Annotated in this window: 48 protein-coding genes and 3 pseudogenes (2 of these 51 only partly in view); 32 read left to right on the top strand and 19 right to left on the bottom strand. The window is 71.6% G+C overall.

The window, feature by feature from the left end; translation table 11 throughout:
- The 3 genes in view from ACFV2X_RS05895 to ACFV2X_RS05885 are tightly spaced (at most 3 nt apart) and all read left to right on the top strand, a layout consistent with a single transcriptional unit that may run on beyond the window.
- On the top strand, positions 1–227 hold the final stretch of the coding sequence (locus tag ACFV2X_RS05895; protein WP_385611926.1) for a hypothetical protein. The gene continues 322 nt to the left of window position 1, outside the view; 227 of the gene's 549 nt are visible here — the last part of the coding sequence; its start codon lies off the left edge, out of view; it ends in the stop codon at positions 225–227.
- 3 nt (positions 228–230) lie between these two features.
- Complete coding sequence (locus tag ACFV2X_RS05890) at positions 231–1160, top strand: NAD-dependent epimerase/dehydratase family protein (protein ID WP_385611924.1); 930 nt, start codon at positions 231–233, stop codon at positions 1158–1160.
- Positions 1157–2743 carry an MFS transporter gene (locus ACFV2X_RS05885; RefSeq protein ID WP_385611922.1) on the top strand — a complete coding sequence of 529 codons (1587 nt, stop codon included), beginning with the start codon at positions 1157–1159 and terminating at the stop codon, positions 2741–2743. Before ACFV2X_RS05890 ends, ACFV2X_RS05885 begins: the two co-directional genes overlap by 4 nt.
- Positions 2744–2860: 117 nt before the next feature.
- Here the strand turns inward: ACFV2X_RS05885 and ACFV2X_RS05880 are convergent, their stop codons facing one another.
- The gene (locus ACFV2X_RS05880; RefSeq protein WP_385611919.1) at positions 2861–3784 is read right to left on the bottom strand and encodes a squalene/phytoene synthase family protein; all 924 of its coding nucleotides are present in this window, start codon (positions 3782–3784) and stop codon (positions 2861–2863) included.
- A 128-nt stretch (positions 3785–3912) separates the two neighbouring features.
- On the opposite strand from ACFV2X_RS05880, the gene ACFV2X_RS05875 reads away from it, so the two are divergent.
- The 3 genes from ACFV2X_RS05875 (at position 3913) to ACFV2X_RS05865 (ending at position 6514) form a co-directional block, all read left to right on the top strand.
- Positions 3913–4734, top strand: a complete 822-nt coding sequence (locus ACFV2X_RS05875; protein ID WP_385611916.1) for a maleylpyruvate isomerase family mycothiol-dependent enzyme — start codon at positions 3913–3915, stop codon at positions 4732–4734.
- Between the two features lie 91 nt (positions 4735–4825).
- The gene (locus ACFV2X_RS05870; RefSeq protein ID WP_385611913.1) at positions 4826–5560 is read left to right on the top strand and encodes a DUF899 family protein; all 735 of its coding nucleotides are present in this window, start codon (positions 4826–4828) and stop codon (positions 5558–5560) included.
- Positions 5561–5596: 36 nt separating this feature from the next.
- Entirely contained in the window at positions 5597–6514 is a 918-nt protein-coding gene (locus ACFV2X_RS05865; RefSeq protein ID WP_385611911.1) for a hypothetical protein, read from the top strand.
- 82 nt (positions 6515–6596) lie between these two features.
- Here ACFV2X_RS05865 and ACFV2X_RS05860 read toward each other — a convergent pair whose 3' ends face one another.
- The 4 genes and pseudogenes from ACFV2X_RS05860 to ACFV2X_RS05845 form a co-directional block, all read right to left on the bottom strand.
- The gene (locus tag ACFV2X_RS05860) at positions 6597–7052 is read right to left on the bottom strand and encodes a lamin tail domain-containing protein (RefSeq protein ID WP_385611910.1); all 456 of its coding nucleotides are present in this window, start codon (positions 7050–7052) and stop codon (positions 6597–6599) included.
- Positions 7053–7216: 164 nt separating this feature from the next.
- A pseudogene (locus ACFV2X_RS05855) lies at positions 7217–7489 on the bottom strand (GNAT family N-acetyltransferase); the annotation flags it as partial.
- 73 nt (positions 7490–7562) lie between these two features.
- Positions 7563–8681 carry a mechanosensitive ion channel family protein gene (locus ACFV2X_RS05850; RefSeq protein WP_385611908.1) on the bottom strand — a complete coding sequence of 373 codons (1119 nt, stop codon included), beginning with the start codon at positions 8679–8681 and terminating at the stop codon, positions 7563–7565.
- 280 nt (positions 8682–8961) lie between these two features.
- Positions 8962–9738, bottom strand: coding sequence for a CDP-alcohol phosphatidyltransferase family protein (locus ACFV2X_RS05845; RefSeq protein WP_385611906.1), 777 nt, complete (start codon positions 9736–9738; stop codon positions 8962–8964).
- A gap of 134 nt (positions 9739–9872) precedes the next feature.
- On the opposite strand from ACFV2X_RS05845, the gene ACFV2X_RS05840 reads away from it, so the two are divergent.
- The 5 genes and pseudogenes from ACFV2X_RS05840 to ACFV2X_RS05820 form a co-directional block, all read left to right on the top strand.
- Positions 9873–10865, top strand: a complete 993-nt coding sequence (locus tag ACFV2X_RS05840; RefSeq protein WP_385611904.1) for a zinc-binding alcohol dehydrogenase — start codon at positions 9873–9875, stop codon at positions 10863–10865.
- Positions 10866–11058: 193 nt separating this feature from the next.
- Positions 11059–11457, top strand: a complete 399-nt coding sequence (locus ACFV2X_RS05835; RefSeq protein WP_089506023.1) for a 6-carboxytetrahydropterin synthase — start codon at positions 11059–11061, stop codon at positions 11455–11457.
- 11 nt (positions 11458–11468) lie between these two features.
- On the top strand, positions 11469–12590 hold the full coding sequence (locus ACFV2X_RS05830; RefSeq protein WP_385611901.1) for a glycosyltransferase family 4 protein: 1122 nt from the start codon (positions 11469–11471) through the stop codon (positions 12588–12590).
- Positions 12587–13429 carry a class I SAM-dependent methyltransferase gene (locus tag ACFV2X_RS05825; protein ID WP_385611899.1) on the top strand — a complete coding sequence of 281 codons (843 nt, stop codon included), beginning with the start codon at positions 12587–12589 and terminating at the stop codon, positions 13427–13429. Before ACFV2X_RS05830 ends, ACFV2X_RS05825 begins: the two co-directional genes overlap by 4 nt.
- A pseudogene (locus ACFV2X_RS05820) lies at positions 13348–14268 on the top strand (lysylphosphatidylglycerol synthase transmembrane domain-containing protein); the annotation flags it as partial. The gene ACFV2X_RS05825 and the pseudogene ACFV2X_RS05820, both read left to right, overlap by 82 nt.
- Before the next feature lie 276 nt (positions 14269–14544).
- Here ACFV2X_RS05820 and ACFV2X_RS05815 read toward each other — a convergent pair.
- Both ACFV2X_RS05815 and ACFV2X_RS05810 read right to left on the bottom strand, forming a co-directional pair.
- Positions 14545–15195, bottom strand: a pseudogene (locus ACFV2X_RS05815) (RibD family protein); the annotation flags it as partial.
- Positions 15192–15941 (bottom strand): creatininase family protein, encoded by a 750-nt coding sequence (locus ACFV2X_RS05810; protein WP_385611897.1) that lies wholly within the window; start codon positions 15939–15941, stop codon positions 15192–15194. The pseudogene ACFV2X_RS05815 and the gene ACFV2X_RS05810, both read right to left, overlap by 4 nt.
- Before the next feature lie 172 nt (positions 15942–16113).
- Here ACFV2X_RS05810 and ribA point away from each other — a divergent pair, with 172 nt between their 5' ends.
- From ribA to ACFV2X_RS05760, 10 genes are all read left to right on the top strand, one after another.
- Positions 16114–16770, top strand: a complete 657-nt coding sequence (gene ribA, locus ACFV2X_RS05805; RefSeq protein WP_385611894.1) for a GTP cyclohydrolase II — start codon at positions 16114–16116, stop codon at positions 16768–16770.
- A gap of 469 nt (positions 16771–17239) precedes the next feature.
- The gene (locus ACFV2X_RS05800) at positions 17240–17836 is read left to right on the top strand and encodes an antibiotic biosynthesis monooxygenase (RefSeq protein ID WP_385611892.1); all 597 of its coding nucleotides are present in this window, start codon (positions 17240–17242) and stop codon (positions 17834–17836) included.
- A gap of 72 nt (positions 17837–17908) precedes the next feature.
- On the top strand, positions 17909–20194 hold the full coding sequence (gene pabB / locus ACFV2X_RS05795) for an aminodeoxychorismate synthase component I (RefSeq protein WP_385611890.1): 2286 nt from the start codon (positions 17909–17911) through the stop codon (positions 20192–20194).
- On the top strand, positions 20191–21711 hold the full coding sequence (locus ACFV2X_RS05790) for an AMP-binding protein (protein WP_385611887.1): 1521 nt from the start codon (positions 20191–20193) through the stop codon (positions 21709–21711). The genes pabB and ACFV2X_RS05790 overlap by 4 nt, the downstream gene beginning before the upstream one ends.
- A 64-nt stretch (positions 21712–21775) precedes the next feature.
- Positions 21776–23374, top strand: coding sequence for a class I adenylate-forming enzyme family protein (locus tag ACFV2X_RS05785; protein ID WP_385611885.1), 1599 nt, complete (start codon positions 21776–21778; stop codon positions 23372–23374).
- A 1-nt stretch (position 23375) separates the two neighbouring features.
- Positions 23376–24617 carry an FAD-dependent monooxygenase gene (locus tag ACFV2X_RS05780; protein WP_385611882.1) on the top strand — a complete coding sequence of 414 codons (1242 nt, stop codon included), beginning with the start codon at positions 23376–23378 and terminating at the stop codon, positions 24615–24617.
- Positions 24618–24654: 37 nt separating this feature from the next.
- On the top strand, positions 24655–25497 hold the full coding sequence (locus ACFV2X_RS05775; protein WP_385612353.1) for an aminotransferase class IV: 843 nt from the start codon (positions 24655–24657) through the stop codon (positions 25495–25497).
- Positions 25494–25967, top strand: a complete 474-nt coding sequence (locus tag ACFV2X_RS05770) for a carboxymuconolactone decarboxylase family protein (protein ID WP_385611879.1) — start codon at positions 25494–25496, stop codon at positions 25965–25967. The genes ACFV2X_RS05775 and ACFV2X_RS05770 overlap by 4 nt, the downstream gene beginning before the upstream one ends.
- A 72-nt stretch (positions 25968–26039) precedes the next feature.
- Positions 26040–26777: an SAM-dependent methyltransferase gene (locus ACFV2X_RS05765; RefSeq protein ID WP_385611876.1), complete on the top strand. Its 738-nt coding sequence runs from the start codon at positions 26040–26042 to the stop codon at positions 26775–26777.
- Positions 26778–26917: 140 nt separating this feature from the next.
- Positions 26918–28063 carry an AI-2E family transporter gene (locus ACFV2X_RS05760; protein ID WP_385611873.1) on the top strand — a complete coding sequence of 382 codons (1146 nt, stop codon included), beginning with the start codon at positions 26918–26920 and terminating at the stop codon, positions 28061–28063.
- Positions 28064–28170: 107 nt separating this feature from the next.
- Here the strand turns inward: ACFV2X_RS05760 and ACFV2X_RS05755 are convergent, their stop codons facing one another.
- Complete coding sequence (locus ACFV2X_RS05755) at positions 28171–29184, bottom strand: ATP-binding cassette domain-containing protein (RefSeq protein WP_385611870.1); 1014 nt, start codon at positions 29182–29184, stop codon at positions 28171–28173.
- Positions 29185–29380: 196 nt separating this feature from the next.
- Between ACFV2X_RS05755 and ACFV2X_RS05750 the strand changes: the two genes are divergently transcribed.
- From ACFV2X_RS05750 to ACFV2X_RS05740, 3 genes are all read left to right on the top strand, one after another.
- The gene (locus ACFV2X_RS05750; protein ID WP_385611868.1) at positions 29381–30619 is read left to right on the top strand and encodes a sensor histidine kinase; all 1239 of its coding nucleotides are present in this window, start codon (positions 29381–29383) and stop codon (positions 30617–30619) included.
- Positions 30616–31281: a response regulator gene (locus tag ACFV2X_RS05745; RefSeq protein ID WP_385611865.1), complete on the top strand. Its 666-nt coding sequence runs from the start codon at positions 30616–30618 to the stop codon at positions 31279–31281. The genes ACFV2X_RS05750 and ACFV2X_RS05745 overlap by 4 nt, the downstream gene beginning before the upstream one ends.
- Positions 31282–31535: 254 nt before the next feature.
- On the top strand, positions 31536–32717 hold the full coding sequence (locus ACFV2X_RS05740; protein WP_385611863.1) for a S1 family peptidase: 1182 nt from the start codon (positions 31536–31538) through the stop codon (positions 32715–32717).
- Between the two features lie 71 nt (positions 32718–32788).
- Here the strand turns inward: ACFV2X_RS05740 and ACFV2X_RS05735 are convergent, their stop codons facing one another.
- Complete coding sequence (locus ACFV2X_RS05735) at positions 32789–34132, bottom strand: Gfo/Idh/MocA family protein (RefSeq protein ID WP_385611860.1); 1344 nt, start codon at positions 34130–34132, stop codon at positions 32789–32791.
- A 192-nt stretch (positions 34133–34324) separates the two neighbouring features.
- Here ACFV2X_RS05735 and ACFV2X_RS05730 point away from each other — a divergent pair, with 192 nt between their 5' ends.
- On the top strand, positions 34325–36232 hold the full coding sequence (locus ACFV2X_RS05730) for a glycoside hydrolase family 97 catalytic domain-containing protein (protein WP_385611858.1): 1908 nt from the start codon (positions 34325–34327) through the stop codon (positions 36230–36232).
- Between the two features lie 80 nt (positions 36233–36312).
- Here ACFV2X_RS05730 and ACFV2X_RS05725 read toward each other — a convergent pair whose 3' ends face one another.
- The 5 genes from ACFV2X_RS05725 to ACFV2X_RS05705 form a co-directional block, all read right to left on the bottom strand.
- Positions 36313–36537: a DUF2277 domain-containing protein gene (locus ACFV2X_RS05725; protein ID WP_089506041.1), complete on the bottom strand. Its 225-nt coding sequence runs from the start codon at positions 36535–36537 to the stop codon at positions 36313–36315.
- Between the two features lie 36 nt (positions 36538–36573).
- A complete protein-coding gene (gene sthA, locus ACFV2X_RS05720; protein ID WP_385611855.1) occupies positions 36574–37977 on the bottom strand; it encodes a Si-specific NAD(P)(+) transhydrogenase in 1404 nt (467 codons plus the stop codon).
- 88 nt (positions 37978–38065) lie between these two features.
- Complete coding sequence (locus ACFV2X_RS05715) at positions 38066–40411, bottom strand: glycoside hydrolase family 65 protein (RefSeq protein WP_385611852.1); 2346 nt, start codon at positions 40409–40411, stop codon at positions 38066–38068.
- Positions 40408–41154 (bottom strand): HAD family hydrolase, encoded by a 747-nt coding sequence (locus ACFV2X_RS05710; protein ID WP_385611850.1) that lies wholly within the window; start codon positions 41152–41154, stop codon positions 40408–40410. The genes ACFV2X_RS05715 and ACFV2X_RS05710 overlap by 4 nt, the downstream gene beginning before the upstream one ends.
- A gap of 87 nt (positions 41155–41241) precedes the next feature.
- Complete coding sequence (locus ACFV2X_RS05705) at positions 41242–42138, bottom strand: Gfo/Idh/MocA family protein (RefSeq protein WP_385611848.1); 897 nt, start codon at positions 42136–42138, stop codon at positions 41242–41244.
- Positions 42139–42443: 305 nt separating this feature from the next.
- Here ACFV2X_RS05705 and ACFV2X_RS05700 point away from each other — a divergent pair, with 305 nt between their 5' ends.
- Together ACFV2X_RS05700 and ACFV2X_RS05695 are read left to right on the top strand one after the other, a co-directional pair.
- A complete protein-coding gene (locus tag ACFV2X_RS05700) occupies positions 42444–43766 on the top strand; it encodes a beta-propeller fold lactonase family protein (protein ID WP_385612350.1) in 1323 nt (440 codons plus the stop codon).
- 124 nt (positions 43767–43890) lie between these two features.
- Positions 43891–45675 (top strand): FAD-dependent oxidoreductase, encoded by a 1785-nt coding sequence (locus ACFV2X_RS05695; protein ID WP_385612347.1) that lies wholly within the window; start codon positions 43891–43893, stop codon positions 45673–45675.
- A gap of 21 nt (positions 45676–45696) precedes the next feature.
- On the opposite strand, the gene ACFV2X_RS05690 is transcribed toward ACFV2X_RS05695, so the two are convergent.
- On the bottom strand, positions 45697–46074 hold the full coding sequence (locus ACFV2X_RS05690; protein ID WP_014174260.1) for a hypothetical protein: 378 nt from the start codon (positions 46072–46074) through the stop codon (positions 45697–45699).
- Positions 46075–46076: 2 nt separating this feature from the next.
- Positions 46077–46322, bottom strand: a complete 246-nt coding sequence (locus ACFV2X_RS05685; RefSeq protein WP_014174261.1) for a hypothetical protein — start codon at positions 46320–46322, stop codon at positions 46077–46079.
- A gap of 153 nt (positions 46323–46475) precedes the next feature.
- On the opposite strand from ACFV2X_RS05685, the gene ACFV2X_RS05680 reads away from it, so the two are divergent.
- Positions 46476–47459: an aldo/keto reductase gene (locus ACFV2X_RS05680; protein ID WP_385611846.1), complete on the top strand. Its 984-nt coding sequence runs from the start codon at positions 46476–46478 to the stop codon at positions 47457–47459.
- A 10-nt stretch (positions 47460–47469) separates the two neighbouring features.
- Here ACFV2X_RS05680 and ACFV2X_RS05675 read toward each other — a convergent pair whose 3' ends face one another.
- From ACFV2X_RS05675 to ACFV2X_RS05665, 3 genes are all read right to left on the bottom strand, one after another.
- The gene (locus ACFV2X_RS05675) at positions 47470–49416 is read right to left on the bottom strand and encodes a cellulase family glycosylhydrolase (protein ID WP_385611843.1); all 1947 of its coding nucleotides are present in this window, start codon (positions 49414–49416) and stop codon (positions 47470–47472) included.
- A gap of 68 nt (positions 49417–49484) precedes the next feature.
- Positions 49485–51068 (bottom strand): glycosyl hydrolase 53 family protein, encoded by a 1584-nt coding sequence (locus ACFV2X_RS05670; protein WP_385611840.1) that lies wholly within the window; start codon positions 51066–51068, stop codon positions 49485–49487.
- Positions 51069–51220: 152 nt separating this feature from the next.
- Positions 51221–53218, bottom strand: a complete 1998-nt coding sequence (locus tag ACFV2X_RS05665; RefSeq protein ID WP_385611838.1) for a beta-galactosidase — start codon at positions 53216–53218, stop codon at positions 51221–51223.
- 154 nt (positions 53219–53372) lie between these two features.
- Between ACFV2X_RS05665 and ACFV2X_RS05660 the strand changes: the two genes are divergently transcribed.
- The 4 genes in view from ACFV2X_RS05660 to ACFV2X_RS05645 are tightly spaced (at most 35 nt apart) and all read left to right on the top strand, a layout consistent with a single transcriptional unit that may run on beyond the window.
- Positions 53373–54686 carry an ABC transporter substrate-binding protein gene (locus tag ACFV2X_RS05660; protein WP_385611835.1) on the top strand — a complete coding sequence of 438 codons (1314 nt, stop codon included), beginning with the start codon at positions 53373–53375 and terminating at the stop codon, positions 54684–54686.
- Complete coding sequence (locus tag ACFV2X_RS05655; protein WP_385611831.1) at positions 54683–55618, top strand: carbohydrate ABC transporter permease; 936 nt, start codon at positions 54683–54685, stop codon at positions 55616–55618. Before ACFV2X_RS05660 ends, ACFV2X_RS05655 begins: the two co-directional genes overlap by 4 nt.
- Complete coding sequence (locus ACFV2X_RS05650) at positions 55615–56508, top strand: carbohydrate ABC transporter permease (protein WP_385611829.1); 894 nt, start codon at positions 55615–55617, stop codon at positions 56506–56508. Before ACFV2X_RS05655 ends, ACFV2X_RS05650 begins: the two co-directional genes overlap by 4 nt.
- A gap of 35 nt (positions 56509–56543) precedes the next feature.
- On the top strand, positions 56544–57027 hold the 5' end (the start) of the coding sequence (locus tag ACFV2X_RS05645; RefSeq protein ID WP_385611826.1) for a LacI family DNA-binding transcriptional regulator. It continues 554 nt past the right edge of the window; the window shows 484 of its 1038 coding nt (coding positions 1–484); its start codon is at positions 56544–56546; the stop codon falls past the right edge of the window.

Below are 57027 nucleotides of genomic sequence, written 5' to 3'. Positions count from 1 at the left end.
TGATCGTGCTCACGCTGCGGCGGAACTTCGCCATCACCATGGTGCGGATGGCCGGTTCGCTGGAGGGCTACCAATGCCCGTGCACCGACGTCCACGCGGGCTGGTCCGAAGGGCTCGGCGTGACCCTGTCGGAGAACCGGGCCACGAGCTGTCTACGGGAGGGCGACGCGGCGTGCCACCTGCTGATGCGGGTGCGCACACCCCTTTCTCCCGGTGCGGAGGGCTGACCGTTGCGGATACTTGTCGCCGGGGCGACCGGAGTGATCGGACACCCGCTGGTGGGCGCGCTGCGGGCGCGGGGCCACCAGGTGAGCGCGCTGGTACGGGAGAAGTCCCGGGCGAAGGCCCTGAACGAAGACGCCGACTCGGTCGTGGTCGCCGACGCCCTCGACCCACAGGCCCTGCTGTCGGCGGTCTCGGCCGCCCGGCCCGAGGTGGTCGTCCACCAGATGACGGCGCTGCGGCTGTTGCGCGACGACCCCGCGGAGGCCTTCGCGCTGACCGCGCGGCTGCGTACCGAGGGCACCGCCCATCTGGTCGCGGCGGCCCGCGCGGCCGGGGCCCGGCGACTGGTCGCGCAGAGTATCGCGTTCGCCGCCGCGCCGGTCGGGGATCCGGTCCTCGACGAGGACGCGCCGCTGTACGTGGACGCCCCCGACCCCGGCTGGGCGGCGACCGTACGGGCCGTCGCCGAGCTGGAACGGCTGGTCCTGGACAGCCCCGACTTCGCGGGCGTGGCGCTGCGGTACGGCACGCTGTACGGCGCCGGAACCGCGTACGCCCGTACCGGCGGGACCGGACAGGCGGTGCTGGCCGGCCGGCTCCCGCTCCCCGAGGGCGCGTCAGGGATCACCTCGTTCCTGCATGTGGAAGACGCGGTGGCGGCCACGGTCGCCGCCGTCGAGTCGGACGCCACCGGCGTCTTCCATGTGACGGACGACGAGCCGGCCCCGGCCGCGCAATGGCTTCCGGCCTACGCCCGAGCGCTGGGCGGCCCGCCGCCACGCACGATCCCGGCCGCGCTCGCGCCCCGGCTGCTCGGCTGGTTCATCACCCATCAGCTCACCGCGGCACGCGGGGCGGCGGGCGGCCGGGCGCGTACGGCGCTGGGCTGGAAGCCACTGCGGCCGAGCTGGCGCGACGGGCTGGGCGCGGAATGACCAAAGCCGCCCCGTCCCGGCCGTGGGCCGTCGTCCTGGTCGTGGTCTGTGCCCAGATGCTGATCTGGCTGGACACCTCGATCCTCAATGTCGCCGTCACCACCCTGGCCGATCCGGACCGGGGCCTGGGCGCGACCCCCGCCGAACTGGAGTGGGTGGCGAGCGCCTACACCCTGGTCTTCGCCGGCACCCTCTTCGCGGGCGGCGCGCTGGCCGACCGCTTCGGTCCCCGTACCACCCTGCTCGCCGGTCTGGCGCTGTTCGGCGCCGCCTCCGGCGCCGGCGCGTTCGCCGGAAGTCCGGCCTGGCTCATCGTGGCGCGCGGCTTCATGGGCGCGGGGAGTGCGCTGCTGATGCCCGCGACGCTGTCGATCATCGTACGGAGCACCCCGGCGGAGAAGCGCACCCGCGCGATCGCGATCTGGAGCTCGTCCAGCGGCCTCGGCGTGGCCGTCGGCCCGGTCGCGGGCGGGGCGCTGCTCAGCCACTTCTGGTGGGGGTCGGTGTTCCTGGTCAATGTGCCGATCGTCGCCCTGTGTCTGGCCGGAGTGGTGGCCGTCGTTCCCGAGCTGGGCGGCGCACGGCGCCAGACTCTCGATCTACCGGGTCTTGCCCTGTCGGTGCTCGGTCTCGGTGGCCTGGTCTACGGGGTCATCGAGCTGGGCAACGGGGAGACCTGGTACGGGCCGCACGTCCTGCTCCCGCTGCTGCTGGGCGGCGCGCTGCTGGCCGCCTTCGTGGCCGGTCAGCGCAGATCCCCGGCGCCCAGCCTGGATGTGCGGCTCTTCCGGCAGCCCGGGTTCACGGCCGGGAGCGTGGTGCTGCTGCTCGCGTTCATGGCGCTGGCCGGGCATCTGTTCTACGCGGCCTTCTATCTCCAGGGGCCCTTGGGGCTCTCCCCCGCGCGCGCCGGAACCGTGATGATCGCCGCCGCGGTCGGCATCGTCCTGGGCAGTCAGGCGTCCCCGGCGATGAGCCGGCGGCTGTCGGCCCGGTGGACGGTCGCGGCCGGAATACTGATCACCGCGGCCACGTACCTCGCCTATCTGTGGTTCGACGAGCGGACCCCGGTCCCGACCATCGCCGCTCTGCTGCTGGTGCAGGGATTCGGCATGGGCCTGATCGGCACACCGGTCACGGCCGTGATGATGAGCGCCGTGCCGCAGCGTCTCGCGGGCGCCGGATCCGCCGTCAACAGCGTTACGCGGCAGGTGGGCGGGACACTCGGGGTGGCGATGGCCGGCTCGGTCCTCTCCGGGGTGTACCGGGAGCGGATGGCCGATGCTACGCTGCCCGGCGGTCCGCGGAGGCTGCCGCCCGGCGCCGAGGAGCAGGCCCGGACCTCGGCCGAGGCGGCACGCTCGCTGGCGCATTCGCTACGGCTGCCGCAACTGGCGGAGACGGCCGACCGCGCCTTCCTGGACGCGATGTACGCGGCCACGCTCTGGACCGCTGCACTGGCCCTCGTCGGGTTCGCCGTGAGTGTCGTGGGGCTGCGTTTCCGGGAAGCGGGGCCGCAGAACCTCCAGAAAGAGCCGGAAGAACCACGGGAGGCGCGGGACGGGCAGGTGGAAACCGCGTAGGGGCCACGCGGCGGGGAAAGGCGATGGCGCCCGACAGGGTCTGGCTCCTCTCGGCCTCCGGCATGGCCTGCGCCGCCTCCTCGACGCTTTCGTTCGAACCTTGGAGCCTGACGCTGGTCACAGACCCGCAGGGCCGCGCAGCCGGCGGACATGGCGGCGCTCCCGGAGGAGCACGCGAGCGATGGCCGGCGCGGGTGGACGGGCGGGGGCGTGGAGCAGGGCGGGGCCCTTGGCGATGGCCGCGACGGCCGTCAGGTCCTCGATTTCGATCACGGCACGGAACAGTGGGCGGCCCTCGGGCGGTGCGAGGTCGGCCAGGCCCCGGCTCGCGGCCAGGCTCTGACGGGCCTGGCCGAGGAGGCGTTCGAGAAGGCTCCGGGTTCCGGGGGTGTCCCGGGCACTCTCCAGATCGGCGCGGGTGACACCATGGGCGTCGAGCGTGCCGCGCACGAGGTTGAGGCGCCCCTCGGCGAGGTCTTCGGACAGGTCGTTGGCGAAGTCGAGGCGCTGGCTGCCGTCGATGTACGTACGGCACGCCTCGCGGTAGCCCGACGGAGGGTCCTCCCCGGCGATCAGACCCGCGATCAGCATGAACGCGGGCAGCGCGTACTGGTCGACGTAGCGCTGATAGTCCGCTTCGGTGGCGAAGCCGGTGAACTCCAGCTCCGTGGCCGCCGCGTCGAGGAAGTCCTCGACGCGGGCGCGGAAGCCCGGGTGGGCGGAGACGGTGTACAGCAGCGGCCGGATGGCCGGGTGACCGCTTTCACCGACGGCCAGGCCCTCGCGGACTTCCTTCTCCCATCGTGCGTAGGCCTCGGGGCGCTCGGCCTCTGGACCGCTGTCGAGGAGGTTGTCGGTGTGGTGCATAAAGGCGATCGCCGTGATCAGATGCGGCAGCAGCGGCCGGGGCAGAAGCAGGCGCGCCGCGAGATAGGAGCTGCGCCGATACCTCGCGACCAGTTTCCGCTGGCGCGCGTAGTCGTCACGCAACGTCGGATCGCTGATCCCCGCGGCGTCAAGCACCCTCCCCCATACGCCCATGGGCCACCCTCCCGGTCTCTCGAATCCACGCGCGGTTCCTTTATACGTCCAGCCGGTAGCGGTCTCGGGCCATCTGTGGGAGGAGTGGGTACGTGCCGGGGAGCGGTCCGGCTGAATGAGGGAGAGCGGTGGGATCCGTGAGTGAGCGGGACATCGGGGGCTTGCGGCCCGCGGGACTGGGCGAGGCGATACGCGCCACCGCCGGGGATATCGCCGTGCTGTTGCGCGGCGCGACCGACACCGGGGTGCCGGTGCCCGGCTCGCGGTGGTCGGTCGGGGAGGTGGCGGCGCATCTGGCGCAGGCCAATGAGCTGATGGCGGACGTCGCGGCCGGGAAATCGCGCCCGTACGGCGATGGCACGCCGGGCGGGCTGGCCGAGGCCAACGAGGTCGCGCTCGCGGCGTTCACCGAGCGCGGCGCCGGGCTGCTGGCAGCCATGATCGTGGCGCAGGCTGACGCGTTCCTCGAGGTGGCGGCCCAGCAGTCCGCGCCGCACGGCGAACTGGTCAGCCCGATGGGCCCGATGAGCATGGACGTACTGGGGTCCTATCTGCTGACGCATATGCTCGGCCACGGCTATGACCTCGCCCGTGCGCTGGGCCGTCCACATATGGTCGGCCGTGCCCGAGCCGAACTGTGCCTGCCGTTCCTGATGGTGGCGATGGACCGGGTCGTCAGCCCCGCCGCCGCCGGGCACACGGCCCGCTACGCCCTCCGCCTCGGGGGTGGCGCGCGCTTCGGCGCCACGTTCACCGACGGCGCGGTGGCCGTCGATCCACGGCCGCCGGGCCGCCCGGACTGCACAATCCTCATGGAGCCGGTCGCCTTTCTCCTGGTGGCGCTGGGCCGCCTCGGCCCATGGGGCGCCCTCGCCCGGGGACGCGTCCTGGCCTGGGGCCGCAAGCCCTGGCTGGCCCCGCGCTTTCCCACCCTCTTCACCCCGCCCTGAGGGGTCACCCGCACGGTTCACGACACCTTGCCGGTGAACCCTTCGTACCCCACGCTGCAGATGAACCATTTCGACGGAAGGTACCGTCAGCATGGCCTTTCCAGGAGAGTCGGCGGCCTACCGTACGGCCCGCGACCAGCTGCTCGATCGGGAAATCGAGCTGCGCCGCGCCACCGAGGCGGTGGCTGCCGCGAGGCGCGCGCTGCCGCCCGGCGGGGTGGTCCCGGAGGACTACGTCTTCCAGGGGGCGGGGCCTGACGGAGCCCCGGCCGACGTCAGACTGTCGGAGCTCTTCGCGCCCGACAAGGATTCACTGGTCATCTACAGCTATATGTTTCCGCGCCATCCCGGTGACAGCCGACCCGGACCCAAGAGCGGCCACTCGGCGGAGCTGAAGCTCAAGGAGGGCCCTTGCCCCTCCTGCACGGCGCTGCTCGACCAACTGGACGGCGCCGCCGAGCACGTCGGCCAACACGTCAACTTCGTGGTCGTGGCGAGGACACCGCTGCCACGGCTCCTGACCTTCGCCCAAGAGCGAGGCTGGCGACACCTGCGGCTGCTCTCCGCGGCCGACAACAGCTACAGCCGCGACTATCTGGCCGAGGCGGTGGACGGCTCATCGATGCCCATGCTGAATGTGTTCCACCGCGATGGTGGGACCATCCGCCACTTCTGGGGTTCGGAAATGCTCTACTCACCCATGGAATCGGGTCACGGCCCCCGCCACGTAGACGCCCTCGATCCGCTGTGGAACATGTTCGACCTCACCCCGGAAGGGCGCGGCATGGACTGGGCGGAGCAGCTGGACTACTCATCCAAGCCGTAGATCATTTGCGGGGACGCCCTCTAGGCTCTGGCAGTCATGGACAGCCTGACAGACCTGGAAGCGGCACGCGGGAGCGCGGGCTCATTCCTTCAGTACTACTGGGAAGCCGCCGAGCACGACACCGCTGAGGAGCTGGAGGACGACGAAGCGGAGATCCGGGCGGCCTACGCCGCCATCCAGGCGGTCGTTCCCGACGACGCCGCCAGCTCTACCGGACTGACGCTGCTCCAGCTGGGCACGTTGCGGGCCCACCTGAACGATGAATTCGGCACCAGTGAGGACCATTTCGACTACGAACACACGCCACCCGCCGGATTGGATGAAGAGGACGAGCAGGGCCGGGAACTGGCAGCCGAAGTGGTGCGGGCGGCGGAACGCACGCTGGCCCTGCAGAGGTCCGACAACCTCGCAGCCTTTTCACGCGCGTGTGCGCTGCACTGGCTGGGCGAGCATGAGGCCGCGGCGGATGCCTATCGGGACGTACTGCGCATCGATCCCTACGACCGCATCGCGAAGGCCCGCATAGAACACCTGGAGGACATCGACCTCCCCGAACCGCCGGGCGGACTCATCACCCACCATCCGCACGGCTTCCATCTGCTGGAGATGACCCATCTCATCGGGCACAGTGGTAGCACCAAGGGCTGGATCTGGATGTTCAGCGATCCGTCCTCCGTCCGCGACGCGGCGGAGGGCTATCTCGAAACATGGCTGGCCGGGCTCGGCCACGGCCTGGACCACGAGTGCGGCCTATGGACCCACGTCCCCGACAGCGCGGACAAGGGATTCGAGTTGCGCGAGGCGATTCACCGGACGGCTGAGGGGCGACCGTTCATCGACTGGTCACAGGTGCCCCTGCCCGATCTGGGGCAGGATCCTCTGCCGGCCGGCCAGCCGATCCGCTGGCAGGGGCGGCTGCACTTCTTCGGCGGAACCGAACACGACGACTCCTGACCACGCCCGGTCGCGTGCCGCGGGTACGCAGGCACCGGCGCCCCGGCCTCGGCATGAGGCGGGGCGCCGGACCGGGCCTGGATCAGCACATCTTGTAGTCGTAGCGAGTGCTGTTGTACGCACACGAATCGCGGAAGGCACCGGACGGCTTCCGCAAGGTCACGGTGTCCTTGTCGTTGTTCCACACATAATTTCCGCGTCCCCAGTAGACATGACCGGCGCTCTGGGTGCCCTTACCGGTGTGGATCGTCACCGTCTTCCCCGCACCGATCTTGTACGAGGGGAAGGTGAAGGTGTAGCCCGTGTTGTCCCGGACCGTATAGCCCTTGAGCTGAACGGCGGCACCCGTGGTGTTCCGGATCTGTACGTACTCGGCGTTCAGGCTCGGGTTGGAGCGGGTGTCGCTTCCGGGGCTGTCGTAGTAGACCTTGTACAGGTGGATCGAGCCCGCGGCCTGCGCCTGGGTGGGCAGCAGGGCGATGCCGGCTGCGGCAGCGGCCGCCGTGGCTATGACGGCGGCGAGAGTGCGGGTGGGCAACAAGAAACGTCCTCCCCTACGGCCGGGCACCCCCCTGGTCCCGGCGAGGACGCTCACACTACGGGCGGACCGACATGAAGGGGGCAGCGTTACCGAACTGGGATACTGGGGGTGAATGGCGAGGAACGTCAGCCGCGGGGGCGAACGGGGCAGGGGCGCGGTGTCTACGACGGGGCTTGTCCGGCGGCCCGCCACTCCGCGGCCAGGACCGACCAGACCTCGATGTCGTGGCGCTTGCCCCGGTGCAGGAAGTTCTCGCGCAGCACGCCGTCCTGCGTCATCCCCAGGCGCTGGGCCACGGCGACGCCGGCCCGGTTCCCGGCCGCGGCCCGCCACTCCACGCGGTGGATGCCCCGCTCCTCGATGGCCCAGTCGATGATCACGCGCGCTGCTCGGGTCACCAGCCCCTTGCCGACCGCCGACGGCTCCATACGGCATTCGGGCCCGCCGGGTCCTCAGCACCGCTGAGGACCCGGCACCCGACATGGCGAAACGATCCGGCGGCGCCGCTCAGTGACGGGTCTTCGACATCGACACCGATGACTTCACCCCGGCCCCCGGGACGGTCTCCGGGGTGCGGGGGCCGGGGAGTGGAATCTGGCCCGGCTGCTGCAGGACGACGGTGCGCACCGGCAGAGGGATCTCGATGCCCTCGGTCCGATAGCGCTGGTGGAGCCGCTTGAGGAATTCATGTTTGATCAGGAACTGGTCGCTGAATTCCTGGACACGCAGGATGACGGAGAAGTCGATACCGGCTTCCCCGAAGGTGTGGAACCGGACGGCCGGTTCATGGTCCGGGACGCCGCCGGAGACCTCAGCCATCACCTCTTCGGCGACGTCGAGGCTCACCCGCTCGACCTGTTCGAGGTCGCTGTCGTAGTCGACCCTCGCCTGGATCATGATCGACATCTGCTCTTCGGGCTGATTGTAATTGGTGGTGATGGCGCCGGCGAGCTTGGCGTTCGGGATGATCACCAGGTTGTCCGGGAGCTGGCGCACCGTGGTGTTGCGCCAGTTGATGTCGACGACGTAACCCTCCTCACCGCTGCCGAGCCGGATGTAGTGGCCGGGCTGCACCGTCTTGGAGGCGAGGATGTGGACGCCCGCGAAGAGGTTGGCCAGCGTGTCCTGGAGCGCCAGGGCGACCGCGAGGCCGCCCACGCCGAGCGCGGTGAGCAGCGGGGCGATCGAGATGCCGAGCGTTTCCAGCAGAATCAGGACGCCCATCGCCAGCACGGCGATGCGGGTGATGTTGACGAAAATGGTGGCGCTGCCCGCCACTCCGGACCGCGACAGCGCCTGGTTGCGCACCAGATCGGCGACCACGCGGGCCACGGCGATGGTGGTGGCCAGGATGAGCACGGCGGTCATCACCTGGTGGACGCTCTGGTCGATGGCCCTGGTCAGCGGCAGGGCCGCGGCCGCCCCGGACACACCGGCGACGAGGGACGCCCAGGGGGCGATGGTGCGCAGCGCGTCGACGATGATGTCGTCGCCGGTCCACCGGGTCCGGCGGGCCCGCTCCCCCAGCCAGCGCAGCGCCATACGGGACAACAGGACCATCGCCAGGCCCCCGGCCAACGCGGCGCAGACGACGATGAGGTCGTGCAGGGTGAGCGCGCGGGTCACCGGCCGCTCCCCGTACGCCGCGAAGCGTGCCGCGATGTGCGGCAGCTCCGGCCGCACAGGGCGGTGGGCCGCGGTCCGGGTGCGCGCTCGTGGCGGGGTCTGCCGGGGAGTTCGGAGTGCTGTCTTGTCACCGTGTCACCTGCTCGTGCCTGGGATGTCGGGCTGCGCCGAGGCTGTTGTGCCGTGGCCCTGACGCGGCCTGCCATCCTGCCTCATGCCTCCCGCGCGGACGGCACCAACCAGCCAGGGGCCCGCCGAGGCCGCGACGTGGCCGCACGCGTCAGGCGTCCGCGTGGGTCATGCGCCGGACCACGGTGGCGGGCCGGCCGGTGGCGGCCTGACGGGTCCTCGTCCGCCACAGCCACCTGATGTCGCGTGCGAAGGACCAGATGAGCAGCGCCAGCGCCACCAGCACCACCGCGAGCGATACCAAGTGCGGGAGGAGCGCGGAGGCTGCCACCAGCAGGGCGATTCCCTGCAGCGCGGCCACCGCCTTGCGGGCGGTGTTCACGGGCAGTGGTTCGTTCAGCCAGGGCAGGGCACGGGCGGCCGCGACGAAGGCGTAGCGCATGGCGCCGATGGTGAGCACCCACGGGCCCAGCGAGGTGGCCACGTAGACGCTGAGCACCAGGATGAGGAAGGCGTCGACCTCCATGTCGAAGCGTGCCCCCAGGGGGGACGCCGTTCCGGTGCGCCGGGCGACCTTGCCGTCGACGGCGTCGAGGATCAGCGCCACCGTGGTGAGGGCGACGAGGGCCGGGACGCGGGGCGGGCTCTGGAAGGAGTCGGCGACCAGCGCGGTCACACCCCCCACCAGCGTGGCGCGGGCCAGGGTGACGCGGTTGGCGGCGCCGAAGGACCTGAGCCAGGAGCGGCACACGGCGCGCGTCAGCACGGCCCAGGTGGCGAACGCGAACGCCAGGCCCGTCAGCCAGCCCGCGGGCCCCAGGCCGAGCGCGGTGCCCAGAAGTGTCAGCAGGAGTATCTGTGCGACCGCTCCCACCGCCGTCTCCTGCCGCAACAGCGTCGTGTCGTATGTGTTGTTCAGGGCAGCCACCGTGCACCCTCCGGCTGTTGTGGCGGAGTCGTTGAGTGCCGCGTACCGTGTTCGCGGCTTGGTAATGGTCACTACGTACGTGACGGGCAAAGTGTTCAGCCCGTTGTCAGGCCCGATCTTTCTGGAGGACGTCGATGGAGCGCGTCGCCCGCGCCTTCTGGCTCCGCACACCCGGCCACGGCGAGGTACGGGAGGTCCCGCTGCCGGTGCCCGGCGCCGACGACGTCGTGGTGCGCGCCCTGTTCTCCGGGGTGAGCCGGGGGACGGAGACCCTGGTGTTCCGCGGCGGGGTGCCGGAGAGCCAGTACGCCACGATGCGGGCCCCGTTCCAGGAGGGCGAGTTCCCCGGTCCGGTCAAGTACGGCTATCTCAACGTCGGCGTGGTGGAGGAGGGCCCGGCCGCGCTGCTGGGCCGTACGGTCTTCAGCCTGTATCCGCACCAGACGCGGTTTGTCGTCCCGGCGAGCGCCGTGACGCCCGTGCCGGAGACGGTGCCGGCGGCGCGGGCCGTGCTGGCGGGGACGGTGGAGACGGCGGTGAACGCCCTGTGGGACGCGGCGCCGTTGATCGGCGACCGGATCGCGGTGATCGGGGCCGGGATGGTCGGCGCGAGCGTGGCCGCGGTACTCGCCCGGTTTCCGGCCGTACGCGTCCAGCTGGTCGACGCGAACCCCGCGCGCGCCGGGATCGCGGAGGCCCTGGGCGTCGACTTCGCGCTCCCCGAGGAGGCCGCGGGCGACTGCGATCTCGTCGTCCACGCCAGCGCCACCGAGGCCGGGCTCGCGCGCGCCCTCGAACTCCTCGCGCCGGAGGGGACGGTCCTGGAGCTGAGCTGGTACGGCGACCGGCGGGTCAGCCTGCCGCTGGGCGAGGCATTCCACTCCCGCCGTCTGGTCGTGCGCAGCAGCCAGGTGGGGACGGTTTCCCCGGCCCGGGGCTCGCGCCGCACCTTCGCCGACAGGCTGGCGCTGGCGCTGGAACTGCTCGCCGACCCCGCCCTCGATGCGCTGGTGACCGGGGAGTGCGCCTTCGAGGAGCTGCCGGAGGTGCTGCCCCGCCTCGCGTCCGGGGAGCTGCCGGGGTTGTGCCACCGCGTGCGGTACGGGTCCGCCGACGGGTCGGCCTGAGCGGTCCGAAGAGTCGGCTGAGCGGTCCCAGCGGTCCGAAGAGCGGTCTGAACGGCCGCAACAGTCCGGATGATCCGGCAGGATCCGGCACAATCCAGCGCGGCTCTGAACCAGGTCGACGGGTCGGCCGTACTACATGACGTGGCCCGGTCGAGGGCCGCCAGCAGCCGTGCCGTACCTGGAGGGTCGTTCGTTGTTCAGCATCACCGTTCGTGATCACCTGATGATTGCTCACAGCTTCCACGGAGAGGTCTTCGGGCCCGCGCAGCGCCTGCACGGGGCGACGTTCCTGGTGGACGCCACCTTCCGGCGCGCCGAGCTGGACGCCGACAACATCGTGGTCGACATCGGCCTCGCCACCCAGCAGCTGAACGCGGTGGTCGGCGAGCTGAACTACCGCAATCTCGACGAGGACCCCGCCTTCGCCGGCATCAACACCAGTACGGAGTTCCTGGCGAAGGTCATCGCCGATCGCCTCGCCGACCGGGTGGCCGCCGGGGAGCTGGGCGAGGGAGCACGGGGGCTTTCGGCGCTGACGGTCACGCTGCACGAGTCGCATATCGCCTGGGCGAGTTACGAGCGGGATCTGTGAGAGCGCGCCCGATGAGCCGCGCCGACGCCACCACGACGGACCCGCGCTCCATGCACTTCGTCATGCCCGGTGGCGTGGCCGATCCGGCCGCGCCGAGCGGTGGCAACACCTATGACCGCCGGGTGTGCCGGGACCTGCCGGGCGCGGGCTGGCAGGTCCACGAGCACGCCGTCGCGGGCAGCTGGCCGCAGCCGGACCCCGAGGCACGCGCGGAGCTGGCCCGTGTCCTCGCCGAGCGACCGGACGGCAGCGTCGTCCTCCTCGACGGTCTCGTGGCCTGCGCCGTGCCGTACATCGTCGCGCCCGAGGCGCGGCGGCTGCGCCTGGCGGTGCTGGTGCATCTGCCGTTGGGCGACGAGACGGGGCTCACTCCCGGCCGGGCGGCGGATCTGGACGCGCTGGAGCGCAAGACGCTGAGCGCCGTCCCGGCCGTGGTGGCGACCAGTGACTGGGCGGCCCGCAGGCTGGTGGCCCACCACGGGCTCGCCCCCGCCCGGGTGCACGTCGCCGCGCCCGGCGCGGACCCCGCGCCCCTGGCACCCGGCACCGACGGCGCCTCACGGCTGCTGTGCGTCGCCTCGGTGACCCCGCGCAAGGGGCAGCACCTGCTGATCGAGGCCCTGGCCGAGGTGGCCGACCTGCCGTGGAGCCTGCTGTGTGTCGGCGGCCTCGGCCAGGACCCCGACTATGTGACCCGGCTGCGGGAACTGGTCGACGAGCACGGCCTGGGCGACCGGGTGCGGATCGCGGGACCGCGGGCCGGTGCGGAGTTGGACGCCGGCTATGCGGCGGCCGACCTGCTGGTGCTCACCTCGTACGCCGAGACGTACGGCATGGTGGTGACCGAGGCCCTGGCGCGGGGAATTCCGGTGCTGGCGACGGCCGTGGGCGGGGTCCCGGAGGCGCTGGGGCGGGCTCCCGACGGCGGACTGCCGGGTGTCCTCGTGCCTCCGCGGGACCCTGCGGCGCTCGTGGCGGCGCTGCGCGGCTGGCTCGTCGGACCGGGCGTGCGGGGGCGGTTGAAGGCGGCCGCGCGGGGCCGGCGCGCCGCTCTGGGCGGATGGGAGACGACGGCGCGGCGCATGGCCGACGTGCTGGAACAGCTTCGATGCGAACCACGGAGGGCCGCATGAACACCACCGACGTGCCGCTGTACCAGCCGGAGTGGCTGGAGCTGCGGGAGCGCGCCGACGCCGCGGCCCGCGCCGTGGAACTCCTCGACCCGCTGCGCGGCTGGCTGGCGGAGGCCGGGCGGCCCGGCGGGCTGGTGATCCACGACCTGGGCTGCGGCACGGGTTCCATGGGCCGCTGGCTCGCGCCCCTGCTGCCCGGCCCCCAGCACTGGGTGCTGTACGACCGCGATCCGGCGTTGCTGGGCCGGGCCGCCGCGCAGACGCCCGCCACGACCGCCGACGGCGCCGGTGTCACGGTTCTGACCCGGCGCGCGGACCTCGGCGAGTTGGCCGCGGAGGATCTGGCCGGGGCCTCGCTGGTGACGGCGTCCGCTCTGCTGGACGTGCTGACCCGGGACGAGGTGGACGCGCTGGTCGCCGCCTGCGCCGAGGCCGGTTGTCCGGTGTTGCTGGCGCTGTCGGTGGTGGGGCGGGTCGAGCTTTCCCCGGCCGACCCGTTCGACGGCGAGATAGCTGAGGCGTTCAACGCCCATCAGCGCCGCGGCGGTCTGCTGGGGCCTGACGCGGTCATGGTTGCCTCCGATGCCTTCGCCCTGCGGGGCGCGTCGGTGCGGGTGCACAGCAGCCCGTGGCGGCTCGGCGCGGGCGAGTCCGCGCTGACGGCCCAGTGGCTGCGGGGCTGGGTCGAGGCGGCCTGCGAACAGCGGCCGGTTCTGGCGCCGCGCGCCGAGGCGTATCTGCGGGACCGCCTGGCGGCGTGCGCCGCGGGCGAGTTGCGGGTGGTGGTGCACCACAGCGATCTGCTGGCGCTGCCCGGGACGACGGGTGGGGCGTCGTGAACGCGGGGGCGCTCAAGGCGCGGCTCGGCACGATCGCCGGTGCGGTCATCCTCGCCGTGGTGGTGTGGCGGGTGGGTACGGGCGCCTTTCTGGACGGCGTGCGCCGGATCGACGCCGTGACTCTTCTGGCGGCGCTTGCTCTGGGCCTGTTCACCACGGTCTTCAGCGCCTGGCGCTGGTGTCTGGTGGCCCGGGCGCTGGGCATCCGGCTGCCGCTGGGCGCGGCCGTGGCGGACTACTACCGGGCCCTGTTCCTGAACGCGGCCCTGCCCGGCGGTGTCCTCGGCGATGTGCACCGCGCGGTGCGACACGGGCGCGACGCAGGTGATGTCGGCCGGGGGGTGCGCGCGGTGGTGCTGGAGCGGGCCGCGGGCCAGGTGGTGCTGGCCGCGGTCGGCGTGGGGATTCTGCTGACCCGGCCGTCCCTGGCAGTGGCGGAGATCCGCCACCTCGCCGGCCGGCTGGCCGCGGCGCCGGGCGCCTTGGCGGTCCTCGCCGCGGTGTGCGCCCTGGCCGCCGTGGCCGTCGTACGGCTGCGCGGCAGGCCCCGTACGTCACGCTGGCGCCGCGCGGTCCGCGCCGCGCTGGGCGAGGCGCGGCGCGGACTGCTGGCCCGGGGGTGCTGGCCGGGGGTGGCGGTCTCCTCCGTGGCGGTGCTGGCCGGGCATCTGGGGACGTTTCTGCTGGCCGCCCGGGCCGCCGGATCAAGTGCTCCGCTGGCCGAGTTGCTGCCCCTGATGGTGCTGGCGCTGCTCGCCATGGCGCTGCCGCTGAACGTCGGCGGCTGGGGTCCCCGGGAGGGCGTCACCGCGTGGGCCTTCGGCGCCGTCGGTCTGGGCGCGGCCCAGGGGCTGACCGTCGCCGTGGTCTACGGAGTGCTCACCTTCGCGGCGAGCCTGCCCGGTTTCGCCGTGCTCGTGGGGCAGTGGTTCGCCGGGTTGCGACGTTCCCAAGTCGATCTCGAAGAGGGTGTCCTCGCCGAGGTGGGCGCGGCGCATGGGCGGGCGGAGCGCGTCCCGCATGACGGACGTACCGGCGAAGCGGAGCCCGGGGACGCCGTCGCCGAGCAGCACCGGGGCCACGGTGACGTAAAGCCGGTCCAGCGCCCGCTGGTGAAGGAAGCGCGACACGGTGACACCGCCGCCCTCGATCAGCACCCGGCCCAGGCCGCGTCGGGCCAGGGCCTCCAGGAGGCTCCGGGGCTCGAAGGCGTCACGGTCCGGCAGGGTCAACACTTCGACATGGCCGCTGTCGCCGACGACCGACCCGTTCTGGCCGCGGCCGCTGTCCGCGGCCACCACCCACAGGGTGGGAGCTGAGCCATCGGTGAACACCCGGCGTTGCGGCGGCACCCGGCCGTGCGGATCGAGGACGACGCGCACCGGGTTGGTCCCCGTGCATGCGCGCACCGTCAGCTGGGGGTCGTCGGCGACGGCGGTGCCGGCTCCGACGACCACGGCGTCGGCGAGGGCGCGGAGGTGGTGCAGATGAGCGCGGTCTTCTTCGCCGGTGACATAGTCGGCGTCGCCGGTGCGGGTGGCGATGAAACCGTCCAGGCTCTGGCCGAGTTGCGCGAAGGCCAGGCGCGGGCCGGCCAGGCACAGCGGCAGATAGCGGTCGGTGAGGATGCGCGCCTCGGGCGAGACCTCCTGCCGCCACCGCAGGCCGCCGGCGGGGCCGCGGACCAACCCGGCGGCCTCGGCGTCCACCTCGGACCGGATGGCGCGCAGCCGTTCCCAGGCCGCCGTCTCGTCGAGCGCGGTCATCGGGGCTCCTTCAGGGTCAGCAGGGAGAAGTACTCGGCGAAGGAATCGACGAGCGCGGTGAGAATTTCCTTTCCTTTCTCAGCGGTTGCCAGGGAGGGGCGGCCGATGACTCCGGATTCGGTGTAGGCCGCCATACCGAGGGTGAGGAGATGTCTGCGATCGTCGGCGAGGAAATCGGATGTTTCATAGCCGGGGCGGACGAGTTCCGGATGGGCGTGCAGGAGGATGGATGTCTCGACTTCCCCCGCGTGCATATCGCTCTGCGACGAGGTCTGCACTCCCGCTTCGGTGCGCGCGGTGTCCCAGTCCGCCGATCCCGGGAAGAGCGCCATGCGGGTACCGGTGCCGACGGATTCCTGAACCACATTGCGCAGTACGTAATTTCCGCCGTGTCCGTTGACCAGAATCAGGGCGTCGATACCGGACCGGCGGAGCGATGCGGCGATGTCCCGCACAACGGCATGGAGGGTCGCGGCGGAAATGCTGACCGTCCCCGGCCATGCCTCGTGCTCATGCGAACACGAGATGGTGAGCGGGGGAAGGAGATGGACCGAATATACGGCGGCGATCTCCCGGGCTATGGTGCAGGCGATGACCGTGTCGGTCACCAGGGGCAGAAATTCCCCGTGTTGTTCGAAGCTGCCGATGGGGAGGACCGCGACGCCGGCCTTCCGGGCCCGTACGTCCTCGGTGGTGTCCGGCGGCAGCAGGCCAGGCGCCTGCGGTCGTGTTTCCGAACCTGTCATGTCTGTCAGGCCTTTCGCTCTGCGTTCAGTCTTGTGTGCGCGATGCCAGGCTACGCGGTCGGGCGCACTTCCACCGGCCGAACGCGATGAACCGGACAGCGAAGTTGGGTTTCCTTTGTCATTTTTCACGCACCCCGCGAGTATTCCGCGGATTCCCAGTTAGGATCAGAACATGACAGAAAGCGATGGCCCGTTCAGCGAGAACGCTCGACCGTCAGGCGTCCAGCGAGTGGCGCAGGTCCAACTGTCCACCGAGTACGGCGCTTTTCTTGCGGTCGGCTACTTGGACACCATTCGCGGGGATGAACAAATAGCGCTGGTCTACGGCGATGTCGCGGGCGATCGAGCGCTTACCCGCCTGCATTCGGAATGTCTGACCGGGGACGCCTTCGGGTCCCGGCACTGCGAATGCGGCGATCAGCTGTCCGCGGCGCTGCGCGCCATCGCGAGCGAAGGGTGCGGCGTTCTCGTCTACCTCCAAGGTCACGAGGGGCGTGGCATCGGGCTGCTGGCCAAGCTCCGGGCGATGCAACTCCAGGCGGAGGGTCTTGACACCGTGGAGGCGAACCTCGCGCTGGGGCTCCCGGTCGACGCCCGCGACTATCGGGTGGCGGCGGATATCCTGCACGACCTCGGCGTACGGTCGGTGCGGCTGCTGTCGAACAACCCGCGCAAACGCGAGTCGCTGCTGCGGCATGGCATCAAGGTCGCCGAACAGGTGCCACTGCTGATACCTCCACGCGAGGAGAACTTCGCCTATCTACGGGCCAAGGCGGACCGCCTCGATCACCATCTGCCGCATTTGGACAGCGTGGCTGAACGGTCCTGACGGCCCCTCGGCCGACACCCCAGGTGTGGGGGCCGCCCGCCCGCCGCCGCCGGGCCCCCCCCCCCCACAACGCTCAACCCAACACCCCCCCGCCCCCCCCCCCCCCCCCCCGGGTGGCCCCCCCGCCCCCGGGCGGGGCCGCCCACACCGCGTCTCAAATGCGACACCCTATCGCCACGCGCCACGGCCGGCTCCGCCGCGTGGCGCCTGCAGTTGAAATATACACCGCACATGGCTCGGCGGTCTCATGAAATCCCTTTTCCATGAACGGCCATATCCGTAAACCCCGGGTAACACCCACGCCACGGGCTTTCCTTCAGATATTTGTATGTGTTGTGAGCATTCCGCTCGCAAAGTGTGCCCGATGTGCCACACTTCCATTCGCACGACGGGAGCGGCCGTCGGCACGGCCCTTCGGGGACGGCCCGCACGCGGGCCGTGCGCTGCCCGGAAAGGAGTTGCGGCTGGCGTGGACAGTGAACCGGTCACGGTGACTGCCGCATATCGAGTGGATCCGGGCCAGGAGAGCGAGTTCTATGCCTGGGCCATTGCGATGCTGAATGTCACGGCCCGCCTTCCGGGATATTTAGGGGGCGGCGTGCTGGGCTCCGGGCAGGGCAGCGGGGAGTGGCATGTCATCTACCGATTCGACAGAGAAGAATCCGCCCAGGCCTGGGAGTACTCGCTCGAACGCGCCCGCTGGGCGACCCGGGCAGGGTCCTTCATACAGGAGACCGGGGTGCAGCGCACGGCCGGTCTGAAAAACTGGTTCGAAGGGCCGGTACGGCCCCTGCCACCGCCTCCCAAATGGAAGCTCTGGCTGGTGAATTTGAGTGCGGTTTTCCCTCCCGTCCTCATCTTCAATGTGCTGGTGATCCCTTTTCTGGGGGATACCAATTTCCTGCTGCGGACCCTGGCTCTCTGTCTTGGCGTGACCGCGATGGTGACCTGGCTTGTCATGCCACGCCTGCAAATGCTCTTGAAGAAGTGGCTCTATCCGCCGCTTCAGTCGATTCGGGGGCGCCACAAGCGGGTGGCGGCGAACGGCCCGCGTTCGCGCCGGTAAAGGCACGCGAACCGAGCGGGCCCTGGCCGAGGCGATGGACCCGGCCGGTCGTAAAGCGAGGAGGCAATACAGATGGACGCGCTGAAGACGCTCCTGATCGACCATCACGACTCGTATACCTACAACCTTTTCCAGCTGCTCACGGAGGTCAACGGCGAGGAGCCGGTGGTGATCCTCCACGACTCGCCCGAGTGCCTGGATCCGGATCTGCTGGGCCCGTCGGGTCAGTCGAGCCTCGCGGGTCTCTCGCGGTTTGACAACATCGTGGTGTCGCCCGGCCCCGGCCACCCGGCCGACCCGCGTGACTTCGGGGCCACCGCCCGGCTGATCGGGCGGTCGCCCATACCGGTCCTCGGGGTGTGCCTCGGCCACCAGGGCATCGCCCTCGGCGCCCAGGCCCGGGTGGTGCCCGCCCCCGAACCCCGCCACGGGCATCTCTCCCGAATCCGGCACGGCGAGCGCGGGCTGTTCCGCGGGCTCCCCCCGGACTTCACCGCCGTCCGCTATCACTCGCTGTGCGTGGCGGAACCGCTGCCCCTGCCCCTCCAGGCCATCGCCTGGTCCGAGGACGGTGTGCTGATGGCGCTGCGCCACCGCACCCGGCCGCTGTGGGGCGTGCAGTTCCATCCGGAGTCCGTCCTCACCGGATACGGCCACCGGATCCTGGCCAACTTCCGCGATCTGACCCGCGAATACGCGGCCATGACCGCGGACGAGCCGTCCGCGCCGCCGCCCGCGGCGGCCCGCCCCGTGAAACACCGGGAGCTCGCCGACACCGCGCCGGCCGCGGCCGCTCCCCCGCCCGCGAAGCGGACGGCAGTCCCCGAGGACAGCGTCGGCTACCGGCTGCACTCCCGGTGGCTCGCCGTCCCGATCGACACGGAGGCGGCCTTCACCCGTCTGTACGCGGACGCGCCGCGCGCGTTCTGGCTGGACAGCGCGCGGACCCGGTCCGGTGAGGCGCGCTTCTCCTTCCTGGGCGACGGCCGGGGCCCGCTGGCCGAGTTCGTCCGCTACGACGTGGGCCGGGGCGCCTGCGAGGTCGAACGGGCCGGGAAGCCCGTCACTCATGTCCCCGGCAGCATCTTCGACCACCTCAAGAAGGAGCTGGCGCGCCGCCGCGTCGCCGCCCCGACCCTCCCGTTCGACTTCACGGGCGGCTACATCGGCTACTTCGGCTACGAGCTCAAGGCCGACTGCGGGTCCACCAACCGGCACGAGGCGAAGACCCCCGACGCCTGCTGGCTGTTCGCGGACCGGTTTCTCGCCGTCGACCACCAAGAGGGCGTCACCTACGCGCTGTGTCTGACCGAGGACACCCCGGACGGCCACCGCGAGGCCGCCGAGTGGCTGGATGACACCATCACCACGCTCACCGGCCTCCCGGTGGGCGGCGAGCTCGCCCCTCCCCCGACGGCCTCCGGGGCCACCACGGCCGCCGTCGAGCCCTGGCTGGTGCGGGACCGGGAGCGCTATCTGGCCGATATCGAGGCCTGCCAGCGGGAGCTGAGGGCCGGCACCAGCTACGAGATCTGTCTCACCGACTCGGCCTGGCTGCCCGCGCCGGACGATTCGTACGCCTTCTACCGAGCGCTGCGCCGCCTCAACCCCGCGCCCTACGCGGCCTTCCTGCGGTTCGGCGAGGCGGATGTGGCGTGTGCCTCCCCCGAGCGCTTTCTGCGGGTCAGTCCCGAGAGAACGGCCGAGGCCAGGCCGATCAAGGGCACGGCGCCACGCGGCCGGAACTCCGACGAGGACGCCCGGGCCCGGGCCACCCTGGCCACCAGCCCGAAGACCCGCGCCGAGAACCTGATGATCGTCGATCTGCTCCGCAACGACCTGGGACGGGTCTGCGCGCCCGGGACCGTACGTGTCCCCGATCTTATGCACACCGAGACCTACGCCACCGTCCACCAGTTGGTGTCCACCGTACGCGGCCGGCTCCACGAGGACAGGGACACCGTCGACTGCATACGGGCCTGCTTCCCCGGCGGATCCATGACCGGAGCGCCCAAGGAGCGGACCCTGGAGATCATCGACACCCTGGAGACCGAGGCGCGCGGCGTCTACTCCGGGGCGCTCGGTTTCCTCAGCTGCAACGGCGCGGCGGACCTCAACATCGTCATCCGCACCGCCGTGTTCACCGACGGCCGGATGCACATCGGCGCGGGCGGGGCCATCGTCCTGGCGTCCGACCCGGAGGAGGAGTACCAGGAGATGCTGCTCAAGACGGCCGCGACCATGCGCGCGTACCACGACGTCGGCGCCCTGCCACCCGCGGAACCCCCAGAGTCGGCAGGCGCGCTGGTGGCCGCCGCCGCGCCCGCCTCCGCCCCCGCCGAGGAGGCGGACCGGTGACCGCCGCGCCCGCGCCGGCCAATCTGGCCGAACATCTCGCGGTGCGTGCCGAACAGGAGGAGTGGTCGGCCCGGCCCGCGTTTGTGGAGGGCCACCGCGTATGGGCCCACGGCGAGATCCACGACCTGGCCGCGCGCATGGCCACCGTACTGGCGCGGCGTGGGGTGACGGCGGGCGACCGGATCCTGATCGCCCTGCCCGACGGAGTCCCCTGGGTGTGCGCGTTCCTGGCCACGGCGCGCCTGGGTGGGATCGCGGTGCTGGTCAACCCCGCGCTCACCGCGGACGAGCACCGTTTCATGGCCGAGAACTCCCAGGCCGTGCTGTGTGTCTCCGGGCCCGGCATCGAGGACCACTTCGAGGCGGACCGCTGGCTGGGGGCGGACCAGTTGTCGGCGCTGGCCTGCACCGCTTCCCCGGCCACCGCCGCGGAGCCGGTGACCGCCCGCGCCCCGCTGTACATCCAGTACACCTCCGGGACCACGGGCCGGCCCAAGGGGGTGGTGCACTGCCACGGCGACCCGGCGGCCTATTGGGAGCTGGTGGGCAAGGACGTCCTGGACATCGGCGCCGACGACGTGGCGTTCTCCGTGTCCCGGCTGTTCTACGCCTACGGCTTCGGCAACGCCTTCGTCTTCCCCCTCTTCTCCGGGTCGTCCGCGGTGCTGACCTCCAGCCGACCCGGCCCGTCCCTGACGGACGACGTCATCGCCCGGCACCGGGTGAGCCTGCTGTACTCCGTGCCGTCCGCGTACGCGGCGCTGGTGGACGAGCGCGGCGCCGGGCACGCGGCGTGCTTCTCCTCGGTGCGCGCGGCCGTCAGCGCCGGCGAGGGGCTGCCCGGCACGCTGGGGGAGCAAGTGGGCGAACTGCTCGGGGCACCGGTCCTGGAGCAGATCGGCTCCACCGAGGCAGGACACGCGTTCTGCGCCAACTCGGTCTGGGCCAACTCCCCGGGCACCGTGGGCCTTCCGGTGCCCCGTTTCGAGCTGGAGCTGCGGGACGGCACCGGCGCCGTGGTGCCCGACGGCGCGGAGGGAGAGCTGTGGGTGCGCGGCCCGACGGTGACGCCCGGCTATCTGGGGCTGCCGGAGGAGTCCAGGGCCAGGCTGGTCGGCGGATGGCTGGGCACCCGGGACCGGGCGCGCCGCGAGCCGGACGGCAGCTACCGGCATCTGGGGCGGGTGGACGACCTGGAGATGGTCGGCGGGATCACCGTCTCGCCGCTGGAGGTGGAGAACGTGCTGCGGCGCCATCCGTCGGTACGGGAGGTCGCGGTGGCCGCCGTGCCCGACGACCGGGGGGCCACTCGGCTGCACGCGTTCGTGGTCCCCGCCGCGCCGGCGGGGGAAGGCTCAGGGATCGACGGGCGGGCGCTCAGCGCGGATCTGATCGCCCTGGCCCGGCGGCGGCTCGCCTCCTTCAAGGCCCCCAGGACGGTGCATCTGGTGCCCTCCCTGCCCCGGACACCGTCGGGCAAGCTGCGCCGCCATCTGGTGCGGCAGGGGGCCTGGTGAACGGCGGGCGCCCCGCGGCGGGGCCCGCTCCGTTGACGTACATCGAACGTGTAAGGAACCGGATATGTTGCGACAGCTGATGCCCGAGCACGGGTTCTACATCGGGCTGATGTTCCGGGAGGCCGCGGCCCGGCACGGCAATGTGCCGGTGACCTTGGACCGCCCGCTGGACATCGCCCCGAACGCCGGTACGGAGCTGGGCTACGCCGAACTCGCGGACCTGGTCGACGACATGGCCGGACGGCTGTGGGCGGCCGGGGTACGGCCGAGCGAACACGTGGCCATCCACAAGTCGGACAACGTCGATATCGCTCTGCTGGCCTGCGCGGCCTCACGGATCGGCGCGGTGCCTGCGCTGTTGTCGCCGTCGCTGGACGGGTCGGTGACCGGGGTGCTGCTCGACCGGCTGCACGCGCCCTGGCTGATCACCGACCACGCGACGCTGGGGGGCGCCCTGAGCGGTCTTGACACGGGGCTGGCGCGCGGTGTGCTGACGGTGGACGACGCCCCCGACGCACCGCGGCACACCGTCGCGCTGGCGACCTACGAAGGGGCGCCGCGGCGTCCCGCCGTACGGCTGCACCCCAAGGAGCCCTCCCTGATCACCCACAGCTCGGGGACCACCGGGATCCCCAAGCTTGCGGTGCACTGCCCGTACGCCATGTGGAACCGCCTGGTGCCGCAGAAGGCGCTGGGCCGGTCGACCCGTGGCGAGCCCGCCGCACTGCACATGTCGTACGTGCATTCCCGCTTCTACCATCTGCTGGGCGTGCTGCTGCACTTCGGCAGCCCGCTGCTGCTGCTCGTCGACCCGGACCCGGCCCACGCCGGCCCGCTGCTGGCGGCGCACCGCCCCGGCATCGTCGAGACCCATCCCAACACCTTTGTGCTCTGGGAGGACCTGGCCGCCGCCCCCGGCGCGCCGCTGTCCAACGTCCGCGCCTACGGTTCCACGTTCGACGCGATCCATCCGCGCACCGTCCGCCGGCTGCTGGGCGCGTCCCGGCGCCGCGCGCCGCATCTGGTGCAGCTGTACGGGCAGAGCGAGACGGGCCCGGTGGTCTTCCGCCGCCACGGCCGCAGTGACGCGGACCGGGCAGGTGGGCGGCGGGTCGGCAACGCGATCCCCGGGTTCACCCGGATCCGGGTGGTGGACGAGCGCGGCAGGAAGTGTCCGCCCGGCACACCGGGGGCCATCGAGGCCCGCACCCGCGGCCGTATCCTCACCTACCTCGGCGCGCCCGAGCTGTACGCCCGGCAGGTGGACCGGGGCTGGTGGCGGATGGGCGACATGGGCTATCAGGACCGGTGGGGCGGGCTGTATCTGATCGACCGGGAGGTCGATCAGATCCCGGCTCTCGACAGCAATCTGGAGATCGAGGACACGCTGCTGTCGCGCCTTGGCGAGCTGCGCGAGGTGGTCATCGTGGCGGGGCCGGACGAGCGGCCCGTACCGCTGGTGTGCACGCGCGGGGACGAGCCGCTGGAGGACGGCAGGTGGCGGCGGGCCACCGCGGACCTACCGGGGCTGTCCGCACCGGTGCACTGCCGGTTCCAGGACCTGCCCCGGACCGGCACCTGGAAGATCAAGCGTCTGGAGATCGCCCGGCTGCTCGCCTGTGGCGAGTTGCCCACGCTCTCCCCGGCGCGGGCCGGGGGCTGAGGTGGCGAAGGGGCGGCGACCGGTCCTGGTGGTGGGCGCCGGGCCGGTGGGGATGACGGCCGCGCTGGCCCTCACCGCCCGGGGAGTGCCGGTCACCGTGCTGGAGGCCGGGCCGCGAGGGCGGGTGCGGCCCGGCAGCCGGGCGCTGTTCGTCCACCGGCGGTCGCTGCGGCTGCTGGAGCGGGCCCGGCCGGGCCTCGGCGCGCGCATCGCGGCGTACGGGACGACCTGGCGCACCCGGCGCACGCTCTACCGCGGCCGCGAGGTGTACGCCCGAACCGCCGCGCCCGCCGCCCCCGCCGCCGCCGACGGCGATGAGCTGCCACCGTTCACCAGCCTGCGCCAGGTGGACACCGAGCGGTTCCTGTACGAGGCGTGTGTCTCGGCGGGCGTGGAGTTCTGCTGGGACGCGGAGGTGAGCGGCGCCCGGGTGGCCGGTGGTGAGGTGGCGGTGGCCGCGGCGGACGGCCGGACCTGGACGTCGAGCCATGTGGTGGCGGCCGACGGCGCGCGGTCAGCGGTGCGCGGGGCGCTGGACATCCCGCTGGAGGGCGACCGGTCCGAGGGGTACCACGTGGTGGTGGACGTGGCGGAGCCGGACGGCGACGGGCTGCCGGTGGAGCGGGTGTTCCACTACGAGCATCCGGGCACGGGCGGCCGCAGTGTGCTGCGGGTGCCGTTCACCGGAGGCTTCCAGATGGATCTGCAGTGTCACGCCGACGACCCGCCGGAGGACTACGACAGCGAGGAGGCGGTGCGCCGATGGCTGCCCCCGCTGGTCGGCGAACGGTACACGGACCAGGTCCTGTGGGTGTCGCGGTATCACTTCCTGCGCAAGGTGGCCGCGTCGTTCACCGACCCGGGGGGCCGGGTGCTGCTGGTCGGGGAGGCCGCGCACCTGTTCCCGCCCTTCGGGGCGCGGGGGATGAACAGCGGGATGGCGGACGCCGAGGCGGCGGCCGAGGCGGTGGCGGTGGCGTGCCGCGATCCGGCGCGGACGCCGGCCGCGGTCGGCGAGTTCGCCGCGGTGCGCCGCGCCGCGGCGGTGTTCAACAGCTCGGCGGCCGGGGCGGCGCTGGCGCATCTGCGGCCCCGGCGCTGGGGGCGGGCCGCACAGCGCGCGGCGGCGACGCTGGCGCCCGTGGTGCCCCGGTGCGGGGCGTGGCTGGAGCGCGCGCCCTACGGGCCGCGCCACGGACCGCCGGGCGCGGCGCCCGGCAGCCCCTCGCCCGGTGGATACTGAACCCGGCTCGGACATGAAGGAGCTGTTAAGGATGGAGATGGCCGCGGTGTGGCAGGTCGGCCAGGACGTAGGGAAGGAGCCGGACATCCGGGCGTTGATGTGGTGCGAGGACCGTGGTCTGACACCGTGCCGACCGGTGCCGGACACGGCGCTGCTGGCCGCCGATTCGTGGCTGGTCGACGAAGGGCGGGTGCGGGGCCTGGACCTGCATCGCCGCCGGTTCGTCGCGGCCTGCGCGGAGGCGACGGGCGACTCTCCGGCACGGATCGAGAGGTTCTGGCAGGAGGCGGTCGACCTCCTGCCGCGCGCCGGTGCGTGGTTTCCGCGGGTGGAACTCGCCGGCCCTGAACCGGCCCGGCTGTTTCTGCGGATACGGCCCGCGCCGCCGCGCACCGAGAGCGTGGCCGTGTGGGTCAGTGAGGAGGCCGACCCGCGAGTCCTCCCCCGCCGTAAGGGGCCCGATCTGTCCCTGCTGGCCGAACTGCGCGGCCGGGCCACCGAACGGGGGGCGCAGGAGCTGCTGCTCACCACGCCGGACGGGCTGGTGCTCGAGGGGGCGACGGCGAGTGTCCTGTGGTGGGACGGGGACATCCTGTGCCGCCCCTCGCCCGGGCTGCCGCTGCTCGCGGGCGTGACATCAGCCCTGATCGAGGAGCACGCCGCGCGGCTGGGCGTGCCCGTGGAGCACCGTCGGCCGACCGTGGCGGACCTGGACGGTCGCGAGGTGTGGTTCGTCAACGCCCTGCACGGCATCCGGCCGGTGACCGAATGGCTCGGCAGCCCGCTGCGCGCGGGCCCGGCCACGCACGCGGCCTCCTGGCAGAACTGGCTCGACACGGCAGCGGAACCACTGAACGACACGAACGGAGCTTCCCGATGACCATGGTCCCCGGTACCGCACCGACTCGCCGGATGAATCTCAAGCAGCTGACGCCCAAGGTCTCGGCGGCGATGGGCGAACTGCACGCGGCGGCGGCGCTGGCCGCCTCCGAGGCGGGGCTCGAACCCGAGTTGCTGGAGCTGATCAGGATCCGCGCGTCGCAGCTCAACGGCTGCGCCTTCTGTCTGGACCTGCACACCAAGGACGCCCGCGCCCACGGCGAGAGCGACCAGCGACTCCACACGCTGAGCGCCTGGCGGGAGACGCCGTTCTTCACCGACCGGGAGCGGGCCGCCCTCGCGCTGACCGAGGCGGTCACCTCGGTTCAGGACGGGCAGGTGCCCGATGAGGTCTACCGGGCCGCTCGCGAGGTGTGGGACGAGCCGCAGGTGGCGGCGATCATCTGGGCCGCCGTCGTCATCAACGCCTACAACCGCATCGCGATCAGCACCCGGATGATCCCGGGTTAGTTCTCGGGTGGCGTTGCGCCCGTGACGGAAAATCAGATGCGGGCGCGGCGTGGGCCCTGGCACGCTACCGCGGTGAATCGTGAAAAGATCTCCAGGCTCGCCCACGCCGACCATCCGATCGCTTCCCCCATCGGCGACGACGCGGTGCGCCGACTGCTCGAAGTGGGCCTGCCGCGCGGCGACGAGCGGGTGCTCGACCTCGGCTGCGGCGGCGGGGAGTGGCTGCTGCGCGCCTTGTCCGCGCAGCCCAAGGTGCATGCCGAGGGCGTCGACATCTCCGAGCCCGCCCTGGCCGATGCCCGGGCGGCGGCCGAGCGCCTCGGGGTCGCGGACCGGCTCGTCCTCCACCAGCAGGAGGCCGACGGCTTCTCCTCACCGCACTCCTTCGACCTCGTGCTCAGCGTCGGTGCCGCCCACGCCTTCGGCGGGCTCCTCCCCACGCTCGCCGCGGCGCGCCGCCATTTGGCCCCCGGCGGGCGCGTCCTGATCGGTGACGGGTACTGGGAGCGCGAGCCCTCCCCGGAGGCCGTCGAGATGCTGGGCGACTTCGACGACCTGGCGACCACTGTGGACCGGGTCGTGGCCGACGGATGGACCCCCGTCCACGGGCACGTCAGCACGCGCGGGGAACTGGACGCGTACGAATGGGCCTGGACGGGTTCGCTGACCCGCTGGGCCCTGGACCACCCCGAGGACCCCGGCAGCGCCCAGGCGCTCGAGACGGCCGCCGACCACCGCACCGGGTGGCTGCGCCACTACCGGGACTCCTTCGGCTTCGTCCATCTGATCCTGCGCAGCACGAAGGCGTAACCCGGGCCGCCCGCCCCGCCACGCCGCGGCCGATTGCCGTCACGGGGCGACACGTCCCTGGTTGAATCGCCCCGTACGGGGACGATTCACATCCCGTGTCGGCCGCGCGGGACCTGGACGCAGGAGGCGGTGGCGCCCACGTGAGCAGCACATCTCGCCCTCCGCATGACCGACGCGCACCGCGCGTGGCCCGGGCCGGCCACCCCGGCCATCGGACCCGCGCCGCCGCACTGCGCGCGGCGGAGCGGCGGGGCGGGGCCGACCTGGTCCACCCCGGGCTGCGCCTCGCGGCGGCGTACGCATGGCGGCTCCTGGTGGTCGGGGCGCTCGTCTATGCGGCGTTCAAGGTGCTGGGGCGCTTCGAGCTCGTCGCGGTGGCGGTGTTCCTGGGGCTGGTGGTGACCGCGCTGCTGCGGCCGCTGGCCGACCTGTTGGAGCGGCTGGTCCCGCGGCCCCTCGCGGTGGCGGTGGCGCTGATCGGCAGCATCGTCGTGGTGCTCGGCCTGCTGGCGCTGGTGGGCAGCGTGGCAGCCGCGGAGGCGGGCAGGCTGGTGGGCGAGTTCCGCGGCGGGGTGGGCCGGATCAGCCGGTGGCTGGAGCAGCCGCCGTTCCGGATCAAACACGGCACGCTTCAGGGGCTGCACGAGCGGATCAGCACCTTCGTCGCGACCCACCGGGGGGCGCTGATCAGCCAGGCGCTCAGCGGCGCCAACCGGGTCGTGGAAGCACTCACCGGCGCGGCCCTGGCCCTGTTCTGCTCGGTGTTCTTCATCTACGGCGGCGACCGGATGTGGCAATGGTTCCACGCCCAGCTGCCCGAGACCGCACGGTCCCCGTGGGACCGGGGAGCCCGGGCGGCGTGGTCCACGTTCGCGGGCTATACGCGCGGCATCATCATCGTGGCGGCCTCCAACGCGACGCTGGTGGGCATCGCCCTGTTCCTGCTGCGGGTGCCGCTGGCGCTGCCGCTGACGGTGCTGGTGTTCTTCGCCACCTTCATCCCCCTGATCGGCGCGCCCATCGCGCTGGCCGTGGCGACCGTGGTGGCGCTGGCCGGGCGGGGCCCGGTCATCGCCGCCGCCGTGCTGGTGCTCATCGTCGTCATCGGCCAGATCGAGGGCCATGTGCTCCATCCGCTGGTGATGAGCTGGGCCGTGCAGCTGCACCCGGTGGTGGTCGCGATCTCGGTCATCGGCGGCAGCCTCGTCGCCGGGGTGATCGGCGCGATCGTGGCCGTGCCGATGGTGTCGGTCGTCTGGTCGGTCGTGCGTACGCTGCGCGCCTAGGGCCTGTCGTCAAAGGGGGCGCCCTGCTCCCGACGCCTGGCACGGCTCCCCCAGCTACCGCTGGGAGGTGCCCCCAGCTGCGTTGTCGCACCGTCCGCCACGCCGCGTCAGCGGCATATCGACCGCAGCGCCCAGTACGAGGACGATGCTCCGCCTTGCGATCCTCCCTCAGCTACCGCTGGGAGGTGCCCCCTGCACCAGACGCCGCTCGCGGCCGGACGCCCCCTTTGACGACAGACCCTGGCCTGACGACGGCTCAGCCCTTGCCGCCCCGCGCCGCACCGGCCGCGAAGACGGCGCCGAGCAACAGCGCGGACAGCGCGGCGACGGCCGGAGCGGGCGGGCCGGCCGGATGGCCGCCGGTCCGGACCGCGCCCATGAAGTCGAGCAGCGGCAGACCATTGGCGGTCGCGTACCACAGCGGGACGTAGCCGGCCTGGAAGAGCCGGTGGCTGCGGCTGAGCGTGCCCAGGGCCAGAGCCAGCGACGGGACGAAGAGCGCGCCGCCGGCCCAGGCGCCGACCCCGGCCCAGTCGGCCGCCGCGACGAACCGGACCAGCGGGGCGAGCGCGGCCAGCGCCGTGACCGCGAGCCCGGACTAGGTTACGGAAGCGCACCCGCTCCTGCGGGTCGAGGCCGGCGGTCGGCTCGTCGACGACGAGGACCCGCGGGTCGGCGAGCAGGGTCTGCGCGATGCCCACCCGGCGCAGCATCCCGCCGGAGTATCCGCCCAGGGGGCGTCCGGCCGCCTCGGTGAGGTTGACGAGTTCGAGCAGTTCGTCGATGCGGGCGCGCGCGGCGCGGGCCGAGATGCCCTTCGCCGCGGCGAGGTAGGCGAGGAATTCCCGCGCGGTCAGATGGGGGTAGACGCCGAAGTCCTGTGGCAGATAGCCGAGCGCCTGCCGCAGAACGTCCGGCCGCGCCACCGCGTCCACTCCGTCGTACAGGATTCTTCCCCCGGTGGGAGGGGTGACGGTGGCGGCCATCCGCATCAGTGAGGACTTTCCGGCGCCGTTGGGGCCCAGCAGACCCAGCAGGCCCGGGCCCAGACGGAGCGTCATATGGTCCACGGCCCGTCTTCCGCCCCGGTAGACCTTGCTGACATCGATCAGTTCGAGCATGGGGCCACTGTCGCCGGGCGGGGTGCGCGGGCGCTTCGCGGCGGGGAGGGAAATCCGGTTCCCCCGGCCGGGGGAAGGCGCCTCTGGCTCTCAGGGGGGAGGCGGGCGGTGTGGGGTGGCCACCATACTTGCGCCCGTGTGGAGATCGCCCGACTGGAAACGACCCGTCCGGAATCCGCCCACGGGGAAACTGCCCGTGGGCAGGTCAATCGGCTGTGCGGACACCGTACGGGGGTGGGTGTACGCGCTGGTCGGCGCGGCCTGGAGCCTGCCCCCGGTGGCGGTGGCGCTCGCCGTGACGGCGGGGGTGGCCCGACTGTGGCCGGCGGGGCTTCGCTGGGTGTGTTTCGGGGCCGTGTTCGCGGCGCTGCTCACGGCCGGCGGTCGCCCGCGTGCGGTACGGACGCGGTGTGTGCGCCTGGCCAACCGGCTGCTGCGCACCGGTCTGCCCGCACCTGTCGCCTCCCCCGGCGCCGGTCCGCGTGGCCTCGTACGCACCCCGGCTTGGCTGGCGCTGCACATGGTGGTGGGCTGGGCGGTGGTGGCCGTGACCGGTCTGCTGGGGATGTCGGCGGCGGTGCTGCCGGCGGTCTGGCTCGGCGGTGGCGAGCGGATCGCTGTGCTCGGTCTGTCGGTGCGGGTGGCGGGCGGCTGGCGGGGCGGATGGGCCCCGCTCGCCGCGGTCGGCTGTCTCGCGGCGGCGGCGTGGCTGTGCGCGGGTGCGGTGGCCGTCCTGCGGTGGGCTGCCCCGGCCCTGCTCGGGCCCCGGCCGGCCGAGCGACTGGCCGCGCTCGAGGAGCGTACGCGCCTGCTGGCCGGGCGCAACCGGCTGGCGCAGGAGTTGCACGACTCCATCGGGCACACCCTCACAGCCGCCACCATCCAAGCGGCCGTGGCCGCGGAGTTGATGGACCGGGAGCCGGAGGCGGCCCGGCGCGCGCTCAGCAGCATCGAGGAGTCCTCCCGCAGCGCGATGGACGACCTGGACCATGTGCTCGGCGTACTGCGGGAGGGCAAGGCCTCGACGGCCCCGCAGCGCACGCTCGGCGATCTGCGTGCCCTGCTGGAGCGGGTGCGGCTGACCGGTACCGAGGTGCACGCCGACCTCGACGGCGACTGGGCGCGGGTGCCGGCGGCCGTGTCCCGGGAGGCCTACCGCATCATCCAGGAGGGGCTGACCAACGCCCTGCGCCATGCCCACCGGGCGCCGGTGACGCTGCGCGTGGTGGTGGCGGGCGACTGGCTGGAGGCGGAGATCGGCAACCCGATGGCGGGCGGCCGCACCCTCGGCCTCACCCGGCCCGGCCGGCGGGGGCAGGGCCTGACCGGAATCGCCGAGCGCGTGCGGCTGCTGCGCGGCGAGGTCAGCGCCGGTCGGGTGGCGGGCGGCCGGTGGCGGCTGGTGGCCCGGATACCGCTACGGTCGGCGCCATGAACACCTCGCCGCTGACCGTGCTCATCGCCGACGACGAGGAGCTGACCCGCACCGGACTGCGGGCCCTGCTGTCGGCCAAGCCTGACCTGGAGGTGGTGGGCGAGGCGACGGACGGGGCCGAGGTGCTGCCTCTGGTGCGGGCCACTCGCCCGGACGTGGTGCTGATGGATGTGCGGATGCCCGGGATGGACGGCATCGAGGCCACCCGGCAGCTGCGGTCGGCCCTGGAGGACCCGCCGAAGGTCGTGGTGATCACGACCTTCGAGAGCGACGAACACGTCTATGACGCGCTGCGTGCGGGCGCCGACGGTTTCATCCTCAAGCGGGCGCCGTCGCAGGCGATCGCCCACGCCATACGGCTGGTGGCCACGGGCGATTCGGTGCTCTTCCCCGACGCCGTGCGCAGGCTGGTGGCCGCCCGCCCGCTGCCCCCGGTCGGCCCGGCCGCCGGCCACGCGCCGCTGACCGCCCGTGAGACCGAGATCCTGAGGCTCATGGCGACCGGTCTGTCCAACCCCGACATCGCGGGCCGTCTGACGGTCAGTCTGGAGACCGTCAAGACCCATGTGAGCAATCTGCTGACCAAGCTGGGCGCCCAGAACCGCACCCAGGCCGTCATCCTGGCCTACGAGTCCGGCCTCGTCGTCCCCGGTGGCCGCTGAGCCGCGGGCGCACCGGGCGCCGGCGCACCGAGCGCGGTGGCGGACCGAGCGCGGTGGCGGACCGAGCGCGGTGGCGGACCACACGGCGTCTGAGGGAATCCCTAGAGGTTCCCTCGCGCCGCACCCCATCACTTCCATTGGTATGGACATATCAAGCCGGCGGGCCCTAGGCTCCTCCGCGATCGGCCATGAGAGCGCTCTCAGGTCTCCCCTGTTCTGCCCTCGTTTCGCAGCGCAACAGAAGGAGAACTGCCATGCGACGCACGACCGCCGTCCGTGTCGGCCTGTCCGCCTTACTGATCCTCGGCTCCCTGACAGGCGCCGGCACCGCACTCTCCACCGCCGCGGCCACTCCCGGCCCCGACTCATCCGCGCCCTCCGCGAAGCTCGTCAGCACTCTCGGCCGCGACCTGGGCCTGACGGAGGGACAGGCCAAGGCCCGTCTGCGTCAGGAGGCGGCGGCCATGAAGCTGGCGCCGAAGGCCGAGCGCGCCGCGGGCAAGGCGTTCGGCGGCTCCTGGTTCGACGCGGAGACCGGAAAGCTGGTCGTCGGCGTCACCAGCCAACAGCAGGCCGAGGCCGTACGGACGACCGGCGCCACCGCCCGGACCGTCCGGCACACCGCGAAGGAGCTCGACGCGGTGAAGGCGAGACTCGACGCGAAGGCCGGGAAGAAGGCCGCCCCGGCAGGGGTGAGCAGCTGGCGCGTCGACCCGAAGGCGGGCAGCGTGGTGATCTCCGTCCGCCGGGGGTCCGAGGGCGACGCCGCCGTACGCGCGTTCGTCGGCGCGGCGAAGGACCAGGCCAAGCGGGCGGGCTCGATCCCGGTCACGGTCGAGAAGGCCGCCGCGCAGGCGCCGACCACCTTGGCCGCGGGCACGGTCGGCGGCGACCCGTACTACACCGGCAACGTCCGCTGCTCCATCGGCTTCTCGGTGCAGGGTGGCTTCGTCACGGCAGGACACTGCAGCGGGGCCGGCGCCTCCGTCAGCGGCTGGGACCGTTCGTACGTCGGCAACTTCCAGGGCTCGTCCTTCCCCGGCAACGACTACGCGTGGGTCAACGTCGGCAGCGGCTGGTGGACCGTCCCGGTGGTGCTCGGCTGGGGCACGGTGCCGGACGCGCTGGTCCGCGGCTCCGCGGAGGCCCCGGTCGGCGCCTCGATCTGCCGCTCCGGCTCCACCACCCACTGGCACTGCGGCACGGTGCTGGCCAAGAACGAGACGGTGAACTACAGCCAGGGCGCGGTGTACCAGATGACCAAGACCAATGTGTGCGCCGAGGGCGGTGACTCGGGCGGTTCGTTCATCAGCGGCGACCAGGCCCAGGGCGTGACGTCCGGCGGCTGGGGCAACTGCAGCAGCGGCGGGGAGACCTGGTTCCAGCCGGTGAACGAGATCCTGTCGACGTACGGACTGCGGCTGCACACCGCCTGAGCCCGAGCGGCCTGAAGACAGGCGTGGGAGGCGGGCCTTGTCCGGCCCGCCTCCCACTGTCGACTACGGGGTCACACCCGCACCACGTCCGCGATGTCCACGGGGCGTCCGGTGGCGAAGGACTGGTTGGCCGCCAGGCCCGCGGCCAGGGCGAGCGCACCGTCGACCTCGTTCGCCCGCAGCCCCGCCGCGTCGCCGGTGTCAGGCGCGGCGTCGGGGTCGACCGGCCCGTAGAGGGCGTCCAACATGCGCGCGTCGCCGCCGCCGTGACCGGCGTGGTCGTAGTCGGTGACGGCCACCTCGTGCGGGGGCTCCCACAGCGGGTGGACGGTGATGCGGTGGCCGCCCGCGTTGGCGAGCGCGGTGTCTCCGTGGACGGCGCCCTTGGCGGAGGCGAGCCGGGCCCGTGGCGGCTGCCACAGGCTCTCCTCGACCTGAAGCTCGAGACGGCCACGCGTCCCGTTGAACATCACCCGGTAGCCCTCCCACGGCGAGTAGGCGGTGAGGTGGTACGTCATGGTGGCGCCGGTGGAGTAGCGCACCAGGAGCGCCATGTCGTCCTCGATGGTGATGTTGTCGCCGAACACGTTGCGGTCGCGCAGATAGCCGTCCTCGCCCTCGGCCCGCAGATACAGGGAGCTCAGCGCCTCGTTGTCCTCCAGGTGGACGGCGAAGGGGTCGTCGGCCGCGGCCTGCGCCCCGTGGGCCCGGTCGTAGTCCCGTCGGTAGCCGGTGCGCTCCCCCGCCTCCCGGCCGTAGAAGGCGAGCCGCCCGTAGCCGAAGACCTGCTCGGGGCGGGCGCCGAGCCACCAGTTGACGAGGTCGAAGTGGTGGCTGGACTTGTGCACCATCAGACCGCCGCTGTTGGCCTTCTCACGGTGCCAGCGGCGGAAGTAGTCGGCGCCGTGGCGGACATCGAGCAGCCACTCGAAGTGCACGGACAACACATCGCCGATGGCCCCTTCGGCCAGGAGCCGGCGCACCCGCTCATGGACGGGGTTGAAGCGGTAGTTGAAGGCCACGGAGAGGCTGTTGCCGGTGCGGCGCACCGTTTCCAGGATGCGGGCGCAAGCGTAGGCGTCGACCGTCATGGGCTTCTCGGTGACAACGCGTGCGCCGTGTTCCAGGGCGGGGACGATGTAGTGGTCGTGGAGCGCGTCCACGGTGGTGACCAGCACCTCGTCGATGTCCTCGGTGCGCAGCACCCGTTCGAAGTCCGCCGCCCCGTACGCGGTGGCCGCCGGGCGGCCCGCGGCGGCGAGCAGGTCGTTGTGGTGGGCGATCCGCACCGGGTTGGGGTCGCACAGGGCGGCGATGTGCAGCTGCGGGCGGCGGGAGAAGGCTTCGGTGAAGGTCTGTGCCCGGTGGCCGGTGCCGACGATGGCGACGCGCCTGGCTGTGGTGGTGGCGGCCATGCGATTCCTCTCCCGCTGCTGGGCTGATTGAAGCTGCACGGAAGAGTTGCATTCGTTTGCAGACGCGTCAACCAACACTCAACCATAGGTCCGATCTTTAGCGTCACGCTCTCCCCCCTTACCCCTCAATCACGCCTCACCCCTCCCCAGTTATCGGATGACTCTGTAACGTATCCGCCTCGGGAGGCAATCATGGCGAGATCTGTCAGACGCACCACCCTGGCTCTTCTGCTCAGCGCCGTGCTCGCGATGACACTGTTCGTCACGGCACCCGCACATGCTCAGGACTCGACGTGGACGGTGAGCGGCCCCTCGGCGCGCTCCGGCCCGCAGGCCCGACTACAACTCGACGCGACCACGGGCGCGCTGACCCTCCAGGTGTCGCGGGGCGGCCGTACGGTGCTCGAACCCTCGCCCCTCGGCATCCGCACCGACGGGGCGGATCTGTCGCGGGGTCTGCGGCTGTCGGGGCGCGAGCGCCATGTGGTCGCGGAGCGCTACCGCGCCACCGTCGGCAAACAACGCGTCCGCGACGTACGCATGACCGAGACGAGGTTCCGCTTCCGCGGCGACGGCGGCGCCCGGCTCGACCTCGTGGTCCGGGTCTCGGACGACGGCGTCGCCTACCGCTATGTCCTGCCGAAGGGCAGCGGGGACGTCCTCGGCGAGACCTCGGCCTTCACCCTGCCCACGGACGCGACGGCGTGGCTCGGCGCCTACCGGCGCGACAACGAGAACCTGTTCAACCAGTACCCGGCGGCCACCGCGCCGACCGGCGAGTACATGGCACAGGCGCTGTTCGAGACGCGGGGCACCTACGCCCTGATCGCCGAGTCGGACCTCAGCGGCCGCTACTCCGCCGCCCGCCTGGTCCACGAGGCGGGCCTGCCCACGTATCGCATCGGGCTGTGGGACGAGCGGGTCACCTCCGACGGCGCGCTGAGCACACCGTGGCGGGCGCTGGTCGTGGGCGATCTCGCGACCGTCACGGAGTCCACCTTCACCGATGACCTCGCACCCGCCTCGCGGGTCGCCGACACCTCGTGGATCCGGCCCGGGCCCGCCCTGTGGACCTGGCTGGCCGGAGGAAAACCCGCCGGGCAGAGCCTGTCGATGCAGAAGGGGTACGTGGACTACGCGGCCCAGCGCGGCTGGCCGTATGTGGTGGTCGACGCCGGCTGGTACTTCGACCCGGACCAGTGGGACGTCACCGACCCCAACTGGCAGACGAACAGCTGGATCCCGGAGCTCGTGACCTACGCGCGGGAGCGCGGCGTCGGCATCCAGGTCTGGATCCACCACCGCGATCTGGACACGGCCGAGGAGCGTGAGCAGTGGCTGCCCACCCTGGAGAGGTGGGGCGTGAAGGGGGTGAAGATCGACTTCATGGACTCCGAGTCGCAGGACACGCTGCGCTGGTACGACGAGATCCTTCCGGCCACCGCCGCCCACCATCTGCTGGTCAACTTCCATGGCTCGACGATCCCCAAGGGCATCCAGCGCACCTGGCCGCATGTGATGACGATGGAAGGGGTCAACGGCGAGGAGAAACGCGTCAACACCGCGCAGCATCTGACCACCCTCCCCTTCACCCGCAACGTCATCGGCTCCATGGACTTCACCCCGGGCGCCTTCCACCGCCCGCAACGCCCGAACGCGGCCTCGGACGCGGGCGAGTTGGGTCTGTCCGTGCTGTACGAGTCGGGCATCCAGAACCTGGCGGGCACTCCGGAGTCGTATGACGCGCGCCCAGTCGCGCGGGGCTTCCTCGAACAGCTCCCCGCGGCCTGGGACCGCACCCGGCTGCTCGCGGGACGGCCCGGCGAGAGTGCGGTGCTGGCCCGGGCGAGCGGCGGGCGGTGGTTCATCGGCGGCACCTTCGCCGGCGCCGCGCACACCGCCGAGGTGCCACTGCGGCTGGGGTCGGGCACCTGGCTGGTCGATCTGGTCCTCGACGGCCCCGACGGCCTGGTACGCGAACCTCGGGTGATGCCCGACGGGGACACCCTGTCCGTACCGGTCGTGGCGGACGGCGGCTTCGCGGCCATCGCCTGCCGCTGGCACCCCGGCCGCACCAGCTGCGACCGGACGGCCGCCTGAGCCGGGAGCCGGCGCCACACACCCCACCCGCCGAGCCGATCACACCGGCGCGGCGGGTGGGGCAACACGGCTCGGCGGGCTCAGCTCGCGCGCCCGCCGCTTCCGCGCACCTCGAGTCCGTCGAGGAGCTTACGGGTGGCCTCGGCCACCGCCTCGACGGCCTGGTCGAAGACCTCGCGGTTATGGGCGGCGGGCGCGCGGAACCCGGACACCTTGCGGACGTACTGCAGGGCAGCCGCCTCGATGTCCTCGTCGTGGAGCTCGGGCGTCATGGGCGGGCGGAGTGTCTTGATGCTGCGGCACATGCCTCCAGTGTGCGCCCCGCCACTGACAACGGGGCTTCAGTCCCCGAGGTGGTCGATCTCCCGCATCTTGTTCGTCGCGTCCAGGGCGGCGACCTTGTAGGACTCGGCGAAGGTCGGATAGTTGAACACCGCGTCGACCAGGTAGTCGACGGTGCCACCGCAGCCCATCACCGCCTGGCCGATGTGGATCAGCTCGGTCGCTCCGGTGCCGAAGCAGTGCACCCCCAGCAGCCGCCGGTCCTCCGGGGACACCAGCAGCTTCAGCATGCCGTGCGAGTCACCGACGATCTGGCCGCGGGCCAGCTCGCGGTAGCGCGAGACGCCCACCTCGAACGGCACACACGCATCGGTGAGCTGGTCCTCGGTGCGGCCGATGAAGCTGATCTCGGGGATGCTGTAGATGCCGATGGGCTGAAGGTCGTGGATCGGGTTCACCGGCTCGTCGCAGGCGTGGTACGCGGCGCTGCGGCCCTGCTCCATCGAGGTGGCGGCGAGCGCGGGGAAGCCGATCACGTCGCCGACCGCGTAGATGTGCGGCACGGCCGTGCGGTAGTGCTCGTCCACCGTGATCCGGCCCCGCCGGTCGGCCGTGAGGCCCGCCTTGCCGAGGTCGAGGTCGTCGGTCAGCCCCTGGCGTCCGGCGGAGTACATCACCGCGTCGGCGGGGATCTTCTTCCCGCTCTCCAGCACGGTCAGGGCGCCGCGGGCGTGGCGCTCGACCGCCGCGACCGTCTCGCCGAAGCGGAAGGTGACGGCCAGGTCCCGCAGCCGGTACTTCAGCGCCTCGACCACTTCGACATCGCAGAAGTCCAGCATGCCCTCGCGCTGCTCGACCACCGTGACCTTGCTGCCCAGGGCGGCGAACATGGAGGCGTATTCGATGCCGATCACGCCCGCGCCCACGATGACCATGGAGCGCGGCACCCGCTCCATGTTCAGGACGCTGTCGGAGTCCATGATCGTCCGTTCGTCGAACTCCACGGACGCCGGGCGCGCCGGGCGGGTACCCGTGGCGATCACGATATGGCCCGCGGTCAGCAGCTGTTCATGGCCGTCGGCGTCGCGTACGGCGACGGTGTGGTCGTCCACGAAGCGTCCGACGCCGGCGAACACCGCGACCCGGTTGCGGGCCAACTGGCTGCGGATGACGTCCACTTCGCGGCTGACCACATGCTGGGTACGAGCCGTCAGATCGGCAACGGTGATCTCGTCCTTGAGGCGGTAGCTCTGGCCGTACAGATCGCGCTGCGTCAGTCCGGTGAGGTAGAGCACCGCCTCCCGCAGGGTCTTGGAGGGGACGGTCCCGGTGTGTATGGAGACGCCGCCGACCATGTCCGGGCGGTCGACGACGGCCACGCTGCGGCCGAGCTTCGCCGCGGCGATGGCTGCTTTCTGGCCACCCGGGCCGGATCCGATCACGAGCATGTCAAAGTCGGGCACCTGAGAAGTCTGGCACCCCATGCCACCCGCCCGAAAGAGCAAGAGCCCTTTCTCCGGGTCCCATTTGGGGCGGCCGCCCCCGCGGGCCTCAGGCGCGGCGGTCGGGGCGGCGGCCGGGGGGCTGGCGCGGCTCGGGGCGGGCGGTGGGCTCGGGGACCTTGCGGGTCTGCGGCGACTTCTCGGTGACGGTGAGCGGCCGCCCGTAGTGGCGGATCTCCAGCGGGGCGCCGCGCACCATGGTGTAGGTGGCGGTGGCGTCGGTGATCTCCACCCGCAGGCACCTGCCCAGCACCTGGACGGTGAAGGCCAGCCGGGCCAGCTTCTCCGGCAGCTTGGGCGAGAAGGTGAGGCTGCCGTCGGTATGGCGCATCCCGCCGAATCCGGCCACCAGCGCGATCCAGGTGCCGGCCAGCGAGGCGATATGCAGTCCGTCGCGGGTGTTGTGCTCCAGGTCCCTGAGGTCCATCAGGGCGGCCTCGCCCAAGTAGTCGTAGGCCAGGCGCAGATGGCCGACCTCGGCGGCCATGACGGCCTGGGCGCAGGCGGACAGGGAGGAGTCACGGACGGTCAGCGCCTCGTAGTACGCGAAGTTACGCGCCTTCTGCTCCTCGGTGAAGGCATCGCCGCGCAGATACATCGCCAGCACCAGATCGGCCTGTTTGATGACCTGCTTGCGGTACAGGTCGAAGTAGGGGAAGTTGAGCATCAGCGGGTACTGATCGGGGTGCGTGCCCTCGAAGTCCCACATCTGGTGGTCGGTGAAGTCGGCCGACTGCTCATGGACGCCCAGGGTCTTGTTGTACGGGATCGTCATGGCCTCGGCGGCGTCCCGCCAGGCCGCGGCCTCCTCGTCGTCCACCCCCAGCACGGCGCCCTTGGCCGGGTGGCGCTCGACGACGTCCGCGGCGGCACGCAGGTTCGACTGGGCCATGAGGTTGGTGTAGACGTTGTCGTCGCCGAGCGCGCTGTACTCGTCGGGGCCGGTCACCCCGTCGATGTGGAAGCGGCCGTGGTGGTCGTGGTGGCCCAGCGAGCGCCACAGCCGTGCCGTCTCCACCAGCAGCTCCACCGCGCTCTCGCGTTCGAAGTCGTCGTCGCCGGTGGCCGAGACATAGCGCACCACGGCGTCGGCCACGTCCGCGTTGACATGGAAGGCCGCCGTCCCGGCCGGCCAGTACCCGGAGCACTCGGACCCCTCGATGGTGCGCCAGGGGAAGGCGGCGCCGTGGTGGCCGAGCTGGCGGGCCCGCTCCCGGGCGGCGGGCAGTGTGGACTGCCGCCAGCGCAGCGCCTCGGCGACGGATTCGGGGAAGGTGTAGGTGAGCAGTGGCAGCACGAACGTGTCGGTGTCCCAGAAGGAGTGTCCGTCGTAGCCCGCCCCGGTGAGGCCCTTGGCGGGGATCGCCCGCTCCTCCGCGCGGGCCCCGGCCTGCAGTACGTGGAAAAGGGCGAAGCGCACGGCCTGCTGGATCTCGGCGTCGCCCTCGACCTCGACGTCCGCGCGGCTCCAGAAACCCTCGAGCCAGCCCCGCTGCTGGTCCACCAGGCCCTTCCAGCCGGTGCTCGCGGCGCCGGCCAGCGCGGCCTCCACCTGGTCCCGGACGGCGGGCAGCGAACGGGCGCCGGACCAGCCGTAGGCGACCAGCTTCTCCAGCCGCAGCACCTTGCCCGGTTTGAGCACCGAGGTGACGGTGAGGCGGGCGACGTCCTCGCTGCTCTCGCTCGAGGTGCGGGTGGGCGGCGGCCCGCTGATGAAGTGGTCGGCGGCGGTGGCGACCCGGAGCCGACTGGCCTCGGTGCAGTGGATCAGGCGCAGCCGCATGTCATGGGCGTCGTGCTCCTCGGGCTGCAGAGGGGACTCCAGGGCGGCGGCGACCCGGGGGTCGCCGGCGCGCTGCGGCAGTTGCTCGTTGGCGACCAGCTCGGACTGGACGACGATCCGGACCTCCGCGTCCACGGCCTCCACCTCGTAGGCGACGGCGGCGATGGCCCGCTGGGTGAGGGAGACCAGCCGGGTGGAGCGCAGCTTCACGGTGGTGCCGGAGGGGGAGGTCCACTCGCAGGTGCGGTGCAGCAGCCCGCCGCGCAGATCCAGGACGCGCTCGTGGGAGCGCAGCCGCCCGTAGCGCAGATCGAAGGGCTCGTCGTCCACCAGCAGCCTGATGATCTTGCCATTGGTGACGTTGATCATGGTCTGGCCGGACTCCGGGTAGCCGTAGCCGGCCTCGGCGTACGGCAGGGGGCGCAGCTCGTGCACACCGTTGAGATAGGAGCCGGGCCAGCCGTGCGGCTCGCCTTCGTCCAGATTGCCGCGCCAGCCGACATGGCCGTTGGAGAGGGCGAAGACGGACTCGCTCTGCGGCAGCACATCGAGGTGGAGCTCGATTTCGCGCAGCATCCAGGGGTCGACGGCGTATGAGGAATCGGTGATCACGAGGCGTCCTCCTCCAGCAGCTCGGCGAGGTCCAGCACCACGATGTCCGCGCCGTGGGCGCGCAGCGCCTCCGCCTGGCCGACCCGGTCGACGCCCACGACACAGCCGAAGCGCCCGCCGCGGCCGGCCTCCATGCCCGCCAGGGCGTCCTCGAACACCGCGGCGGCCGCGGGGGCGACGCCCAGGTCGCGGGCGGCTTCCAGGAAGGTGTCCGGATGCGGCTTGCCCGCCAGCCCGCGCTCGGCGGCGACCACGCCGTCGATACGGACCTCGAAGAGGTGTTCTATCTTCGCAGAGATCAGGACATCGCGGCAGTTGGCGCTCGACGAGACGACCGCGGTGCGCAGGCCCGCGGCGCGGACCGCCCGGGCAAAGCGCACCGACCCCGGGTACGCCTCGACCCCCTCTTCCCGGATCTTCGCCAGGACCAGGGCGTTCTTACGGGTGCCGAGGCCATGCACCGTGTCCACGTCGGGCGGATCCTGGCCCGTTCCCTCGGGCAGCTCGATCCCCCGGGACGCCAGGAAGGTGCGCACTCCGTCGGCGCGGGGCCGCCCGTCGACGTATTCGTCGTAGTCGTCGACCTTGTCGAAGGGGCGGAAGTCGGGGCCCTCGCGGCGCCGGAGGAAATCGTCGAACATCTCCTTCCACGCCGCCGCGTGGATCACCGCGGTGCGGGTCAGCACGCCGTCGAGATCGAACAGGCAGGCCCGGACGGACTCCGGGAGGCGGAGCTTGGTCATGACCCCCGGTTCCCCAGGAGCCGTCGGTCTATGCAGGGGGCACCTCCCAGCGGTAGCTGGGGGAGAACCGAGCCCTTAAAAAGGGGCTCAGCGCGGGGCGATGGTGCGGCCGAGGCGGCGGGAGGCGTCGGCGGCCTCCAGGATGGCCACCACCTCGCGGCCGAACCGCACGTCACACGGGTCGCCCGTACCGGTGCGGGCGACCCCCAGCAGCCGGTCCGTGGCCGCGGTGAACGCCTCGACGGGGCTGATCCCCGCGTCGGGGACGGCGGCCACGCCCTGTTCACCGTAGAAGTCGCAGGTGTGCGCGACGGCGGCGGGCCGGGCGTCCAGGGCGAGCGCGAGGGTGCCGACCGCGCCCGAACGGTGGCGCAGCAGCACATGCGCCGCCCCGCGCGGGCCGCCGACCGCGGTGACCTCGGCGACCGGGCCCAGCACGGGCAGCAGGACGGACAGGGCATGCGGGCCGACGTCCCACAGGCCGCCGCGCTCCCGCCGCCATGGGGAGCCCCCGTAGGGGTTGCCGGGCCGGAAGATCGAGGCGAAGGCCGTCGCCCGGCCGCCGTCCCAGCCTCCGTCGGCCGCGGCACGGGTGAGGAAGTCCTCCACCGGCTGGGCGAAGCGGCGGGTGAAGAACACCACGGAGGCCAGCCCTCGTTCCTCGACGGCGTCCACCACGCGATCGGCGTCCTCGGTGGTGAAGGCGAGCGGCTTGTCGAGCAGCAGATGGCGCCCGGCGCGCGCGGCGCGCAGCGCCAGGTCGCTCTGGATGTCCGGCGGCAGGGCCACGGCGACCGCCTCGACGTCGGCGATCAGCTCGTCGGGCCGGTCGTAGGCCCGGATGCCGTACCGCTCGGCCAGCGCCCGCGCCTTGGCCGGGTCCCGGCCCCAGACGCCCACCAGCTCCGCCTCGGGGTGCGCGGCGAGGGCCGCGCCCTGGGTCTCGGCCGCCCAGTGGCCTGTGCCCAGCAGTCCGAACCGCAATGCCGCCCCCTCTGTCTCCTGCTGTCTCCTGGTGCTCCGCTCGCTGCCGGGCGCGATCCTACGCCGCGCGGTGCGGGTCGGCGGAAGAGGGCCGGGAGATCGTTGGTGCCCCCGCGCGGGGGAGACCCGCCACCCGGTCGGATGCGGGGGCGCGCCGCCGGGTCGCGGCGGTGGCAGTGTGAGCCTCGGCCGGGCCGGTCCGGGCGGCCACCGCGGCCGTACCGGCCAGCGGGAGACCGCGTCCCGTGGCACGCCCACGTCCTCGCCCGCACCACCGCTGGAGGAATCCCGTGGCCCGTGGCCCGATCCGCCCGTATCGCCGGGAAGGCGCAGCGACCGCCCCGCGCGCCGACGGCCCGCGGACCCTGCCGCTCACCGTGGCGCGCCACTCCCCCGCGCTGTCGCTCACCGTGGCACGCCGCTCCCCCGCCCGGCGGCGGGCCGTGCGGCTGCGGGTGGCCGGGGCGCTGCTGCTGATGTGCGCCGCGGCATCGGCCTGTGCCGCCTCCCACGAGCAGACGCGGCCGGCGCGCACGAAACCGTCGCGGACGGCCGGCGCGTCGGCGTCGGCCGCGGCCTCGAAGGCCGCCGCCGCTCGGTTGCTGCCCGGGATGCCACCGCCGCTTGACCCGCACGACCTGTACGCCGCCGACCGGCCGGGCAAGCTGTCCCCGGTGGTCAAGGGGATCCCGTCGCGGGTGTATGTGCCGAACACGCTGTCCAACACGGTCAGCGTCATCGACCCGAAGACGTACAAAGTGATCCGCACCCTCCAGGTCGGCAGCCAGCCGCAGCATGTCGTGCCCTCCTGGGACCTGAAGACACTGTGGGTCAACAACGACCTCGGCAACAGCCTGACCCCCATCGACCCGGCCACCGGGAAGACCGGCCGCCCAGTGGACGTCCACGATCCGTACAACCTCTACTTCACCCCCGACGGCAAGTACGCGGTGGTGATGGCATCCATGGACCGGGCGCTGGTGTTCCGGGACGCGCACACCATGCGCGTGGTGAAGTCGGTGCCGGTGTCGTGCTACGGCGTCAACCACGCGGACTTCTCGCCCGACGGCCGCTACTTCATCGTGTCCTGCGAGTTCTCCGGCGAGCTGCTGAAGGTGGACACGGCCCGGATGAAGGTGATCGGGCAGCAGCGGCTGCCGCTCGCGGGCGCCATGCCTCAGGACGTGAAGATCTCACCGGACGGCCGGACCTGGTACATCGCCGACATGGAGGCCGACGGGGTGTGGGTGCTGAACGGGGATGCCTTCACCCGCCCCCGGCTGCTGCCCACCGGCCAGGGCGCCCACGGTCTGTATGTCAGCCGGGACTCCCGCAGCATGTACATCACCAACCGCGGCGAGGGCACCATCTCGGTCCTGTCGCTCGCCACCGGCAAGCTGGTGGAGCGCTGGCGGCTGCCCGGCGGCGGCAGCCCCGATATGGGCGGGGTGTCCGCCGATGGAAAGGTGCTGTGGCTCTCCGGCCGCTACAACTCCGAGGTGTACGCGATCGCCACCCGCGACGGCCGGCTGCTGGCCCGGATCCCGGTGGGCGGCGGCCCGCACGGGCTGGCCGTCTTTCCCCAGCCGGGCCGCTACTCTCTGGGCCACACCGGCGTCTTCCGCTGAACCGCCGGCCGGGCCCGGCGAGCCAATGACGGGGCGTAAGCCGTCTTCCCCCGCCGACCACCCCCGCGTAGCGTGACGTGAACATGCCTGGATGGGGCGTCAAGGGGAGGAGTCGCGAGTCGCGATGGAGAACGGCAGCAGGACACGGCGTCAGTTCCTGGCCACGGCGGGAACCACGGGCGGCGCCCTCGCGCTGGGCACCACGATGGCCCTCCCCGCCTCGGCCGCACCCAAGGCGGCCCGTACCGTCGCCGTGCTCGGCGGCGGTGTCTCGGGGCTGAGCGCAGCGCAGGAGCTGGCCGAGCGGGGGTTCTCGGTCACGGTGTACGAGCGCAACCGCATCCTCGGCGGCAAGGCCCGCAGCATGGACGTCCCCGGCACCGGAAGCGGTGGACGCAGGGCCTTACCAGGCGAGCACGGCTTCCGCTTTTTTCCAGGTTTCTACCGGAATCTTCCCGACACCCTGCGCCGGATTCCCTTCCCCGGCAACGCCGGCGGCTGCCGGGACAACCTGGTCGCCGCGACCGAGGAGTTGTTCGCCCGCAACGGCGGCACCCCGGATCTGCGGCTGCCGTTCCGCACCCTGACCGCGCCGCCCGATCCGAGCTCCCTCACCCCCGACGCGCTGCTGCAACTCCTCATCGGTTTCCTGGACACCGCGCTCGGCCTGCCCGCCACCGAGGCCGCGTACTTCGCGGGCCGCGTCCTGGTCCAGCTGACCAGCTGCGATCTGCGCCGCGAGGGGCAGTGGGAGCGGGTGCCGTGGTGGGACTTCGTCAAGGCCGAGAAGATGTCGCACGACTACCAGCGGCTGCTGGCCGTCGGCATCACCCGTAACATCGTCGCCACCAAGGCGGAGGAGGCCAGCACCCGCACCGTCGCCCGCGTCCTCCAGGCGTTCGTGTACAACGTCCTCGCACGAGGCCACGACGGGGAGCCGGACCGGGTGCTGAACGCACCGACCAGCGAGGCGTGGATCGATCCGTGGGAGACACATCTGCGCTCGCTGGGGGTGCGGTTCGAGCTCGGCGCCGAGGTGACGGAGCTGAGTTACGAGGGCGGGCGGATCACCGGGGCGCGCTTGACGGACCCGGACACCGGCGCCACCCGCACCGCCACCGCCGACCACTACCTCAGCGCGCTGCCCGTCGAACACGCCCGCACCACCTGGGGAGCCTCGCTGCGGGCCGCCGATCCGCAGCTGGCCCGCTGCGACAAGCTGCGCACGGACTGGATGGTCGGCGTCCAGTTCTATCTGCGCACCCCCACCCCGATCCTGAACGGGCATGTGGACTGCGTGGACTCGCCCTGGTCGATCACCGCCATCGGGCAGGCGCAGTTCTGGAAGGGGCGCGACTTCCCCGCCGACTACGGGGACGGGCAGGTCACCGACTGCCTGTCCACCATCGTCTCCGAATGGGACAAGCCCGGCATCCTGTACGGGAAGACCGCCAAGCAGTGCACCCGCGAGGAGGTCGTCCGCGAGATCTGGGCCCAGCTGAAGGACAGTCTGCACGACACCGGACGGACGGTACTGCGCGATGCGGATGTGCATGCGTGGTTCATGGACCCGGCCGTCGAAGGGCTCGGCGGACCCTCGCCCAGCAACCGTGAACAACTCCTGATCCACCCGGCCGGCACCTGGTACAACCGCCCCAGCGCGGCCACCGCCGTGCCCAATCTCTTCCTCGCCGGGGACTATGTGGCCACCGACATGGACCTGGCGACGATGGAGGGCGCCAACGAATCGGCCCGCCGAGCCGTCAACGCGCTCCTGGACGCCGAGGGCTCGAGCGCCCCGCGGTGCGCCATCTGGACGCTGTACCAGCCGCCGGAGCTGGAGCCGCTGCGCCGCGTCGACGAGACCCGCTACCGGCTGGGGCTGCCCAACGCGTTCGACCTCGGCTGACACGCAGTGGTATGGACCTGTTCAGATCCGCCAGGAGCGGATGCGGCCCGCCGCGTCGTAGACGTCGGCCTTGCTGGACAGGATGTCGCGGACCAGGTCGATCAGCGCGCCGTACGGCGGATCGATGCCCTCGCCCGAGGCGTGCATATAGGCGACGGCCGTGGCGCTGGCGAATCGCGCGTTGCTCGCCGGGAGCGGTCTGAGCAGCGCGATGGTGTGCAGCAGCGCCGCGGCGCGCCACGCGGGGTCGGGGTCGACGCCCAGGCGTGGCGGGTCGACGCGATGCCGGGCCACGGCGGCGACCAGTCCCGAGAAGTCGGAGATGGAGGGTTGTTCCGGCATGACCTCCTCATGGCGCTGCAGCAGCCAGGGGACGTCGATATGCAGTAGCGGGGCCATGGTCAGGCGGCCTGTCCCGGGTCGTGGGGGCGGTGTTCATCATCCGGGAACGCATCGGCGAACGCCTGCGCGTTGTCGGCGAAGAAGCGCCGGAAGACCTCCGCGCCTTCCTGCAGCGCGCGGTGGCGGGCGATGTCGGCGACGGTCGCCTCCCGGACGAGGGCCTTCATCGTGGTGCCACGCTCCTTGGCGATCTGGCGGAGGTCCTCAAGTTCCCGATCGCTGAATTCCACATTGAGAGCTGACATGCTCCACACCCTACTTGCCAGGTACCTCGACAGCAATCGCCGCAGGTCAAATATTGTTTTTGTAGGTACTTGACAAGTATTTCGAGCTCCCAGGCCACCGGCCTTCGAACACCTGCGGGTACGGTGAGCCGCACCACAGGAGAGAGAGGGACCATGGAGCAGCGTGAGTTCGGCCGGATCGGCAGGAAGGTCTCCGTCGTCGGGCTGGGGACCTGGCAGCTGGGCGCGGACTGGGGCGAGGTCGGCGCGGACGACGCGCTGGCTGTGCTGGACGCGGCCGTCGAGTCGGGGGTGACCTTCTTCGACACCGCCGATGTGTACGGGGACGGGCGCAGCGAGCAGCTCATCGGGCGCTATCTGCGAAGCCGCCCGGACGCGCGGATCTTCGTGGCGACCAAGATGGGGCGACGGCTGCCGCAGGTCGCGGAGAACTACACGCTGGACAACTTCCTGGCCTGGACGGACCGTTCGCGCGCCAACCTCGGGGTGGACACGCTGGATCTGGTGCAGCTGCACTGCCCGCCGTCGTCGGTGCACTCTTCCGACGCCGTCTTCGACGCGCTGGACACACTGGTGGACCGGGGGCGTGTGGCGGCGTACGGGGTGAGCGTGGAGACCTGCGAGGAGGCGTTGGCGGCGATCGAGCACCCGGGGACGGCGAGCGTACAGATCATTCTCAATCCGTTCCGGCTCAAGCCGCTGGAGCAGGTGCTGCCCGCGGCCGCCGCGGCCGGGGTGGGGATCATCGCGCGGGTGCCGCTGGCGTCGGGTCTGCTGTCCGGCCGGTATACCAAGGACACGGTGTTCTCCGAGAACGACCACCGCACGTACAACCGCCACGGCGAGATGTTCGACCAGGGTGAGACCTTCTCGGGTGTGGACTTCGCGGCGGGCGTCGAGGCGGCGGTGGAGTTCGGCGAACTGGCGCCCGAGGGTGCGACGCCCGCGCAGACCGCGCTGCGGTGGGTCGTCCAGCAGCCGGGGGTGACCTCGGTCATCCCCGGGGCGCGCTCGCCCGAGCAGGCCCGGACGAACGCCGCGGCGGCGGGGCTGCCCGCGCTGGAGCAGGGCACGCTGGACGCGGTCCGCGATCTGTACGACCGGCGGATCCGCGCCCAGGTGCACCACCGCTGGTGACGCCGGCGGGTCAGTTCGGGAAGCCGGCGGCCTGCGCCCACGCGCTGAGCTCGCGCTGTGCCGCGGCGCGCAGCTCGGCCGAGGGGGCGGCGGTGCCGTCGGCGACCAGCGCGTAGTGGAGGGTTCCGGCGCCGGGCGGTGCGGAGAGCAGCAGCCGCCTGGCGTCGGTGCCGCCGCTCTCCGCCGCGGTCGCCACGGGGTGGTCGGCGGTGTGCCCGTGCGCGGTGTAGGCGGGCGGGCCGGTGACGGTGCCCAGGTCGGAGACGACGGTGGTGGTGGCCGGGTCGAAGTCGCGAGGCAGGTGCAGTTCGGTGGGAGCCTCGGTGGTGCCGTTCTGCCGCCACACCAGCATCCCGTAGCGCCCCGAGCCGACCAGCCGGGCGACGCCTGGCAGGCTGCTGGGGACGCGGTCCCAGTTCAGGGTGGTGGAGCCGTCGCGCGAGCGGTCCTCGAAGGTGAAGGCGAGGGTGCGGCCCGCCACCGCGCTCGGGTAGAGGCGGTCCAGGAGCCGGGCGTCCTGGCGGAGCACGGCCGCCCCGGTGTCATCGAGCCGTACAGCCGACAGGTCCTCGTCGTTCCAGGCGTCGCCGGCGGTGAGGATCTTGTCGGGGTTGCCGTTCATCGCCTCGTGGTGGCGGCCGTTGTACAGGTCCCACTGCCACTGGTTGGCGGACAGCACCGGACCCGAGGCGGCGGCTTTGCTCCACCAGGTGGCGCCGCTGAGCCGGGAGTCCAGCGCCTGGTACAGGCCCTTGACCACGGTCGGCGCCTTGTCGGAGGTGAAGCCGGTCAGCGGGTGTCCGTACTCGCTGACGACGGCCGTGGTGCCGAGCGCCGAGGCGCGGTCGCGCACGGCGGCGAAGTCGGTGGCGTACTGGCCGTCCTGGGCCTTGCCGGGCATGAAGACGCCGGAGATGGCCTTCTGGTCGTAGAAGTGGGTGTTGAACACATAGCGCGAGCCGATGGCCCCCCCGTCGAGCAGGCCGCCCTCCTGGCGCTGGAAGTCGATGTTGGAGTTCCAGAACAGGTTGGGCTCGACGAAGGCGGGCTTGTCGGCCCAGCCCGCGGCGTCCATACGCGCCCGGAACTTCTCATAGAACGGCCACAGCATGTCCTTCTCCCAGGCGCGGCTGGACTGGCCGCTGTCGTAGCGGCCCGCGTACGGCTCGTTGTACGGGTCGAAGCCGACGACGCGGGCGAACTCGTCGGCGGTCAGCCGGCCGGCGAGGTAGGCCATGGTCTTCTCGGCGGTGGCCAGGAAGGCGTCCTGGATACGGACCGTCCCGGCGGAGGTCTGCAGGGCGCGGTTCTTCCAGAAGTCTCGGGTGGCGTCCTGGACGGCGGGGTTCTGGGTGATGTTCTGGCCCCAGTGGACGCAGATGCCGCAGGACTCCTTGGGGTAGCCGCCGGCCTTGACGACCCATTCGGGCGCGCCGTCGCCGGAGTACCAGCTGTCCTGGTCGAACAGATGGCGGGAGTAGAGGTCCTGGTGGAAGTCGGGATAGATCCGTATTCCGGCGTCCAGGAAGGCCCGTATCTGCTCGGTGGCCTTGCGCAGATACTCCTCGTCGACCTTGCCGGGCTCCGGCTCGGCGTGGGCCCAGGACAGCAGGAAGCGGACGGAGTTGGCCCCGGTGAGGCCGCGCATGGTCTGGGCCGACTTCCGGGCGTCGGCGGTGTCGGCGAAGGGCAGGCCGCCGTTCTCCGCCAGCTTGACCTCGCCGGAGACATTGAATCCGCGCAGTACGACCTCGCGCCCGTGGCCGTCGGTGAACCGGCCGCCCGCCACGGAGATCCGGTCCGCGGCCGGGCCGTCGGACCAGGGCGGCTCGGCGGCGGCCGCGCTGCCGCCCGGGGCGGCGATTGCCGCCATCAGCAGCAGGGCGGCCGCCCCGAGCAGTCGTATGCGGCCCGTTCGAAGACGAACCCTCATCCCGTGCGTCACTGTGGTCGCCATGAACCTACCGTCGGGTAAACATGAGCGTCCGTCAACATATCCGGCGGCAGCACACGGGTTGGATGAGGTCAGCGGTGGCCGAACCAGTCCATCGCGGGCAGGGCCTTGTCGCCGTAGTCGAACAGGGCCTGGTTCTCCCAGGCGTTACCGGAGCCCGGGTCGGTGGGGTCCCAGCCGCTGCCCTTGACCGCCGTCCAGGCCGGCTCCCAGTAGACGACGCCAAGGCCCCGGCCGCCCGGCACCGCCTCCACCACGTTCATCACATCCCGGAGGTTGGCGGCCTGCCCGGCGGGGGTCGCGGGGTAGCCGTCGACGAGCTGGTCGGCGGTGGCGACGTTGTTGGCCAGGCCGTCGTCGCCTGCCAGGGTGTGGGCGTAGGCGGTCTCGGCGACCAGCACCGGCTTGCCGTAGCGGGCCGCCACGTCGTCCAGGTTGGCCTGCAGATCGGACAGCGGGCCGTGCCAGTAGCCGTAGTACGACAGGGCGATGACGTCGAACGGCACCTTCTGCGCGACCGCCTGGTCAAACCACCACCTCGTGCCCCCGTTGTCCCCGCCCTTGGCCAGGTGCAGCGCGACCTTGGTGTCGGACGAGACGGCCTTGGCGGCGTTCGCGCCGGAGGTGAGCAGCCCGGCGAGCTGGGAGAAGTTGCTGGTGGAGCCCTCGGGCCAGAGCATGCCGCCGTTGATCTCATTGCCGATCTGGACCATGTCGGCCGTGGTGCCCTGCGACTTGAGCGCGCCCAGGACGTCGTAGGTGTGGTCGTACACATCCTGCTTGAGCCGGCTGTAGTCGTGTCCGGCCCAGGCGGCCGGCTTGGTCTGCTTGCCGGGGTCGGCCCAGCTGTCGGAGTAGTGGAAGTCGATCAGCAGCTTCATCCCCTGGGCCTTGGCGCGCTTGGCCATGGCCAGCACCTTGGCCTTGGTGTTGTAGCCATCGGCCGGGTTCACCCACACCTTCAGCCGCACGTAGTTCATACCAGAGGCGCGCAGGATGGCCAGGGCGTCGCCGCTGGTGCCGCTCGCGGAGCGGTAGGTGGCGCCGAATGCCTCGTTCTTGGCGAGGGTGGACACGTCCCCGCCCTTGACCGTAAGGCCCGTGCTGCCCTTGGTGAAGGTGAGGTCGTCCAGGTTGGCCCACTCCCCCGCGTGGGCGTCGGAGTTGAGGCTGATGGTGCACTGGCCACTGGTGACCGTGACCGAGGTGACCAGGCGGATCCACTTGCCGTTCGGGGTGGGCGGCAGATCGGTGCGCTGCTCGGCACCGCCGCAGTCGCGCAGGGCGAGGTACGCGGCGTTCTGTCCGCCGCTGGAGCGCACCCAGGCGCTGAGCGTATAGGTGCCGTTCGCGAGGCCGGACAGGTACTGGTAGGTCTGCACCTTGTACGCCGAGGAGGACCAGTGGGACAGCCGGTAGCCGCCGCTGTGGCCGCCGGTCTCGGTGTAGGACGCGTTGTTGTTGCCGGCGGCGGAGTAGGTACTCCAGCCGGACGGGGTGGCGGTACCGGTGCCGTCGGCCTCGAATCCGGTGTTGGCCAGGGTGCTCGCGGCGTGTGCGGCCGGCGCGGGGAGCGCGGTCAGCAGCAGCGCGCCGAGGGCGGGGAGCGCGGCGGTTCGCAGCAGGGTCCGGGTGGTGCTCCGTATGTCGTGCATCGTCGAGTCCCTTCGACAATGAGCGAGTGGGGGTATGAGCGTGTCTTGGCGCGCTGCGCGGGCTGGACTGAGGAGCCGCGCAGCGACGAGGGAAGCCCGCGCATTGGAGCGCGCCGAGACTGAGCGGGGGGCATGAGCGGAGTTGCGGTCGTTCAGCCGTCCAGGCGCAGTACGCGGACGGCGCCCGCGGGCACCGCGAGGTGTCCGGCGCTGTGCTCGCCGGTGAGCAGGTCGGTGCCGGGCGTGGGGTGGGGCACCTTGGCGTCGGTGTCGCCGTGGTTGATCGCGAAGAGGTAGCTGCCACAGTCGCCGGTGCGGTGCACCACCTCCACATCGCGGGGCAGGTCGGGGCGGTCCGCGAGGCCCGCGTCGGCGCAGACGGGGGCGAGCAGGGTCGCCAGGTGGTGCGGGGCGAGCCGGGTGGAGAGGTACCAGGCGGTGCCCCGGCCGAGCCGGTGGCGGGTGACGGCGGGGTGGCCCGCGGCGAAGCCGTCGGCGTAGGTCCATACGGTCTCGGCGCCGCGTGGCACCACGATCTCGGACCAGACGTCGCCGGTGAGCTCGGCCCCGCCGGGGCCGGTCAGGCGCACCCGCCCGCCCTCGGTGAGCGGGGAGAACTCCTCGACCACCAGGCCCAGGACATCGCGCAGCGCGCCGGGGTAGGGGCCGGGGTGAACGGCGTCGTGCTCGTCGACGATGCCGGAGAAACACGAGACGACGAGGGTGCCGCCGCCCTCGACGTACGCGCGCAGATTGTCCCCGGCGCGTGCGGTGGCGAGGTAGAGGGCGGGCACGGCGACGAGCGGATAACGGCTCAGATCGGCCTCGGGGTGGGCGAAGTCGACGGTCAGGTGGCGGTCGTAGAGGACTTCGTAGAAGCTGTCGGCGCGTTCGCGCGCGTCCAGGTCCTCACTCGGCCGCCACTCCAGCCGCTGCGCCCACCAGGACTCCCAGTCCCAGACCATCGCCGCGTCGGCCACCGTACGACTGCCCCGCAGCTCGCCCAGGTTCGCCAGGTCGGCCCCGAGCGCCACGACCTCGCGCCATACGCGGCTGTCGGTGCCGGCGTGCGGCACCATCGCCGAGTGGAACTTCTCGGCGCCGTGCCGTGACTGGCGCCACTGGAAGAACAGCGCGCCCTCGGAGCCGCGGGCCACATGCCCCAGGCTGTTGCGGGCCATCTCCCCGGGCCGCTTGGCGGGGTTGCGCGGCTGCCAGCTGACGCCGCTGGTGGAGTGTTCGAGCAGCAGCCAGGGCGCGCCGCCGGCGACGGAGCGGGTCAGATCGGCGGCCATGGCGAGGTTGACATGGGTGCGGCGGCCGTCGGTGATCAGATAGTGGTCGTTGGTGACCAGGTCCACCTCGCGGCCCCAGGCCCAGTAGTCGACCGAGTCGCACTGGCTGAGCGCGGTCATGAAGTTGGTGGTGACCGGAATGCCGGGGGACAGCCGGTGCAGGATGTCGCGCTCGGCGGTGAAGTTGGCGCGCATGGTGGCGTCGGCGAAGCGCGCGTAGTCAAGACGCTGGGCGGGGTTGGCGACGGTGGGGGTGGCGCGCGGCGGGTTGATCTGCTCGAAGGCGCCGTAGCGCTGGCCCCAGAAGGCGGTGCCCCAGGCGTCGTTGACCTCGTCCAGGGTGCCGTAGCGCTCGCGCAACCAGTGGCGGAAGCCGTCCGCGCAGGTGTCGCAGTAGCAGGCATTGACCGGCACTCCGTACTCATTGTGCACATGCCACAAGGCGAGCGCGGGGTGGTCGCCATAGCGCCGGGCGAGCTGTTCGGTGATGGCGGCCGCGGCCCGGCGGTAGGCGGGCGAGCTGTGGCAGATGGCGCCGCGTGAGCCGAACTCGTAGCGCACACCCTCCCGGCTGACCGGCAGCGCCTCGCGGTGGGCGCGGTAGAACCAGGCGGGCGGGGCCACGGTGGGGGTGCCGAGGTCGACGGCGACACCGGCCTCGTGGAGCAGGGCGAGCAGCCGGTCCAGCCAGCCGAAGTCGTAGCGTCCGGGCTCGGGTTCCAGCAGCGCCCAGGAGAAGATGCCGACGCTCACCATGGTGACCCCGGCCTCGCGCATCAGCCGGATGTCCTCGGGCCAGAGGGATTCGGGCCACTGCTCGGGGTTGTAGTCGCCGCCATAGGCGAGGCCAGCCATCGCAACTCCTGGGAATCACTGGGAACGTACACAGACCACAGAGCAGCGGCCGCGCCCAGATAACCGCATGGAAACGAGCATTGACAAGCGTCATACGGGTTTCTCTACTGTTCTCTCCACTGTGAACGCTCACAGATTGCCCAGGGAGGCATTCGTGAACCATCACCCCGTCAACCTTCGTGTCCTCGCGGTATCGGTCGCGGCCGCCTTGTCGGCCACCACCCTGCTCACCGGCTGCGGTTCGTCCGACGACTCGGCAGACTCGGACGGTCCGGTCGAGCTGACCTACTGGGCCTGGGCACCCGACCTCGAGAAGGTCGCGGCGATCTGGAACAAGGAACACCCGGACATCAAGGTGACCGTCAAGAAGCAGGCGTCCGGCGACGACCTCGTCACCAAGATCATCACAGCCGCCAAGGCGCATAAGGCCCCGGACCTGGTGCAGGCCGAGTACCAGGCGCTGCCCACCCTGGTCAGCAACGATGTGCTGGCCGACATATCCGGTCAGGTGGGCAACTCCGAGGGCGAGTTCGCCGCGGGCATCTGGCGCCAGGTCACCCTCGGCACGGACGCGGTCTACGCCCTGCCCCAGGACTCCGGGCCGATGATGCTGTACTACCGCAAGGACTTGTTTCAGCAATACGGCCTGCAGGTCCCCACCACCTGGGAGGAGTTCGCGGCCACCGCCCGCAAGCTCAAGGAGAAGGCCCCGGACAAAGCCCTCACCACGTTCTCCGCCAATGACTCCGGGCTCTTCGCGGGCCTGGCCCAGCAGGCCGGCGCCAGCTGGTGGACCACCCGCGGCGACAAGTGGAAGGTGGCCATCGACGGCGCCCCCACCCGCAAGGTCGCCGACTTCTGGGGCGGCCTGGTCAAGGAGGGGGCCATCGACAACCAGCCGATGTACACCCCGGCCTGGAACAAGGCGCTCAACACCGGTAAGCAGATCGCCTGGGTCAGCGCGGTGTGGGCCCCCGGCACCCTCAAGACCGCGGCCCCCGACACCCAGGGCAAATGGGCGATGGCGCCCCTCCCCCAGTGGAGCAAGGGCTCGAACTGGACCGGCAGCTGGGGCGGCTCCTCCACCGCCGTCACCAACGACAGCGCGCACAAGGACGCCGCCGCGAAGTTCGCGAAGTGGCTGAACACCGACCCGAAGGCGGTCGCCGCGCTGGTGAAGGTGTGCAACGTCTACCCGGCCGCCACCACCGCGCACAATGGCGACGCGCTCAAGAAGGCGCCCGACTTCTTCCCCGGCCAGCCCGACTTCTACGCCAAGGTCGCCAAGATCACCGAGGGCATCGCACCCGCCGCCTGGGGGCCGAACGTCAACGTCGCGTACGCGTCCTTCAACGACAGCTTCGGCAAGGCCGCCAAGAACAAGTCCGACTTCGGCGCCGCGCTGACGGCCATGCAGCAGGCCACCGTCACCGATCTGAAGAAGCACGGCTTCGAGGTCTCCGAGTGACGCTACGCCCCACGGGGCACGGTCCGCGCCGCGCCCCCTATGTCTTCCTCCTTCCCGCGATCCTGCTGTTCGCCGGTCTGTTCGCGCTGCCCATCGGCTACGCCCTCTACCTCAGCCTCCGCAAGATCGACGTCAAGGGCCTGGGCCTTGGCAAGGGCGCCCGGGACGAGGTGTGGGCCGGTCTTTCCAACTACACCGACGCGCTGCACGACCCGGAACTGCTCGACGGCGCCCGGCGCGTCCTCGGATACGGCCTGATCGTGGTGCCCACGATGCTGGGCCTGGCCCTGCTGTTCGCGCTGCTGCTCGACGCCGACCGGCGGGGCCGCAAGGACACCCTGCTGCGCGGCTTCTCACGGCTGGCGATCTTCCTTCCGTACGCGATCCCCGGCGTGGTCGCCGCGCTGCTGTGGGGGTTCCTCTATCTGCCCGATGTGAGCCCGTTCCACTATCTGCTCGACAAGGCGGGGCTGCCGCGGCCCGAACTGCTGGACGGCAACGGGCTCTACGCGTCCCTGTCCAATATCGCGGTATGGGGCGGCACCGGCTTCAACATGATCGTGATCTACACCTCGCTGCGGTCCATACCCGCCGAGGTCTACGAGGCGGCGCGGCTCGACGGGTGCTCCCAGATACAGATCGCACTGCGCGTCAAGATCCCCATGGTGGTCCCGTCCCTCGTGCTCACCTTCTTCTTCTCGATCATCGCCACCGTGCAGGTGTTCAGCGAACCGACCACCCTCAAGCCGCTCACCAACTCGGTCTCCACCACCTGGAGCCCCCTGATGGATGTCCATCAGAAGGCCTTCGTGGAGGGCGATCTATACGCGGCCGCCGCCACCTCGGTGATCATCGCGGTCGTCACCCTGGTCCTGTCCTTCGGTTTCCTGAAGTTCGCGGGCGCCCGTACCGGTCAGGGAGACGCCCGATGAGCACCACCGCCACCACCGCCACCACCGCCACCACCGCCACCACCGCCACCACGGCCGGCCGCGGCCGCGCCTCCTGGATCCCCACCGCCCTGCTGCTGCTCGGCGCCCTCTACTGCCTGCTGCCGGTTGCCTGGGTCGCGATCGCCTCCACCAAGAGCGGAGGCGAGCTCTTCTCCACCTTCACCTTCCTGCCCGGCACCGGATTCGCGGACAACATCGCCGACCTGTCCGCGTACCGCGACGGGGTGTACTGGAGGTGGATGGCCAACTCGCTGCTGTACGCGGGGCTCGGCGCGCTGCTGTCCTGCGCCGTCTCCGCCCTGTCCGGCTACGCCCTGGCGCGCTACCGCTTCCGCGGCCGCGAGGCCATCTTCAACGTCCTGCTGACCGGGGTGCTGATGCCCCCGGTGATCCTCGCCGTACCGCAGTACCTGCTGCTGGCCAAGGCCGACACGGCCGACACCTATCTGTCGGTGCTGCTGCCGAACATCCTGTCGCCGTACGGGATCTATCTGGCGCGGATCTACGCGGCCGCGGCCGTCCCCGCCGAAATGGTCGAGGCGGGGCGGATGGACGGTGCGGGAGAGTGGCGGATCTTCCGCTCGGTGGCGCTGCCGATGATGCGGCCCGGCCTGGTCACGGTCTTCCTCTTCCAGTTCGTGACCATCTGGAACAACTTCCTGCTGCCGTACATCATGCTCGGTGACGACGAGAAGTTCCCCGTCACCCTGGGGCTGTTCACCCTGCTGCGGCAGGGCTCAGCCACCCCGGCCCTGTACACCCTCGTCATCACCGGAGCGCTGCTGGCCATCATCCCGCTCATCGCGCTGTTCCTGGTCATCCAGCGCTTCTGGAGTCTGGATCTGCTCTCCGGGGCCGTAAAGTCCTGACCGACGAAGCGATATCTGGAGAGACAAGAACGCGCATGAGCCGCACCGGCAACAGCACCCCCGGCCGACGACGGCCACCGACCATCCATGACGTGGCGCGCGAGGCCGGGGTCTCGCGCGGCACCGTCTCGCGCGTCCTCAACGGTGGGCACTATGTGAGCCCGGCGGCGCAGGAGGCGGTCAACGCCGCCATCCGCAAGACCGGCTATGTCGTCAACCGGCATGCCCGCTCGTTGATCACCGGCCGGTCGGACTCGGTGGCCTTCCTGCTCACCGAGCCGCAGGAGCGGTTCTTCGAGGACCCCAACTTCAGTGTGCTGCTGCGCGGCTGCACCCAGGCGCTGGCCGCACACGACATCACGCTGCTGCTGATGAGCGCGAGCGACGAACCGGAGCGGCGGCGGATCACGCGCTTCCTGACCGGCGGCCATGTCGACGGGGTGCTGCTGGTCTCCAGCCACTCCGGCGACCCGCTCGCCACCCGGCTGCGGAAGGCCGGGGTGCCGCTGGTGGCCTGCG

The organism is Streptomyces sp. NPDC059679, assembly GCF_042734105.1.
In the GTDB taxonomy this organism is placed as follows: Bacteria; Actinomycetota; Actinomycetes; order Streptomycetales; family Streptomycetaceae; genus Streptomyces.
This window is presented reverse-complemented; position numbering and strand designations above follow the sequence as displayed.

Bases quoted from the DNA above. Each gene is read 5' to 3' on its own strand.
- ACFV2X_RS05885 (WP_385611922.1), top strand. From the start codon at position 1,157: ATGACCAAAGCCGCCCCGTCCCGGCCGTGGGCCGTCGTCCTGGTCGTG.
- ACFV2X_RS05880 (WP_385611919.1), bottom strand. From the start codon at position 3,784: ATGGGCGTATGGGGGAGGGTGCTTGACGCCGCGGGGATCAGCGATCCG.
- ACFV2X_RS05870 (WP_385611913.1), top strand. From the start codon at position 4,826: ATGGCCTTTCCAGGAGAGTCGGCGGCCTACCGTACGGCCCGCGACCAG.
- ACFV2X_RS05865 (WP_385611911.1), top strand. From the start codon at position 5,597: ATGGACAGCCTGACAGACCTGGAAGCGGCACGCGGGAGCGCGGGCTCA.
- ACFV2X_RS05840 (WP_385611904.1), top strand. From the start codon at position 9,873: ATGGAGCGCGTCGCCCGCGCCTTCTGGCTCCGCACACCCGGCCACGGC.
- ACFV2X_RS05830 (WP_385611901.1), top strand. From the start codon at position 11,469: ATGAGCCGCGCCGACGCCACCACGACGGACCCGCGCTCCATGCACTTC.
- ACFV2X_RS05825 (WP_385611899.1), top strand. From the start codon at position 12,587: ATGAACACCACCGACGTGCCGCTGTACCAGCCGGAGTGGCTGGAGCTG.
- ACFV2X_RS05810 (WP_385611897.1), bottom strand. From the start codon at position 15,941: ATGACAGGTTCGGAAACACGACCGCAGGCGCCTGGCCTGCTGCCGCCG.
- ribA (WP_385611894.1), top strand. From the start codon at position 16,114: ATGACAGAAAGCGATGGCCCGTTCAGCGAGAACGCTCGACCGTCAGGC.
- pabB (WP_385611890.1), top strand. From the start codon at position 17,909: ATGGACGCGCTGAAGACGCTCCTGATCGACCATCACGACTCGTATACC.
- ACFV2X_RS05785 (WP_385611885.1), top strand. From the start codon at position 21,776: ATGTTGCGACAGCTGATGCCCGAGCACGGGTTCTACATCGGGCTGATG.
- ACFV2X_RS05775 (WP_385612353.1), top strand. From the start codon at position 24,655: ATGGCCGCGGTGTGGCAGGTCGGCCAGGACGTAGGGAAGGAGCCGGAC.
- ACFV2X_RS05770 (WP_385611879.1), top strand. From the start codon at position 25,494: ATGACCATGGTCCCCGGTACCGCACCGACTCGCCGGATGAATCTCAAG.
- ACFV2X_RS05755 (WP_385611870.1), bottom strand. From the start codon at position 29,184: ATGCTCGAACTGATCGATGTCAGCAAGGTCTACCGGGGCGGAAGACGG.
- ACFV2X_RS05745 (WP_385611865.1), top strand. From the start codon at position 30,616: ATGAACACCTCGCCGCTGACCGTGCTCATCGCCGACGACGAGGAGCTG.
- ACFV2X_RS05740 (WP_385611863.1), top strand. From the start codon at position 31,536: ATGCGACGCACGACCGCCGTCCGTGTCGGCCTGTCCGCCTTACTGATC.
- ACFV2X_RS05735 (WP_385611860.1), bottom strand. From the start codon at position 34,132: ATGGCCGCCACCACCACAGCCAGGCGCGTCGCCATCGTCGGCACCGGC.
- ACFV2X_RS05730 (WP_385611858.1), top strand. From the start codon at position 34,325: ATGGCGAGATCTGTCAGACGCACCACCCTGGCTCTTCTGCTCAGCGCC.
- ACFV2X_RS05725 (WP_089506041.1), bottom strand. From the start codon at position 36,537: ATGTGCCGCAGCATCAAGACACTCCGCCCGCCCATGACGCCCGAGCTC.
- ACFV2X_RS05710 (WP_385611850.1), bottom strand. From the start codon at position 41,154: ATGACCAAGCTCCGCCTCCCGGAGTCCGTCCGGGCCTGCCTGTTCGAT.
- ACFV2X_RS05695 (WP_385612347.1), top strand. From the start codon at position 43,891: ATGGAGAACGGCAGCAGGACACGGCGTCAGTTCCTGGCCACGGCGGGA.
- ACFV2X_RS05690 (WP_014174260.1), bottom strand. From the start codon at position 46,074: ATGGCCCCGCTACTGCATATCGACGTCCCCTGGCTGCTGCAGCGCCAT.
- ACFV2X_RS05685 (WP_014174261.1), bottom strand. From the start codon at position 46,322: ATGTCAGCTCTCAATGTGGAATTCAGCGATCGGGAACTTGAGGACCTC.
- ACFV2X_RS05680 (WP_385611846.1), top strand. From the start codon at position 46,476: ATGGAGCAGCGTGAGTTCGGCCGGATCGGCAGGAAGGTCTCCGTCGTC.
- ACFV2X_RS05675 (WP_385611843.1), bottom strand. From the start codon at position 49,416: ATGGCGACCACAGTGACGCACGGGATGAGGGTTCGTCTTCGAACGGGC.
- ACFV2X_RS05670 (WP_385611840.1), bottom strand. From the start codon at position 51,068: ATGCACGACATACGGAGCACCACCCGGACCCTGCTGCGAACCGCCGCG.
- ACFV2X_RS05665 (WP_385611838.1), bottom strand. From the start codon at position 53,218: ATGGCTGGCCTCGCCTATGGCGGCGACTACAACCCCGAGCAGTGGCCC.
- ACFV2X_RS05650 (WP_385611829.1), top strand. From the start codon at position 55,615: ATGAGCACCACCGCCACCACCGCCACCACCGCCACCACCGCCACCACC.